This is a genomic window from uncultured Fibrobacter sp., assembly GCF_900316465.1.
Classification (GTDB): Bacteria; Fibrobacterota; Fibrobacteria; order Fibrobacterales; family Fibrobacteraceae; genus Fibrobacter.
On record NZ_ONDD01000003.1, the window covers coordinates 57,864 to 115,534 of the forward strand.

37 protein-coding genes (1 of these 37 only partly in view) are annotated in these 57,671 nt (G+C 50.3%); 31 read left to right on the plus strand and 6 right to left on the minus strand.

Annotated elements, in window-relative coordinates; genetic code table 11:
• The coding region (locus QZN53_RS01800; protein WP_163437045.1) for a T9SS type A sorting domain-containing protein at positions 1 to 1,411 on the plus strand (1,411 nt) is incomplete at its 5' end.
• A gap of 252 nt (positions 1,412 to 1,663) precedes the next feature.
• Entirely contained in the window at positions 1,664 to 6,457 is a 4,794-nt protein-coding gene (locus tag QZN53_RS01805; protein WP_163437047.1) for a hypothetical protein, read from the plus strand.
• Between the two features lie 5 nt (positions 6,458 to 6,462).
• On the opposite strand, the gene QZN53_RS01810 is transcribed toward QZN53_RS01805, so the two are convergent.
• Entirely contained in the window at positions 6,463 to 7,620 is a 1,158-nt protein-coding gene (locus QZN53_RS01810; protein ID WP_294651141.1) for a glycoside hydrolase family 16 protein, read from the minus strand.
• Positions 7,621 to 7,755: 135 nt separating this feature from the next.
• Here QZN53_RS01810 and QZN53_RS01815 point away from each other — a divergent pair, with 135 nt between their 5' ends.
• The 6 genes from QZN53_RS01815 to QZN53_RS01840 all read left to right on the plus strand — a co-directional run bounded on the left by QZN53_RS01815 (position 7,756) and on the right by QZN53_RS01840 (position 16,846).
• The gene (locus QZN53_RS01815) at positions 7,756 to 8,799 is read left to right on the plus strand and encodes an HD domain-containing phosphohydrolase (RefSeq protein WP_163437049.1); all 1,044 of its coding nucleotides are present in this window, start codon (positions 7,756 to 7,758) and stop codon (positions 8,797 to 8,799) included.
• A gap of 142 nt (positions 8,800 to 8,941) precedes the next feature.
• Positions 8,942 to 11,041, plus strand: coding sequence for an ATP-binding protein (locus QZN53_RS01820; RefSeq protein ID WP_163437050.1), 2,100 nt, complete (start codon positions 8,942 to 8,944; stop codon positions 11,039 to 11,041).
• A 1-nt stretch (position 11,042) separates the two neighbouring features.
• On the plus strand, positions 11,043 to 12,143 hold the full coding sequence (locus QZN53_RS01825) for a BMP family ABC transporter substrate-binding protein (RefSeq protein ID WP_163437052.1): 1,101 nt from the start codon (positions 11,043 to 11,045) through the stop codon (positions 12,141 to 12,143).
• Positions 12,133 to 13,239, plus strand: coding sequence for a BMP family ABC transporter substrate-binding protein (locus QZN53_RS01830; protein ID WP_163437054.1), 1,107 nt, complete (start codon positions 12,133 to 12,135; stop codon positions 13,237 to 13,239). Before QZN53_RS01825 ends, QZN53_RS01830 begins: the two co-directional genes overlap by 11 nt.
• 71 nt (positions 13,240 to 13,310) lie before the next feature.
• On the plus strand, positions 13,311 to 15,773 hold the full coding sequence (locus QZN53_RS01835) for an ATP-binding protein (protein ID WP_163437056.1): 2,463 nt from the start codon (positions 13,311 to 13,313) through the stop codon (positions 15,771 to 15,773).
• A 68-nt stretch (positions 15,774 to 15,841) separates the two neighbouring features.
• Positions 15,842 to 16,846: a glycoside hydrolase family 11 protein gene (locus tag QZN53_RS01840; protein WP_163437058.1), complete on the plus strand. Its 1,005-nt coding sequence runs from the start codon at positions 15,842 to 15,844 to the stop codon at positions 16,844 to 16,846.
• A 72-nt stretch (positions 16,847 to 16,918) separates the two neighbouring features.
• Here the strand turns inward: QZN53_RS01840 and ybaK are convergent, their stop codons facing one another.
• A complete protein-coding gene (gene ybaK / locus QZN53_RS01845) occupies positions 16,919 to 17,419 on the minus strand; it encodes a Cys-tRNA(Pro) deacylase (protein ID WP_163437060.1) in 501 nt (166 codons plus the stop codon).
• 120 nt (positions 17,420 to 17,539) lie between these two features.
• Positions 17,540 to 20,014 carry a glycogen/starch/alpha-glucan phosphorylase gene (locus QZN53_RS01850; RefSeq protein WP_088627153.1) on the minus strand — a complete coding sequence of 825 codons (2,475 nt, stop codon included), beginning with the start codon at positions 20,012 to 20,014 and terminating at the stop codon, positions 17,540 to 17,542.
• A gap of 120 nt (positions 20,015 to 20,134) precedes the next feature.
• On the opposite strand from QZN53_RS01850, the gene QZN53_RS01855 reads away from it, so the two are divergent.
• Together QZN53_RS01855 and QZN53_RS01860 are read left to right on the plus strand one after the other, a co-directional pair.
• Positions 20,135 to 21,247: a histidine phosphatase family protein gene (locus QZN53_RS01855; protein WP_205428109.1), complete on the plus strand. Its 1,113-nt coding sequence runs from the start codon at positions 20,135 to 20,137 to the stop codon at positions 21,245 to 21,247.
• 12 nt (positions 21,248 to 21,259) lie between these two features.
• Entirely contained in the window at positions 21,260 to 21,985 is a 726-nt protein-coding gene (locus QZN53_RS01860; protein WP_163437063.1) for an NAD(P)H-binding protein, read from the plus strand.
• Here QZN53_RS01860 and QZN53_RS01865 read toward each other — a convergent pair whose 3' ends face one another.
• The 3 genes from QZN53_RS01865 to QZN53_RS01875 are packed head-to-tail and all read right to left on the minus strand — an operon-like array spanning position 21,986 to position 25,016.
• On the minus strand, positions 21,986 to 23,188 hold the full coding sequence (locus tag QZN53_RS01865; protein ID WP_163437065.1) for an NAD(P)/FAD-dependent oxidoreductase: 1,203 nt from the start codon (positions 23,186 to 23,188) through the stop codon (positions 21,986 to 21,988). It lies immediately after the preceding gene.
• The gene (locus QZN53_RS01870; protein WP_163437067.1) at positions 23,181 to 23,372 is read right to left on the minus strand and encodes a 4Fe-4S binding protein; all 192 of its coding nucleotides are present in this window, start codon (positions 23,370 to 23,372) and stop codon (positions 23,181 to 23,183) included. The genes QZN53_RS01865 and QZN53_RS01870 overlap by 8 nt, the downstream gene beginning before the upstream one ends.
• Positions 23,373 to 23,429: 57 nt before the next feature.
• Entirely contained in the window at positions 23,430 to 25,016 is a 1,587-nt protein-coding gene (locus QZN53_RS01875; RefSeq protein ID WP_163437068.1) for a bifunctional diguanylate cyclase/phosphodiesterase, read from the minus strand.
• Between the two features lie 392 nt (positions 25,017 to 25,408).
• Between QZN53_RS01875 and nuoB the strand changes: the two genes are divergently transcribed.
• From nuoB to QZN53_RS01980, 21 genes are all read left to right on the plus strand, one after another.
• Positions 25,409 to 26,044 carry an NADH-quinone oxidoreductase subunit B gene (gene nuoB, locus QZN53_RS01880; protein ID WP_163437070.1) on the plus strand — a complete coding sequence of 212 codons (636 nt, stop codon included), beginning with the start codon at positions 25,409 to 25,411 and terminating at the stop codon, positions 26,042 to 26,044.
• Positions 26,044 to 26,643, plus strand: a complete 600-nt coding sequence (locus QZN53_RS01885) for an NADH-quinone oxidoreductase subunit C (protein ID WP_163437072.1) — start codon at positions 26,044 to 26,046, stop codon at positions 26,641 to 26,643. Before nuoB ends, QZN53_RS01885 begins: the two co-directional genes overlap by 1 nt.
• A complete protein-coding gene (locus QZN53_RS01890) occupies positions 26,640 to 27,833 on the plus strand; it encodes an NADH-quinone oxidoreductase subunit D (protein ID WP_163437073.1) in 1,194 nt (397 codons plus the stop codon). Before QZN53_RS01885 ends, QZN53_RS01890 begins: the two co-directional genes overlap by 4 nt.
• The gene (locus QZN53_RS01895) at positions 27,830 to 28,894 is read left to right on the plus strand and encodes an NAD(P)H-dependent oxidoreductase subunit E (RefSeq protein ID WP_163437074.1); all 1,065 of its coding nucleotides are present in this window, start codon (positions 27,830 to 27,832) and stop codon (positions 28,892 to 28,894) included. The genes QZN53_RS01890 and QZN53_RS01895 overlap by 4 nt, the downstream gene beginning before the upstream one ends.
• Positions 28,895 to 28,896: 2 nt before the next feature.
• Positions 28,897 to 30,204, plus strand: coding sequence for an NADH-quinone oxidoreductase subunit NuoF (gene nuoF, locus QZN53_RS01900; RefSeq protein WP_163437075.1), 1,308 nt, complete (start codon positions 28,897 to 28,899; stop codon positions 30,202 to 30,204).
• Positions 30,205 to 30,208: 4 nt separating this feature from the next.
• Positions 30,209 to 31,828, plus strand: a complete 1,620-nt coding sequence (locus tag QZN53_RS01905) for a 2Fe-2S iron-sulfur cluster-binding protein (protein ID WP_163437076.1) — start codon at positions 30,209 to 30,211, stop codon at positions 31,826 to 31,828.
• Positions 31,828 to 33,183: a complex I subunit 1 family protein gene (locus QZN53_RS01910; protein WP_163437077.1), complete on the plus strand. Its 1,356-nt coding sequence runs from the start codon at positions 31,828 to 31,830 to the stop codon at positions 33,181 to 33,183. The genes QZN53_RS01905 and QZN53_RS01910 overlap by 1 nt, the downstream gene beginning before the upstream one ends.
• Positions 33,183 to 33,755: an NADH-quinone oxidoreductase subunit I gene (locus tag QZN53_RS01915; RefSeq protein ID WP_233144223.1), complete on the plus strand. Its 573-nt coding sequence runs from the start codon at positions 33,183 to 33,185 to the stop codon at positions 33,753 to 33,755. The genes QZN53_RS01910 and QZN53_RS01915 overlap by 1 nt, the downstream gene beginning before the upstream one ends.
• Positions 33,755 to 34,300: an NADH-quinone oxidoreductase subunit J gene (locus tag QZN53_RS01920; RefSeq protein WP_163437078.1), complete on the plus strand. Its 546-nt coding sequence runs from the start codon at positions 33,755 to 33,757 to the stop codon at positions 34,298 to 34,300. The genes QZN53_RS01915 and QZN53_RS01920 overlap by 1 nt, the downstream gene beginning before the upstream one ends.
• A complete protein-coding gene (gene nuoK / locus QZN53_RS01925) occupies positions 34,300 to 34,614 on the plus strand; it encodes an NADH-quinone oxidoreductase subunit NuoK (protein WP_073055866.1) in 315 nt (104 codons plus the stop codon). The genes QZN53_RS01920 and nuoK overlap by 1 nt, the downstream gene beginning before the upstream one ends.
• Before the next feature lie 3 nt (positions 34,615 to 34,617).
• Positions 34,618 to 36,573, plus strand: a complete 1,956-nt coding sequence (gene nuoL / locus QZN53_RS01930; RefSeq protein WP_163437079.1) for an NADH-quinone oxidoreductase subunit L — start codon at positions 34,618 to 34,620, stop codon at positions 36,571 to 36,573.
• Positions 36,573 to 38,306, plus strand: coding sequence for a NuoM family protein (locus tag QZN53_RS01935; protein ID WP_163437080.1), 1,734 nt, complete (start codon positions 36,573 to 36,575; stop codon positions 38,304 to 38,306). Before nuoL ends, QZN53_RS01935 begins: the two co-directional genes overlap by 1 nt.
• Entirely contained in the window at positions 38,299 to 39,771 is a 1,473-nt protein-coding gene (locus tag QZN53_RS01940) for an NADH-quinone oxidoreductase subunit N (RefSeq protein ID WP_163437082.1), read from the plus strand. Before QZN53_RS01935 ends, QZN53_RS01940 begins: the two co-directional genes overlap by 8 nt.
• A 155-nt stretch (positions 39,772 to 39,926) precedes the next feature.
• Entirely contained in the window at positions 39,927 to 42,521 is a 2,595-nt protein-coding gene (locus QZN53_RS01945) for a fibro-slime domain-containing protein (protein ID WP_163437083.1), read from the plus strand.
• A gap of 135 nt (positions 42,522 to 42,656) precedes the next feature.
• Positions 42,657 to 44,543 carry a PEGA domain-containing protein gene (locus tag QZN53_RS01950; RefSeq protein WP_163437084.1) on the plus strand — a complete coding sequence of 629 codons (1,887 nt, stop codon included), beginning with the start codon at positions 42,657 to 42,659 and terminating at the stop codon, positions 44,541 to 44,543.
• 15 nt (positions 44,544 to 44,558) lie between these two features.
• Complete coding sequence (locus tag QZN53_RS01955) at positions 44,559 to 48,911, plus strand: fibro-slime domain-containing protein (RefSeq protein WP_163437085.1); 4,353 nt, start codon at positions 44,559 to 44,561, stop codon at positions 48,909 to 48,911.
• A 69-nt stretch (positions 48,912 to 48,980) separates the two neighbouring features.
• Entirely contained in the window at positions 48,981 to 49,466 is a 486-nt protein-coding gene (ispF, locus tag QZN53_RS01960; protein ID WP_088627170.1) for a 2-C-methyl-D-erythritol 2,4-cyclodiphosphate synthase, read from the plus strand.
• A 37-nt stretch (positions 49,467 to 49,503) separates the two neighbouring features.
• Positions 49,504 to 53,220 carry a peptidase A26 gene (locus QZN53_RS01965; RefSeq protein ID WP_163437086.1) on the plus strand — a complete coding sequence of 1,239 codons (3,717 nt, stop codon included), beginning with the start codon at positions 49,504 to 49,506 and terminating at the stop codon, positions 53,218 to 53,220.
• A gap of 195 nt (positions 53,221 to 53,415) precedes the next feature.
• On the plus strand, positions 53,416 to 55,074 hold the full coding sequence (locus QZN53_RS01970; RefSeq protein ID WP_163437087.1) for a hypothetical protein: 1,659 nt from the start codon (positions 53,416 to 53,418) through the stop codon (positions 55,072 to 55,074).
• A gap of 221 nt (positions 55,075 to 55,295) precedes the next feature.
• The gene (locus QZN53_RS01975; protein ID WP_294651170.1) at positions 55,296 to 56,993 is read left to right on the plus strand and encodes a Na/Pi cotransporter family protein; all 1,698 of its coding nucleotides are present in this window, start codon (positions 55,296 to 55,298) and stop codon (positions 56,991 to 56,993) included.
• Between the two features lie 238 nt (positions 56,994 to 57,231).
• On the plus strand, positions 57,232 to 57,671 hold the 5' portion of the coding sequence (locus tag QZN53_RS01980; RefSeq protein ID WP_163437088.1) for a response regulator transcription factor. Its footprint extends 238 nt past the window's final position; the window shows 440 of its 678 coding nt (coding positions 1-440); it begins with the start codon at positions 57,232 to 57,234; its stop codon lies beyond the right edge, outside the window.

Here is a 57,671-nt window from a genome sequence, read left to right on the forward strand (position 1 = left end):
AAAACTGTTTGAAGACGAAGGCACGTCGGCTTTCATTACGAATGTACTCGTTCCTGTCGTGAAGGCTATCGGTAACCACAACGCACTCATGACCTGGGAAGTGTTCAACGAACCCGAAGGCATGACAAGTGTAGGCTGGACCACCAAGAAACTCGACAAGGCTGTGCTGCAGAAGTTCACGAACAAGATTGCTGCGGCAATCCATACCACAAACCCGGAACTGCTCGTTTCTACGGGTAGCGTGAATATCCAGTATCAGAGCTGGTGGAACGATTCCGAACTCATTGCTGCCGGTGGCGAAGCGAACGGTACGCTCGACTTTTTTCAGACGCATTACTATCCGTACTACCAGAACGATGCCGTGTCTCCGTTCGTGAATACGGCAGCCCAGATGGCGACGACGTACAAGTACGACAACAAGCCCATGATTATCGGCGAATTCCCGGCAAGCGGCTGGAAGGGCAATACCTATACCGCAAGCATGGCTGCCAAGACCCAGATTTCGACCGAAGAATGCTACCGCAAGGCCTTTGACGGTGGCTACGCAGGCGCACTTGCCTGGCAGTACATTGGCGACAAGACCGAATCGAACTTTGGCGGTTACACTTACACCATTGATCCGGCTCTCGATGCCATGAAATCTCTCGCCGCTACTGAAGAAGCTTCTATCAAGATCAAGGATGTCGCCATCAGTCAAGAAAGTGGCGATGGCAAGATGTCGGTCACTTACGGCGGTGACAACGCCCAGATCGAATACCAGAAAACCTGGGATTTGAGCAAGGCCAATACGTTCACGTTCGAGGCCACCAACAAGGGTGAAAGCGATGCCCAGTTGCACTTGATTTTCAAGCTGACGGATGCTTGGACCTGGACCCCGGTGAATGATGACGACGGCGCATGTGTCGTGCCTGCGGGTGAATCCGTGACTTGCTCTTACGACATTTCCAGCTTTACCGATCGCAACAAGACCTTGAGCGTCGTTATCGCCAACTACGCTGCAGGCTACACCGGCACCATCCTCTACGACAACTTCAAAGCGGGCGACCAGGTTCTCTGGGACTTTAACGAAGACAAGTACGACGCCTTCAGCCGCGGTTTCGAGAACACCGAAGAGATGATTCCCGAAATCAAAATCGTGTTCGAGGATCCTTCGGGAATCTGTATGCGTCCGCACGTTGCAGGTGCCAAGGCTTTGCGTGTAAGTGGCGGCATGCTCACTCTTTCGGTGGGTCGCACACAAGGCGTGACGGCGGAACTCTTCGATGTCACGGGCCACAAGGTTGCAACGCTTCACAAGGGTACGCTTTCTGCAGGCACTCACCAGTTCAAGGTGAATGCGGCTGCGGGTACATACTTTGTGAAGGTCGCTGGCCAGGGAATCAACCTGACTCAGAAAGTGATGCTGAAATAAGAATTATAAACACGAAGTCGTTTACTTTAAGGCTTTATCCTTTGAGATAAGGCCTTTTTTAATTACATTTACCTTGTATAATATAAGGAGGATGATTATGCTCAAAAGGGCGTGTTTGCTTTTGATTGCGTTTTCTTGTGCCGTTTTCGCAGCAGATTTGGGAACTGCCGAAAATCCGTTGACCATTGATAACGAAAATGACTTGGTTTTGCTGATGGTGCGACGGACCTGTATTTTAAACTTGTCCGCGATTTGGACTTGAGTACAGTTTGCGGAAAGAATGTCGGAAACTGGACTCCGATTGGCTCCATGGAACATCCGTTCAAGGGCAACTTTGACGGCGACGGCAAGACGATTGACTATCTGTATATCGATGAAGATTTGCCGGAACGCGGTGATACGGAAGTAGGCTATTATGGCTTGTTTGGCGTGATGGAAACTGAATATGAGTCAACGACAGAAGTTAAAAATCTGACCATCGGCGAAAATTCCCACATTTATTCAGAAAGGGAAGGCCAAGTAGGGGCTGTTGTTGGGCATGCTGGTTTTAATGTGATTATCGCTAATTGTAAAAACAAGGGCAGTGTGCATGGCAGGATTGCTGCGGGTGGCATTGTCGGTTTTGCAGGGAATGCTGCTCTCTCCGACGGAGTGCGTATCAAGAATTGCGTGAATGAAGGCTATGTCGATGCTATGCTCAAGGCAGGTGGCATTGTGGGGGCTGTCAATGGATTTGGAGTGCATATCGATAGCTGTACAAATTTGGGTGGCGTCTATGCGTCCGATACTGCTGCAGGAATCGTTGCGGCTGATTACAGTTCAATAATGACTTCCGCCAAGTTGAATTACTTGATTAATAAGGGCAACGTGAGCTCGGGTAAAATTTCGGGTGGTATCATTGCTGTTACAGCAGATGGTGGAGCCTCCATTACGAATAGTTTTAATTCTGGTCACGTGCAGGCATCGACTTCGGCCGCAGGCATTGTAGGTCATTGGAAATCGATGATGAACCCGCAGACCATTTTAACATGCGTAAATTCGGGCAGCGTTTTTGCTGGGACTAATGCGGGAGGCATCGTTGGGTTTGTCGCAGAATCTTCTCCTGGTTATATGAAGATTTCCCAATCGCTTAACTTGGGTGTAATCAATGCTGGTGACTATGCCGGTGGAATTGTCGGAAACAACAATAACGGCGCGTTTTATGCAGACCATAATATGAATGCCGGCGCAATCGGCTTTGGTTATGCGGGTGGAATCGCGGGCCGGGTGAAAACAGATGCTGCTGAAAATATCGCTGCAAACTTAAGCATTGCCGCTCCCGATACGTTTGCAATCTATGATAGCGTCATGTCGCATTTTGAAGAGGATTGCCTGTATCCAGTTGATGTGGCGCATGCCTATGTGACAGACAGCTTGATTTCGGGAAAGACAGTAGCTGCTCTGGGCGATTCCCTTTGGGTGTATAAGGAAGGCTACTATCCGCAAATCAAGACCCTTGCCGAAAACCCGATGAAAGAAATCCGCGACGCTCAACAGGTGGCCTCTACTCCGGTGCGCTTGGGCCTTGGCGATGACGTCGCACACATCTCGAAAAACATAAGCTATACGACTAAGGATGCCGCAGGGAATGCAGTCGATGTCTATAGTGCCCGCGGGAACATCTCATTCGTGAACGATTCTGTTGCAACGCCTTATTCCCTGGGAACGGATACCCTTTATGTGCTTAATGAAAATGCAACGAAAAAAATCATCGTGAATGTTTCTGCGACAAATGATTTGGGTACGCTTGAAAACCCGCTCACGATTTCTTCAGTGGAAGAACTGTTGCAGTTCAGAAAGGCTCTTGCCGATACGACTAAATACAAGGGCGTTCTAATGGATGATGCGGGTGCGCGTCTCGCGTTCAAGATTACCAAAGATCTGGACTTGAGTTCTGTCTGTGGCCCCAGCAAAGGCAACTGGACTCCTATCAAGAATTTCTTGGGTAAACTCAATGGCGCAAATCACAAGATTTCGAATCTCTATATTGATATCGAAGATTCCCTTTCTCAAGTGAGTGGAGGTCTTTTCGAAACGATTATCGCTGCCGATACGGCCATTGTTGAAAATCTGGTGCTTGAAAATGTCCATATTCGGCTTGCGGGAGGTCGTTCTGCAGGCGCAATTGCTGGTTATATGGGCGGTAACGTGGGCATTATTCGCAACAATACGTTGGATGGAACCGTTTACAGCGATGGAACGGTTGGTGGTCTTGTTGCTTCAACAGGATTAAACGATTTCTTCTTGCAGAACAATTTGGTAGAGGGCTCTGTCGAAGTCGTTCGTGCGGACAGCACCAAGTCTCAAGGGGCCGTCGGAGGAATGATTGGGTTTACGAACGGTTTAAAAGCATCTGTTACAGGTAATGTGAACCGGGCTAATATTAAGGGAACATATGTTGATGCAATGAGCGGTATTCTGGGTGTTGTGTATGCGCAGTCCACTATTGAAAATAATATAAACGAGGGAAATCTGACGGGTGTCGCAGGGGCGTATCTTGGTGGCATCGCTGGCGAAATCACTTCGTCTGTCAGATTCGTAGATAACCATAATAAGGGCGATATCAAGGTCGATAGTTACGCAGAGTATGTTTGTATGGGTGGTACAGTAGGTTTCCTGGCTGAAATCTATTCAAATGATGGTGTGGTAGAAAATAATTCCAATACCGGTAATATTGATGTTAGCTTGTATGCGTACTTGTATGACAAATATGTAGGAGGTGTGTTTGGCAGATATATACATACGAAAGCATCTGACCTTGTGAATAAAGGTGATGTCTCTGCACTGGTATTAGCTGCAAGTACAGTCAAAGTGGGCGGCGTCATCGGAAGCGCAGACTATACGGATTCCGTTTCGCTTGCATCGATTGTGAATGAAGGCGCCGTCGAAGTGAATATCGATACATCTGAGGTTGGCGCCTATGTGGGTGGCGTTCTAGGTTATTCCAATTCCAAGTATGTAGAAATTCGGGATGCCTTAAACAAGGGAAGTGTTACTGTCGAAAGGAAAAGCTCTTCTTTAACAATTGTCGGTGGTGTTGCGGGTCTTTTGAGTCACAAGAATGCTCGTGTCGAAACCAGCTTTAATTACGGAGATGTAGATGTCCGTGGCGGCAACAATTTGAAAGTGGGTGGCATTGCGGGCTATTATGCCTCTTCGGATACCATTGCGGTGATGCAGAAATGCGGTAACGAGGGTAATCTTCATGCTGTCAAGACTGCCAAAAAAACAAGTGAAATGGATGTGGGAGGCCTTATTGGAGATGGCTGGTCCTTGCATATAAGCGATTCCTATAATTCGGGTAATGTCAATGCTGGGTATAGGATGGATTCTTTGGCGACGCCGAATAAGAATGCGTCTTCTGACTTCGTTGGCGGACTTGTTGGTGATGCGTATGATGGCGTCCCGAAAGGAATGAATTCTTTCTTTGAAATTGAAAGATCGATAAATATTGGTGATGTGTATTACGAATCGAGTGCTGATGTTGTATTCGCTGCCGGAATTGGCGGCATTGTGGGAAGCTCTCAACCTCAGGAGATGACTATAAAAAACGTGGCAAACTATGGCTCTGTTTCTTCGAATAAGTCGGAGACATTGCTTTGGATAGGCGGCGTTGTCGGTTATTCGCTTTATACCTTGACGATGAAAAATATCGTGAATGGAGGCGCCCTTTCTTTTGATGCCGATGTAAAGAATTCTTCTAGCGGAAGCCTTGTTGGATGGAACGCCAGCTCGACTCCTTATTCGGTAAGTTCTGCATTCCTCCATGGTTATGAGCATCTTGAAAATCCGGAGCGCTACCATGCCGAAAATTGGGATAGTACCGTTGTCGATTTGCAGTGGGCTCGCCTTGATACCAATGAAGCGTATACAAGGCGCTTGACTGCAGAACTTACTGCAGATTCTTTACCCTCGGTGTTGAATGCCGAAAACTGGATTCAGGTGGAAGGTTATTATCCGCAGCTGAAGGCATTTGCAGAGTCTCCGGTAGAAGCGATTCGCAAGATTAGCGCACTTGGTGCAACGCCTGCTTATTTAAAAACCGGAAAAGAAGACTACGAACATGCCGATTTAGTCTGGAGTCCGTTTGCAGTTGCTACGAAGAATGCCCTTGGCGAAACGGCGGTTTGGACATCGAACGTGTCGCAGGTAGTGTTGAATGCCGATACCGTTTCTTTCAAGGCCCTGGATCGTGACACGGTTACGGTGTTGACCGTTACTGCAGATGGCTACAAAAAGTCGGTTTGGGTTTCTTTGATGTCCCTCTTCAAAAAGAACCTGGATTTCTCGAAGGTGAAATGGGACTATACGGCGCCCTTCACTTACGATGGAAAGGCTAAGGCTGTTTCTTTGAGTGGCCTTCCGGAACAGGTAAAGGCAACTTACAGCAATGACAGTGCAACGGTTCCTGGAACGTATGTTGCCCGCGTGACATTGCAATACGATACTGCCCTGTACAATGCGCCGGTCTTCACGGATAGCCTAAAGTGGACCATCAACAAGGATACGCTGGATCTTTCGAAGATCGTGTGGAGTAAGACTGTAGAATTTGAATTTGATTCTACGGAACATTCCGTAAAGCTTGAAAACGTTCCGGAAAAAGTTGCGGTCGACTATGCCGATGCCTCGCAGACTAAGCCGGGCGAATACCATGCAATGGCCGTACTCCGTTACGATACCACGCTGTATGTGGGTAAGGGTTACAAGTATTCCACGCTCGTCTGGAAGATTACTGAAAGTTCCACGAAGGTTGTTGCTGCAATCACCGCCCCGAACAGCGTGAACCTTGTGCGCCACGGTACAGGAGCTTGGGCGCTTGAATTTACGCAGAATGTTCCTGCAAATGCCCGCGTCTCTGTAGTCGGCATTGACGGCAAGAAAATTTCGGCAAAGATAGTGCGTGGCGCCCAAAGTATTGCCTTGCAGGGTATGCCCGCAAACGGCATCGCCCTTGTCCGAGTCGCTTACCCGGGCATGTCGAAGATGTTCAAGATTAATCTTCGCTAAGTAATCTATTGCGTCACTCGAATGTAGTCGACCAGCATTTCGTTCGGGAATTGCGAGTCGTCTACTTCGAATCCGGGCCAGTTGCCTGCAACGGCGACATTCAAGATAAAGAAGAACGGCTTGTGGAATTCTTCGGTGTCGCCTTCATTATTTTCAATTAAAATCTCGTGGTACATAAAGTCATCCACAAACATGCGGATGTATTTTTTGTCCCATGTGAATTTGTAATTGTGGAATTGCGTGACGTCGAGTTCGAATTTTTGGTCGCGGTAGTTGCCGGTGTTGTTGCCGTAGGTTGCATACTCGCTGCCATTTGCCCAATGGTTGGTGCCGTAGACGATATTTTCGCTGTTCACCGTTTCGATGATGTCGATTTCGCCGCAGGCAGGCCAGCTTACGGCATCGATGTTTTGGCCGAGTAGCCAGAAGGCGGGCCAAATGCCCTTGCCTACGGGGAGCGCGATGCGCGCTTCGACGGTGCCGTAGGTGAAGCTGAACTTGCCTTTGGTGATTAGGCGGGCCGAGGTGTACTTGGAACCTTCGAAGTCTTCTTTGTTGGCGCGAATGTGCAAGATGCCATCTTGCACGTAGGCGTTTTCTTTGCGGTCGGTGTAGTATTCCCATTCGTTGTTGCCCCAGCCGCTGGCACCGGTGCCGATTTCAAAAGTCCATTTTTCGGAGTCTATGTTGTCGACGTCAAATTCGTCGTGCCAGAGGTATTGGCTGTCGCTTGAAAGGTTCCCGCTGGAACAGCTTGCGACGTCACTTGTGCTGCTCGTGACATCGCTTGAGCTGTTGGCGGCCTCGCTGGAGCTGCTTGCGATGTTCCCGGTTTCACTGGAACTGCTCGCGTTTTCGCTAGAACTGCTTACGGCATCGCCAGAACTGCTTATGTCTGCTGCGGAAGACGTTGCTGCAGAGGAGTTTGGAGTCTCGCTGGAATAGCCTTTGTCGCCGGAGGCGTTGTCTGATGACGAGGACACGGTTGGCGGGACATCTGCGGAAGATGAGGTCGGTTCAGCAACCGGGGACTCTCCGGAGGGGGTGGTCTGCTCGCTTATTTCGGCGTTTTCGGCATTGGAAGAGGAATCCGAGGAGCAGGCTGCCGTGAAAAGGGCGACTCCTGCGCAGAGGGAAAAAAGGCTGAAAAAGGGGAATTTCATGTCTTAATTATATAAAAAATCGCCATTTTACGCCAAAACGTGAGTATTTCGTCATATTTGTGGAATATTTTTTTAAGAAATCGTCGAAAAGGCCGTATTCTAATATATATTTACGAAGTGTAAAGAGGATTTAACATGTTGGTTTCGCAAAAAAAGACGGTCTTGATCGTAGACGATGACCGAATGAATTTAAAGTTCGCCGAGCACATGCTCAGTTCGACGTATGACGTCGTGATGGCGAACTCTTACGAGGATGCGTTGGACTACCTGTCAAAGGAGTTGCCTGCGCTTGCCCTTTTGGATGTTCACATGCCGGGCAAGAACGGCTTCGAATTGCTGGCCGAGATTCGTAAGATCAAACATTGCAACGAGTTACCGGTGGTGTTCTTGACCGCGGACAGCGACCGGGAGACCGAGGTCCGGGTGTTTCAGGAAGGTGGCCTCGACTATATCCAAAAGCCCCTGGTGCCCGAAGTGGTGCTTGAGCGAATCAAGCGAATTCTCTCGCTTCGCGAATTGCAGGTCAACCTTGAAAGCGAAGTGGAACGCCGTACCGAAGAACTCGAAGAAAGCCGTCGCAAACTTCAAGTTCTTTCTTTGCAGGTGGTCAAGACGCTTGCTTCGGCGATTGATGCCAAGGACCGCTACACGAACGGTCATTCGAGCCGCGTGGCTAAGTACAGCAAGGAAATTGCTCGCCGCGCGGGCAAGCCTGTGGAATTCCAGGATGAAATCTATTTCATTGCCCTGCTGCACGATATCGGGAAAATTGGTATTCCGGACAATATCTTGAACAAGAATTCCAAGCTCACGGACGAAGAATACGAAACGATTAAACAGCACCCGAGTATCGGGGTTGAAATTCTGAAGAATATCACCGAGATGCCCAAAATCGAGATCGGTGCGCATTACCACCATGAACGTTTCGACGGAAAGGGTTACCCGGAAGGGCTTGCCGGTTATGGCATTCCTGAAATTGGCCGCATTATCGCCGTGGCCGACGCCTACGATGCCATGACGAGCCGCCGTAGTTACCGTTCGGCCTTGCCGCAAGAAACGGTTCGCAGTGAAATTGTTCGCGGTCGCGGTCTGCAGTTCGATCCGGACTTCGCCGATATCATGCTTCAGATGATTGACGAAGACGTGAATTATACCATGCGCGACGATAGACTTGTCTGATGAGCGGGGTGGATCGATGCGGACTATTGTGCCTAACGACATCTTTGATGAAAACGATCGTCGCGTTTTGCAAACCCTGACACGCGTCATGCGTTGGCTATGGGCGATGTTTCCGTTAATCTATTTCGGAAATATTATTCATTTGTTTAAAATCGACTATTGCGAACTGACGATTTTGACAGCAATCGCTTTCGTGATTCTGTGGTTCCCGACATTTATTGAGCGCATGGGAGCTCCGCTCGTAGTGCGTCGGTATTTTTGCGTGCTCGGTATGGGGTGCATTATTGCAACGCTTGCGACGAACGAAAACATTGGCGTTTACATGACCTATTCTCTTGCCATGGTCACGAGTCTGTTGTTTTTCAACGCTGCCTTTACCCTTAAAATTTCGATATTCAGTTACATCTTGATTGTGGTATCCCTTTACTTTAGGGCTCCCGGTGCCAACCATGGAGAATTTTCTTCGGATACGTTCTGGTGGATTTCTCGTTCGGCGGGCTTTTTGATTGAAGCGATTACCATGACATTTTTGTGCATTACCATTGCAAAACTCACGCACCGCTTGCTTGAAAATTTGGATAATGCCCGCAAAGAAGCCCAACATTCCGACGAACTCCGTAAGGCTTGGGCCGAAGCCGAAGAAGCCCGCAAGAATGCAGAATCGGCGAACATGGCCAAGAGCTTTTTCCTTGCCAACATGAGCCACGAAATCCGCACGCCGATCAACGGCATCTTGGGAATGAATGCCATGCTCCTGAAGGAATGCAAGGATTCTTCGCTGCTTGAATATGCCCAAAATATCCAGAATGCGGGCCACACGCTTTTGTCGTTAGTGAACGATGTCTTGGACATAACCAAGATTGAATCGGGCAAGATGGAACTTTTTGTCGAAGAGTACGACTTGTTCGCGGTGCTGAATGATTGCTACTGCGTCGCTAATCCGCGTGCGCAAAGTAAGGGGCTGGAATTCAATATCAACGTGAATCCGAAAACACCGGCGCTCTTGGAAGGCGACGATGTGCGTCTCCGCCAGATTGTAAATAACTTGCTTTCGAACGCAATCAAGTACACGCCGAAGGGTACGGTGGACTTGCTGGTGGATTTCAAGACGCTGCCAGAGGAGAATGCTGCTAAACGTATTGAACTCGTGATTATCGTGGCCGATACGGGTATTGGCATTCGCTCTGATGACCGTGAAAAATTGTTCCAGAGCTTTGAACGAATCGATTTGGAACGCAACCGGAATATCGAAGGCACGGGACTTGGGCTGAACTTAACGAAAAAATTGGTCGAGATGATGAAGGGCCGCGTGCTAGTGAAAAGCGTCTACGGTTCCGGCTCGGTATTCGAAGTCCATATTCCGCAGCCCGTCAAGAGTGATGAAGTTATTGGCAACTTTATTGAACGTCATAAGGAATTTATTTCGTTTGATTCCGCAGACAAAAAGTTCAAGGCGAAAAAAGCCCGGTTGCTCGTGGTTGACGATGTCGTCATGAACCTGAAGGTGGTTTGCGGACTCCTCAAGGAAACGGAGATAAAAATCGATACGGCGACCAATGGTGAAGAAGCCCTTTCGCTTGTTGAAGAAAATCATTATGACTTGATTCTTTTGGACCACATGATGCCCGTGATGGATGGCATTGAAACCTTGCAATGCATGAAGGACATAAAGGGCTTTGATATTCGGAAGACACCCGTGGTCATGCTTACGGCCAATGCCGTGGTGGGCGCCAAAGATGCTTATATGCAGGCGGGCTTTACCGACTACATTACCAAACCGATTCGTGAAAAAACATTGCTTTCGGTGGTGAAAAAACTTTTGTCGCCTGAGCTTATCGAAGATGTTCACGCTGTCGAAAAGAACCTGGCGAAACAGGCCTCGTCTTCGATGGGTGCGCTATCGGAATTCCTGAATACGGAAACGGGGCTTGGCTACTGCATGAACGACGAATCCTTTTATCGTGAAATGCTTGCCGAATACGTGAAGAATGATCGTCGCGATGAATTGGAAAAATCCTTGGCAAGTAATGACCTTGAATGTTACCGGATTACAATCCATTCCCTGAAAAGCACATCGTTGACAATTGGGGCGGTGGCCTTGTCCGAATCGGCCAAGGCGCTAGAAACGGCTTGTAAAGAAGGCAACGTGGATTATGTGCGCGCACAGCACGAAAAGTGCATGACTGATTATAAAACGATTCTAGAAAAATTGTCCGTTTATCTTGCAGCAGGGGAGTCGTAACATGAAACTGGTTTATATTGTTCCCTCGCTAATCCTTGCTGTGATTATAGCGGGATTGCTCACATTCAATGTGAAAAAGAAGAATACGGACATTACCCGCGAAAAGACAAGAGTCGCCATGATTATGAACGGCTCTATCGAAGATCATAGCTGGGGGCAGTCGCATTATGAGGGAATGCGAAAGACCGCTAAGGAGTTGAATCTGGACGTCATGTTCCGCGAAAGGATTCCGGCAGATAGAACTTCTGAAGAAGTGATGGAAGGCCTCATTGCCGCAGGCGCAAAGATTATCGTGGCGAATTCTTTCCAGTTGGGGCCTTACGTTCAAAATGTGGCTGTCAAGCACCCGGATGTAAAGTTTTTCCATGCGTCCGGCTTGTCGTATTCCAGGAATATGGCGACGTATTTTGGCCGAATTTACCAGATGCGTTACCTTTCGGGCATTGTTGCCGGTATGCAGACAAAAACGGGTAACATTGGTTATGTGGCGGCGTTCGATATTCCCGAGGTGATTCGTGGAATAAACGCTTTTACCTTGGGCGTGAAAAAGGCGAACCCGGATGCGAACGTGATTGTTCGCTGGACAAAATCCTGGAACGAGGACAAGGCCTGTGCTAGGGCGACCCGTACCCTTTTGGCTCATCACGATTCCATTGATGTGCTTACCTTGCATACAGACAGTCAGGAACCCTTACGTATTGCAGATTCTCTTGGAATCTGGCTGGTGGGTTATAACTTGGACAATGCGGATTTGTATCCGGAACATTTCTTGACGGCTCCCGTGTGGCGCTGGGAAAATTTCTATACGCCGCACATTCTCGAGGTTCTCAAACAAAAATTTGTAGGCCGAAATTATTGGAGTGGAGCCAATTCGGGCGTGGTTGACTTGGCCCCGCTAACAAACCATGTGGCGCCGGAGGCTGTTGAACTTGTGGAGAGTGAACGCGAAAAAATTCAGAACGGTTCTTTTGATGTTTTTTACGGACCCATCGAAGATGATGCCGGAACAATTCGCATTAATGAAGGCGAAAGTATGTCTGACAGCGATATGCTGAATAATTTCAACTGGTTCGTAAAGGGGGTAACGGTCGATGAAGAGTAAAGTGACTATGGGGGCGTTAACGGCAGTCGTCATCTTTTTTGCGCTGTTGTACGTGGTGTTTGCAAAAGTCGACAACGTGGAATCGGTCAAGAAGACCGAATCGCAAAAGCTCCGTGTCGGGTTTGTCCTTTTAAGCGATACGGCCGATAATGGCTGGAATGAAACTCATTACAAAGGGATTAGGGCTGCTTGCGATTCCCTTGGCGTGCAAAGGAACTTGGTGATTGATATTCCCGAGGAACGTATTCCCCTTGCGAATGCGGTGACCGGAATGATTGCCGATAGCTTGAAAGTCATTGTGCTTACGAGCTACAATTATCCGATTTTAATCAAGGATATTATTGAATCGCATCCGGAAGTGACATTCTATGGAATCAACTGGGAATACGATGCTCCCAACTATAAAGCCTATTTTGCCCGTATTTACCAGGCTCGATATCTTGCAGGAATTGTTGCGGGGGCCATGACCAAGACGAACCACGTGGGCTTTGTCGCTGCGATGAAGAATATCCAGGTTTATAGGGGCTTGAATGCGTTCATCTTGGGCGTGCAAAGCGTTAACCCGGAAGCGAAGGTGTATGTGCGCTGGACGAATTCCTGGAACGAAGGCGGAATGGAAACTGAAAACGCAAACAAGTTGATTGATAGTTCGGGTATCGATGTTATCGCGTTCCATCAAGACAGGGCCTTTATTATTGAAGTGGCCGAAAAGCGTGGGCTATATTGCATTGGAAACCATGTGGAAAATAACCGGTTCTCGCCTAGAATGCTTACCTCCATCGCTATCAACTGGGGCATTATTTACAAGGACTTTATTCAGGACTATATCCAGAAAAAGGATAACGAAAATATGGATTACTGGGTCGGACTAGAAAAAGATGCCGTAGGGCTTGCATTCTATTCTAGCGAAGTTCCTGATAGCGTGAAGATTCTGGTAAATGCGGCTGCCGAAAAAATCAAGGCAGGCTACAATGTTTTCTCGGGAAGGATTGAGGATGTCGAAGGAAAGATCCGTTCCGAAGAGGGCGAAACGATTAGTGACGAAGTTCTGCACAATGAAATGAATTGGCTTATAAAGGGTGCGATAGAACCATGATAAAAAAGATTGGGGTGCGTCCCTTAGTTGGTATTCTGTTTTTTGTTTTGATACTCCTTTTGGTTGGAGTTTTGCTGCGTGTCAAGTTTTCGAACCTGTTTGATAACTATGTCGAAAAGCAAGTGGCTTACCAAGCCGAAAGCTATGCCGCCGCGGCAGGAGAAAGGCTTGATCTTGAATTGAAATCTCTGGCAGGAATTTCTTCGGGAATTTCTGCGAATATGAGTCATTTTGAGCCGATGCTTGCAACGCTTGAAGACCCGAATGGCAATTATTACTATGGCGTGATAGCCTTGAACGGTAAAATTGTCTATAGTGGCGATACGACTCATATCGATGCTTCGCATTTTAAGGGTGTTTCGGAATCGTTCCATGGAGTAAAATCCATAAGCTATTCCAAGGGAATTGGCCTTATGTTTTCGGCTCCTGTGTACAGCGGGAAAAACATCAAGTATGTGCTGTTCCGCATGTACAAAGAAGATGCGGTTGTTAGAATTTTTGGCGTACAAAGCTATGGTGGCCGAGGCTACGCAACTTTAAGAGATGCGAGAGATTCTATTATCATTAAGTCTTCGAATGATTCGCTTGGAACAGATTTGCTGTGGGGAGAAGAAGGGTTCTTGGCGGTTCGCGATAAGTTGAGGGCTGGCTTGAATGTTTCTATTTCGGCGGCAACGCATTTGGATGTGCGTGGAGTGGAATACTATTACTTTATCGCAGAACTCAAGTTACCGGGAGTTGCCTTGACGGGCGTAGTGCCCGAAAGAGAGGTGGCGTCTGAAAAAGATGATATTTCATTCTTGATTATCTGGGTCTTTGGCCTTTTGATATTCATGTTTACGATTGCCATGCTTTATGTGGTTCTTTCTGAGAAGAAGGCTCGCGAAAACAAGGAATTGCTCCGTGAAAAAGAAAATGCCGAAAGCGCGAGCAAGGCGAAGAGTATTTTCCTTGCCAATATGAGCCATGAAATCCGTACGCCGATTAATGGAATCTTGGGAATGGATTCAATGCTTTTGAAGGAATGCAAGGATGAAAACTTGCGCGACTATGCCTTGAATATTCAAAGTGCTGGTCAAACGCTGCTTTCGCTCATTAATGATATTCTGGATATTTCCAAAATTGAATCGGGTAAAATGGAAATACTGCCCGTAACGTATAGCGTGTTTACGGTGCTGAATGACTGCTACAATATGGTGGCCATTCGCGCTCACGACAAGAATTTGGAACTGAAGATGGATATTTCGCCTGATATTCCGTCGGCCTTATTTGGCGATGAAGTCCGCATTAGGCAGGTGGTAAACAACTTGCTCTCGAATGCGGTCAAGTACACGAACGAAGGATCGGTGACGCTTTCCGTTTGGACAGAGAAAATCGATGTGGATCCGATGCAAGGAGACAATACCAGTCGAGTAGACCTCTTTATTCAAGTGAAGGATACGGGGATTGGTATTCGGGAAAGGGACCGTGAAAAATTGTTCAGGGACTTTGTCCGCCTTGACGAAAAACGTAACCGCAATATTGAAGGTACCGGTCTCGGCCTGAATTTGACCAAGCAGTTGGTTGATATGATGGGAGGCTTTATCAGCGTGGACAGCGTGTATGGCGAAGGCTCGACTTTTAAGGTTCACCTGAAACAACAGGTCAGCGACGAAACGCCCCTAGGTGATTTCGAAAAGCTTTATAAGCAACACGTGAACGTGGTGGATGCGGCGCACGAACGGTTCGAGGCGCCCGAGGCTAAAATCCTGGTGGTTGACGACGTGCAAATGAACCTGAAGGTGTTTGCGGGCCTCTTGAAGGATACCAAGATTCAAATCGACACGGCGATCAATGGCGCCGACGCCCTGGAACTCATTCAGAGCAAACGCTACGATGTCATTTTCTTGGATCACATGATGCCGGTCATGGACGGTATCGAAGCATTCCGCCGCATGAAGAAACTGGAAAAGAATCCGAACGTCATTACGCCGGTGGTGATGCTTACGGCAAATGCCGTTTCTGATGCCCGGAATGGTTATATGGATGAAGGCTTCTCGGATTACATGGCTAAGCCGATTCGCGAAGAGGTCTTGTTGGCGACGCTAAAAAAATTCTTGTCAAAGGATTTGGTCAAGGTTCTGCATGAAGAAAAGAGTGAAGAGAAAAATTGCGATTCTGCAGAAGCCGTTGATGCAATGCCTCAGGTCGATTTGTCCGAAATGCTGGATACGGCAACGGGTCTTGCTTATTGCATGAACGACAAGAAATTTTATAAAGAAATGCTTGACGAATATGTAAAGAGCGAAAAGACTTCGGAACTGAAAGAATACTTTGAAAAAGGGGACTTTGAATATTACCGCATTACGGTACACTCCATAAAAAGCACTTCTCTTACAATCGGTGCGGTTAAAGTTTATGAAGACGCCAAGGCACTGGAAATGGCCTGTAAAGAAGGCAACCTGGATTTCGTGAAACAGAACCATGAATTGTTCATGGAAGAATACAGGTCGCTTATCCGGGGAATTCAGGTGGGTTGTTCCAATTTGGGATAGGGGACGCAACTTCTGTACTTGCAAAAACGAATTTGTAGAGTTAAATTTCGTACAAAAGGAAGGTGTATATGAGAAAAATCCTCTATTTCGGCTTAATCGCCGCTTGTTCCCTGACCGCAAATGCTTTTGCTCAGGATTTCTGTAATACGACAACCCATAGCGGTGAATCCGTGGAAGTGTCTTCGAACAAGGTCGGTACTATCGGCGACGTTGGTTACGAACTTTGGAACGAAGGCGGCAATGGTGGTTCTGCGACGTTCTATTCCGACGGCTCCCTTAACTGCAAGATGACAGGTGCCAAGGACTACCTGTGCCGTACGGGTCTTGCTTTCAATAGCGATAAGACTCACGAAGAAATCGGTCACATGAAGGCGGACTTCAAGCTGGTCAAGAGCGGTCTTTCTGGAATCGACTATTCCTACATCGGCATTTATGGCTGGACCCGTGAACCTCTGGTGGAATGGTACATTGTGGATAACACTGGTAGCCAGTATATGCCGGGCGACTGGGTTGCCCAGGGAGCTTCTGCAAAGAATCATGGCGTATTTGAAATCGATGGTGCTCAGTATACGGTTTATGAAGGGGACCGCACCTCTTATTCCATCGATGGTGACAATAAATACTTTAAGCAGTATTTCAGCGTCCGTAAGTCAAAGCGCGATTGCGGTACCATCGACATTACCGCCCACTTCAAAAAGTGGGAAGAACTCGGCATGAAGATGGGTAAGATGCACGAAGCCAAGATCCTTGGCGAAGCCGGAAGCACTTCGGGCCCGAATGCCAAGGGCGAATACGACTTCCCCTATGCCAAGGTCTATATTGAAGGTGCGGAACAGTCCAGCTCTTCCGAAGAAGTTATCGAATCTAGTAGCTCGACCGAGGCTATCAAGAGCATTCGTTCTATGACTGTCGGTAGCAATACATCGCTCGTGTTTGACGCCCAGGGCAAGTTCCTCGGTTCTGTCGAAGCTGCTGACGCAGAATCCCTGAATGCAGCGATCAAGGCCAAGTACAATTCTGGCGTTTACATGGTAAAGCAGGGCCGCGCTGTCCGTAGCATCTCGGTGAAGTAATTCAGTTTGCTACAAGGCAAAAATTTAAAGTCTCTCCTTCGGGAGAGGCTTTTTTTTGTAATCTTGCTCGGCTTAATCTTGCGGGGCTTCGGGCGGGACTCGCGCGATCACGCCCACGGTGGCGCGTGTCGCCTTCACAAGGTCGGCGGGTGCAACTTTCAGTTGCAAGCCGCGCTCGCCTGCGCTCACGTAAATGTAGGGGAACTGCATGGCGGTTTCGTGAATGAAAATCGGGAAGTTCTTCTTGAGACCGAGGGGACTGCAACCGCCGCGGATGTAGCCGGTCAGCGGAGTCAAATCTTTAAGCGGGACGGTGTCAATTTTCTTGTTGCCGCTCACCTTGGCGGCGCCCTTCAAGTCCACTTCCAGGTTTCCCGGCACCACGCATACGAGGTAGCCGATCTTGTCGCCGTGAACAAGAATTGTCTTGAAAACTTGATTGATGTCTTCGCCGAGACTGTCGGCGACGTGCTGTGCGCCCAGGTCGTTTTCGTCGACCTTGTAGGGGATGAGCTCGTAAGAAATTTTCTGGCGGTCTAAAATTCTCGCCGCATTCGTCTTCTTGATTTCCATAGCCCAAATATAGACAATGCGTGAGCCGAGCAACCATAAAAGAAAGGTCGCGATAGAAATCGCGACCTAATCTCTCGTCTGTAGCGAACGCAGTGAGCGTTCTCTAGTCTCTCGTCTAAACTACAGCTTGATGCTGCAGCCCTTGGCGTTCCAGATTTCTTCGGCGTACTGCTTGATGGTACGGTCGGAACTGAACTTGCCCATGCGAGCGACGTTGAGGATTGCCTTTTCTGCCCAAGTCTTCTTGTCCAAGTATTCCTCGGCGACCTTCTTCTGCATGTCAATGTAGCTGCGGAAGTCTGCGCAGAGCAGGTAGGTGTCGTTGGTGAGGAGCTTTTCGGCAATGTGCTTGAACAGGTCCGGACGATCCGGGCTGAAGAAGCCAGAAGCGATCAGGTCGATCACGCGGCGGAGATCGTCGTCGTGTTCGTAGAAGTCGCGCGGACGATAACCCTTGGCAAGGAGATCAGTCACTTCTTCCACAGTGAGGCCGAAGATGAAGATATTGTCGTCGCCGACTTCTTCCTTCATTTCAACGTTAGCGCCGTCGAGCGTGCCGATGGTGAGTGCACCGTTCAAGGCGAACTTCATGTTGCCGGTACCGGAAGCTTCGGTGCCTGCGGTCGAAATCTGTTCGGAGAGGTCTGCGGCCGGAATAATCTTTTCGGCGAAAGACACGCGGTAGTTTTCGAGGAATACCATCTTGAGCTTGCCCTTGCAGACCGGGTCAGCGTCGATGATTGCGGCCACGGCGTTAGCGAGGCGGATGATCTGCTTTGCCATCCAGTAACCCGGAGCGGCCTTACCACCGATCATGATGGTACGCGGCATGATTTCCTTGCCGTCCTTCAGCTGGATGTACAGGTGAATGGCATGCAGAATGTTCAGGAGCTGGCGCTTGTATTCGTGGATACGCTTGACCTGCACGTCGAAGAACGTGTTCACGTCGACATCGACGCCCTGCGTTGCCTTGAGGTACTTGGCGAGGCGTTCCTTGTTCTGCTTCTTGACAGCCATGAATTCCTTCTGGAACTTGGCGTCCTTCGCAAACTTTTCGAGCTTCTTGAGTTCGTCGAGGTCCTTGACCCAGCCTTCGCCGATCTTGGAGGTGATGAGTTCGGACATAGCCGGGTTAGCCTTGCGGACCCAGCGACGCGGCGTCACGCCGTTCGTCTTGTTGTTGAACTTTTCAGGCCACAGTTCGTAGAAGTCCTTGAAGAGCGTGGTCTTCAGGAGGTCGGAGTGGAGTGCTGCCACACCGTTCACGGCAAACGAACCCACGATGGAGAGGTAAGCCATGCGAACCATCTTGCAGCCGCCTTCTTCGATGAGGCTCATGCGGGCGAGGCGAGCATTGTCGCCGGGCCACTTGAGGGACACCTGACGGAGGAAACGGGCGTTGATTTCGTAAATGATTTGGAGGTGACGCGGCAACAGCTTTTCGAAGAGGCTGACCGGCCACTTTTCGAGAGCTTCGGGCATCAAGGTGTGGTTCGTGTAGGCAAACGTGTGCGTCACGATTTCCCATGCATCGTCCCATTCCAGGTTTTCTTCGTCGAGGAGGATACGCATCATTTCGGCGATAGAGATTGCCGGGTGCGTGTCGTTCAACTGGATGGCGACCTTTTCAGGGAACACCTTCCATTCGCCTTCGTGGAGCTTCTTGAAGCGGCGGATGATGTCCTGCAGAGATGCAGAGCAGAGGAAGTACTGCTGTTTGAGGCGCAGTTCCTTACCGTTCATGGAAGCGTCGTTCGGGTAGAGCACCTTGGAAATGGTTTCGGAAAGTTCCATGTCCTGCACAGCGGCGATGTAGTCACCGTTGTTGAAGTAGCTAAGGCCGAAGTCGTCGGTGGACTTAGCGCTCCAGAGGCGCAGGTTGTTCACGGTGTTGTTCTTGTAACCCGGAATCGGAGTGTCGTAGGGGAGTGCGAGCACGTAGTCCTTGGTTTCCCAACGGTTGCGGAGCTTGCCCTTTTCGTCCATCCAGCTGACCACGTAGCCGTACATGGGCACCTTGACTTCGTTCGACGGACGGGCGATTTCCCACGGGTTGGTGAGGCGCAGCCAGTTATCCGGCTGTTCTTCCTGTTCGCCGTTCACAATCTTCTGGCTGAACATACCGTATTCATAGCGAATACCCATACCGGTAGCCGGGAGTTCGAGAGTTGCCATGGAATCGAGGAAGCAAGCGGCCAAGCGGCCGAGGCCACCGTTACCGAGGCCGGCGTCGACTTCCTGTTCGCGGAGTTCTTCGAGAGTCATGCCGAGTTCGTCAAGAGCTTCGGTCACGGCGCTTTCGACGTCGAGGTTCAGAACGGAGTTGCCGAGGGTACGGCCAATCAAAAATTCGAGGGACAAGTAATAGACGCGCTTCACGTCTTTCTGGTAGTAGGTTTCCTGGGTCTTGATCCAGCGGTCAACCAAGCGGTCGCGTACGGCGTAAGCGACGGCCAGGAACTTTTCGTGGTCCGTCACGGTCGCGCTGTTACGGGCGAGCGTATGATGAATGTGGTCGGTAAATGCTTTGCGGAAAGATTCGGCATCGTTTCCGAGCACGGTCACTTCTTCAGCTTTTTTGAATGATTTTGCCATAAGACAATCCCATGGGTTAGGTTTAAAATTATACGTCATTAAGTTTAGAAATATTTACGGGTTTTGTGCGGAGCAAATAGTTAAATTAGGGGGATAGATAATAAACCAGAGGAAAAAACGATGAATATGAAAAAGTTTGTAGCCCGCAAGGCTTTCCCCGTGATTTGCGCCGCTTTTATTTCTGTTGTTATTGCTGGCTGTGGTGACGATTCTTCCAATTCTGCAAAGGCTCCTGTTGATACGACTCCGGTGGTAAATCCGACTGATTCGTCCACGACAACTCCTGTTACAGATCCTGTAACAGACCCGGCTACAAACCCGACAACGGACCCCTCGACTGAGCCGGTTACCAATCCGGAAAACCCGACTAAGGATTCTACGGTTGTGGATACGACTGTCAAGGACCCGGTGGTGAATCCGGATACTTCGACGACTCCGGGGGAACCTGCCACGAAGGTTTCTGTCAATCGCGATCCGGCTGTTGCCAATTTGGCCGTGGTTCCCGACTCTAACGGATTCTACGATGTCGGTGATATTTACAAGGCCGTGCCTGCTGAAAGCAAGATTGTCTTTGTACTTCGTCATGCCGAACGTGAATCGGGCTTGGGTAAAGAATCTCCGCTGACCGAAGTTGGCGTGCAGCAAGCGCTTGACGTGGGTGCAAAATTGGCTAGTGATGAATCCTTCTATTTTGCTTCTACGGATTTCTTGCGCACTCGCACTACCGCTGAAAAAATTGCAGAAGGTCATGGACAACTTGCTGCTGTAGTGGAAGCCCGAGATGACATTATTTACGGTAGTTACTTCTTGACGGTTCCGTCCGATACGCTTGATGCCTTGGTGTCTAAGCGCGGCGGCTCTTTCCGTTATGTTTCACAGTGGGCGTATGACCAGCCGTTTACCAACAACTATGCAATTCAGCATGGCGTGGCAACGTATTTCTACGACCTGTTCGAACGCGGTGACCAGTTTATCAACGAAGTTGTTCTGGCAAACCTTCCGAGCTGGAAGCGCGTGAATGTGCTTATTACCCACGACTTGCTTACGGAACCTTTGGCTGTCTACGCGTCTAACCGTACGGTTGACCTCAAAACTTACGAAAGCTTCCGTTGGATCAATTACGTCGCAGGCATTGCTGTTGTTGTCGATGCCTCGGGCTTGGTCACGGTATTGCCTGCCAAGGGCGTGGATCTCGGCTTCCTGAATACCAAGGAAGCTTACGGCGATAAGTAATACACGTTTATTATGAAAGTTGCTGTTCTTGGTTCTACCGGACTTGTCGGCAAAAATGTTTTGAAACTGCTCGCACGCCTCCCGCAGGTTGTGCGAGTTTTTTGCCCTGTACGAAATGTGCCGGATTTAAAGGATCTTGGGATTCTGGAAGGGACGATCAAGATTGACTTTAAGCAAGTGGATTTTGAACAAGATAACGATGCGACGCGGCTTTTTTTCTATGCGGGTTTTACCGGTTGCGACGCGGTGGTGTGTTGCCTGGGAACTACTCGAAAGCAGGCGGGAAGCAAGGCTGCTCAAGAAAAAATTGACGTGAGGCTTCCGCTCATGCTTGCGGCAATTGCGAAAAAGGCTGGCGTAAAGAATTTCTTGTGCGTAAGCGCGATGGGTGCCGACAGTCACTCGCCCTATTTTTACAACCGCTTAAAAGGCCAACTTGAAGAAGGCCTCGACATGATTGGTTTTGAAACGCTGACGCTCGTGCGTCCTTCGCTTTTGCTTGGCAAACACAAGGACAGACGCTTTGGCGAAGAGCTTTTGCAAAAGACTATCGGGGCTCATCCCGAATGGATTCCGGCTTATGTGCGACCGGTGCATGCCGAAACGGTGGCGGCTCATTTGGTGACTTCGCTCCTGAAACCACCTACGGACCACGTATGCGCGACTGACGGAAGAGTCGGCAAGCGGATTATCTATAACCGCGTGCTCGCCCAGACGAAAGTGGATGACTTGTTTTGACTATTTGAACTTCCAGAACTTGTACAAGAACTTGGTTGTTTTAATGGGCGTCTTGAGGAAGGCGCTCTTCTTGTATCCGCTAAGGGCGAAGCCTTGCAGTACCTTGTAAAGTTCGATTTGGTCTGCACGGTTGATAGCGAGCAGGAACCTGCGGAACTTGTATTCAAAGTCATGCATCTTGCCGAAATAGCCGTAGCAGCGTTTTTCGTATTGCTTGAGGAATTCTTTCGAAAGATTGCCAGCCTTAAGACCTTGGTCTACGTATTCGGCGCAGAATCTGCCTGCCCTCATTGCGGAAGCAATGCCACCACCCGTGAGCGGGTTGGTGTGGTGGGCGGCGTCGCCCACGAGGGCAAAGCGGTCAAGCGTGTAATCCTTGAGGACGCTCGAAACAGGAATCACGCCTCCGACGGTATGATTGATCTTTGCGCCCGGGAAAAGCTTTTCGAGCCATTCCATCGTAACTTCCAGAATGTTCTGCCTGTTCTTGTTTGTAATCAAGAAGCCTGCACCGAAATTCGTGACGTTCGATTTCTGCTTCGGGAAACTCCAGATGTAGCCGTCGTTAATATAGTCGTGACCTTGCCAGAACGTCAGGTAGTCGGGCTTGGTCAAGAGGCCTTGCACCTGGATATCGACGCCGGTACAGGTTTGCATCACTTTCTGACCGCAGTCGAGACCGACGATACGTCCGATACGGCTTTCGACACCGTCGGCGGCAATGACCATCTTTGCAAAAATTTCTTGGGTGCTTGTTTCGGTGACTGATCCGTTTCCGTCGCCGCTTCCGAGTACGACTCGAACCATGCGTTCGTCGCCTTCGACATCGCTTACGAATTCGGCACGGGCGCATGTTTCTACCTGGGCGCCATCGTCGGCGGCAAGCTTTGCAAGCCAGGGGTCAAAGATTTCTCGGTTGAGCATGATGCCGGTGGCGGGCTTCGGAACTTCGATGTTCACGCCGGCAGGGCCATAAATGTAGAGCCCGTTAATAATGCTTTCGATGCAGCTGTCGTCAATCGGACCGTAAGTCTTCAAGTCGGCAAGCGTCGTGCTCGCTTCGCCACAGCGTACGGGGTAGCCGATTTTTTCGCGCTTTTCGAGCAACAGGACCTTGTGGCCTGCACGGGCCAAGTTGCGGGCGGCAACACAACCGCCGGGGCCGGCACCAATGACAACGACATCGTAACGGGAATCAAGCATCGTCCACCTCCACGATTTTCAGTGCGCCAACAGGGCATGTCCTGGAGCAAATGCCGCACTTGATGCATTTTTCGTGATCAATCTGCAAGTCGAGCCCGTACATATCGAGCGCCATCTTGGGGCATGTCCCCACGCAGCCTGCACAGGCGAGGCAAATTTTTCTGTCGTGAACGAGAGTCTTCATTATGTGAGAATATAGCAAAAGAAGAATAATTCGGACTTCTGATTTCAGAATTCGGAATTAATACTTATAATCGCCGGTCAAACGCTTCAAGAAATCGTCGCGAATCAGGGGCTTGTCGAACAGGAACCCTTGGGCGTTCTTGCAGTTGATGCCCTTGAGGTAATCGGCCTGTTCCTGGGTTTCGACGCCTTCGGCAATTACATCCTTGTTGAGTTCCTGGGCCATTTTGACCACGTTCCTCAGAACGATTTCGTCGTGGGAATCTTCTTTACCGATATTGTTCAGCAGCGACTTGTCGATCTTGACGACGCTGATGTTGTAATCCTTGAGCACGTTCAGGGTCGAATAACCGGTGCCAAAGTCGTCGATGGCCACTCCGATACCGTTCTTGCGCATGATGTCGATGAACTTCTGCATGGCGATGGAATCGTCGAAATCGGAGACTTCGGTCAGTTCGATTTCAATGTACTTGCCGTCGATTTCATGCTTGCGGAGGGTATCAAGGATGCGGTCGGCAAAGTCTTCGTTGCGCAGGTGCAACTTCGAGAAGTTCGAAGAAATGCGCACGGGGGTAATGCCGGCCTTGAGCCAGTCACCAATATCGCTACATGCGGTTTCAAAAACGTAAAAATCCAGGTCGCAGATGGTGCCTTCACGTTCCAGAATGGGAATGAAGTCCATGGGGGGGACAATGGTCTTGTGACGGACCCAACGTGCCAAGGCTTCGGCACCATTGATTTGCTTGTTGTCGAGGCAGACCTTGGGCTGGTAGAATACCACCAGTTCGCGGTTTCGCATGGCGTTGTGGAATTCAGCCGAGATTTCCCTTTGGTGGATCGACTGAATCTGCATTTCCTTGGTAAAGTACACCACGTCGCGGGTTCTGATGATTCTTGCTGCCTGCATGGCGGTCGCGCAGTTGTTCAGGGCGTCGCCGACAATGACGTTTTCTTCGATGGGGTAGACGCCAATGCGCGCCTGGAGGCGGATGTTCATGGGCTTTGGACCCTGGTTTGCGGTCAGTTCGCAAACGGTGAACTTTTCAACAAATTCTTTATGATGGGCTTTTTTGGTCAAAACAAAGAAGTTGTCGCCGCCGAGACGGGCAATCAGTTCCGTGTTGTCGAGGAACTGTAGAATCTGCTTGACGTACATCTTGAGGGCGAGGTCGCCTATATTGTTGCCCATGGCCTTATTGATGTACTTGAAATTCTTGAGGTTTATAAAGTGGGCGGTGTAGTCCTTGAGGTTGTCGCCAATGAACTGCTGGGTAAATGCAAAGATGCCGGCTTGGTTGTATGCCCCGGTCATGGGGTCCGAAATGGCCGCTTTGCGGGTGTTGCCCATGAGCCGAGCGCGGCCCGAAAGAATAAAGAAGTCCCAGCTGAGGAGTTGAATAATCTGTCTTTCGCCGTCGGTAAAGGTGTGCCCCTGGATCGGGTGGGCCTGGAAGGTGAAAGAACCCTGCTCGCCGGTAGTCATGGTCTCGGAAAAATCCGGGTTAGTGGGCTTTTCGGGGAGGACGGCCTTGTCGTGGTAGGCGGTAAATTCCCCAGAAATGCCGTTGGGGGCAAACTGGCTAACCGGTGCGTAGAAAAGGCAGTTTACATAGCCGATATTTGCGTTTTTTGCGAGCGGGGGCAAATTTCGGGCTAATGTGGCTAGAATTTCCTCTGTACTAAAGACAGGTCCCAAAAGCTTGGACCTAAAATCAAGATACATACTATTATACAGCGGAATATCCATTAAATCCTCAACATACCAAAACCGCGCCAAAATTACAAAAAAAGTACATTGGCTGCAAGTTTATTTTGGCGGAGAACCGCCAAAATCGGTTGTTACCCCTTCAATATATCTTTTTTTTCCGAGAAAAGTGCTCTATATCACATGCAAAAAACAATGAAAAATGTTAGCTTAATCTAACTAGGGGCCGGCAGGGGCAGTAATGAATAAAAAACATTTCAAAATGGCCCTTTTGGATATTCATCCCTCTCACTTTTCTATCTTTACGCTCGCATTTAAAGAGGTAACCTCCTATGAGTAATGAGGCAGAAAAGCCGAATTTCATTACGACTTCTCTTGACTTTCTCGTCAATTGGGGCCGTACGAACTCCCTATGGCCGTTTCCGTATGGTACGGCATGCTGTGCAATCGAATTCATGAGTACCGAAGTGGGCCGCTACGACTTGTCTCGTATCGGTTCAGAATACGTTCGCTTTACGCCGCGTCAGTCCGACGTGCTGCTTGTGGCAGGAACGATTTCTTATAAGCAGGCTCCGATTCTCAAGCGCATGTACGAACAGATGGCAGAACCCCGCTGGGTGATCGCCATGGGTGCTTGCGCCAGCTCTGGCGGTTTCTATGACTGCTATTGCACGGTGCCGGGCATTGACCACATTATTCCGGTAGACGTGTATATCGGTGGCTGCCCCTCCCGCCCGGAAGCTTTCTTCGAAGCCATGTTTGACCTTCAGAAGAAGATCAAGGACGAATCTTATATGAAGCAGCGCGCTGAACGCGTGAAAGACCAGCTCGAAATGATCAAGGCGAAGACTGAACAGGCGAAGGCGGAAGCCCGCGAGTTCGCTCGCGAAAAGACTGCCGAACTCAAGGAATTCGTGGCTGAAAAAGAGCAGGAACTTGTTAAGAAAGCCCAGTTCTGGAAGGAGTAATGATGGAATCCGTGATTGACATTCTAGAATCCAAGTTTGGCGCCAAGCGTGATGAAAAGGCCAAGTGGGATACCTGCGTGGTGGTTCCCAAGGAATACCTGCACAATGCGGTCGAATTCTTGAAGAATGATCCTTCGATGCAGTTCGATATGCTCCTTGACCTGGCTGGTATCGACTATCTGACTTACCCGAACCATGAAGGTCCTCGCTTTGCAATAAGCTACGCCTTCAAGTGCACAAAGAAGCCGGGCTCTCGCGTCCGTCTTAAGGTGCTGGTCAGCGAAGCCGACCTGAAGGTTCCGACTATTACCGACCTCTATGCAAGCGCCAACTGGCTCGAACGCGAAGTTTATGACCAATACGGTGTCAAGTTTGAAGGCCACCCCGACCTGCGCCGCATTTTGAACCATGTTGAATTTGTGGGCCACCCGCTCCGCAAGGATTACCCTGCCCAGAAGCGTCAGTGGCTGTCGACGACCGATTTCTTGATTCCGGAACTGGAAAAGCGCCTGGAATCCAAGGGCTACAGGATTGTCCAGCGTTCTAAGGAAATCATGCCTGTCGAAGAAGAATACCTTGAAGGGAGTATCAGAGAATGATCGTACTTGACCCGAATGGCGAAAAAGTAAACCTGATGGCCCTGAACGTGGGCCCGACGCATCCGGCGACTCACCACTGCGTGCGCTTGCTGGCTGCCCTCGATGGCGAAACCATCGTGGCCGGTGTCCATGAAATCGGCTTTATGCACCGCGGCTTTGAAAAGATGGTCGAACGCGGCACCTGGCAGCAGGTGATCCCTTACACCGACCGCTTGAACTACTGCTCTGCAATGATGAACAACATTGCTTTCTGCCGCGCTGTCGAAAACATGTACGGTATCGAAATCCCGGAACGCACCAAGGTGCTCCGCGTGATTGTGAACGAACTCTCCCGTATTAACGACCACTTTATTTGCGTGGCTGCCGCATTCCAGGACTTGGGCGGTACGACTCCGTTCATGTACGCCTTTAACCCGCGTGAAGAAATCATGCTGATTTGGGAAAAGCTCACGGGCGCACGCCTCACCAACAGCTTTGCCCGCATCGGCGGCCTCTACCGCGACAGCTACGACGGCTTCGAAGAAGACGTGCTCGCCGCTTGCAAGTCGGTGGAAAAGGCCCTCAAGGACCTGCATGCCTGCTTGGACCGAAACCGTATCTTCCTTGACCGTACCGTGGGCGTTGGCAAGATTTCTGCCGAACGCGCTATCAGCTACGGCTGGACCGGTCCGTGTCTCCGTGCTACAGGTGTCGAAAGCGACCTCCGCAAGGACGAACCCTACTACGACTACGAAACCTACGACTGGGAAGTCGTGGTCGGCACGCAGGGCGACGCCAACGACCGTCTGCAGGTGCGTCTCGCTGAAATTGAAGAATCTGTGAAGATTGTGCGCCAGGCCCTGAAGCGCCTCGCTCCGGGCCCGGTCGACATTGTCGACCCACGCATCCGCGTGCCCGCGCACAAGCTTGCCTACCAGGACATGGAAGCCCTTATCGGCCGCTTCAAGAGCGTGTACGAAGGCATCCGCGTGCCCGAAGGCGAATACTACTGCGCAAGCGAATGCGCTAACGGCGAACTCGGCTTCACCATCGTCTCTGACGGTAGCGGCCACCCGTACCGTATCAAGGTGCGTTCCCCGTCGTTTGCCCATGTGTCTGCATTTAACGAACTGGTCGAAGGCCTTACCCTTGCCGATTCTATGGCAACACTGCCTGGCCTCAACATGATTGCTGGAGAACTTGACCGATGACACAACATATTCAAGGTGCAGTTCAGTTTGTATCGAATAACCATTTGAAGTTCGACGGTCCGAGCGAAGCCATTCCGGCCCTTCCGGATCCGGCGCAGACCTTTGGCCACGTGCACAAGGCTGTTCCGCAGCCGCCGACCAAGGAAGTGCTCGCCAAGCTCGACACTCCCGAAATCAAGGAACGTTGCGCCGACTTGCTCAGCCGCTACCCGGTGGGCCAGGGTGCCCTCCTTGAAGTCCTTTGGCTGGTGCAGGGCGTGTTCGGCTGGGTTCCGACTGAAGGTATCCGCTGGGCTGCAAATGTTTGCGGTTGCGCTCCGGCTCACGCTCTCGGCGTCGCTACTTTCTATACCATGTATAACCACGCTCCCAAGGGCAAGTTCCTGTTGCAGTTCTGCCGCAACATCAGCTGCGCTATCAAGGGTGCCCAGCCGCTGATCAAGTATGTCGAAAACAAGCTCGGCATCAAGAGCGGCGAAACCACTCCCGACGGCATGTTCACGATTCTTCAGGTGGAATGCTTGGGTAGCTGCGGCAACGGCCCCATGATGCTGGTGAACGATGACTTCGCCACCGACGTGGTCGACGGTCAGCTCAAGATGAAGCGCGGTACGACTCTTACCGAAGCAAGCATCGATCGCATTATCGATTGGTGCAAGGCTCACGCCAACAACATGCCGAAGCACGACGTGCTCGGTGGTGTGGTGAAGGGCCACGGCGGCCACCCCGGTGCTCCGGGCGCTACGGCTAAGCCGCAGGTTGCTGACTACGCTCCTCCTTCTCCGGTCTTGAACGTGAAGGCAGAAGCCGACGAAAACGGTGCCACCCTCACTTGGAAGGGCGCTCCTGAATTCACGAAGCTTGTCGTCGAAAAGAAGGATGGCAGCAACTGGGTCGCTGTGGGCGAGCCCGGCGTGAAGGACAAGGCTTTTGTCGATGCAAGCGGCAAGGCGGGTGATGTCTATCGCATGATTGCAACTTCCGGTGAACGTACGGCTAAGCCTTCCAAGGAAGCCGTCACCACCCAGAAACCGGCTCCGGTTGAGGAGGCTAAGGCTTAATTATGGCAGAAGCAATTAAAGTTTGTACGCAAAACTTTGGCAAGGGTGCCCAGGACATTGAAGTCTACAAGAAACTGGGTGGCTATGCCAACATTTCTGAACGCTTGTTCAACATGAGCCAGTTCGAAGTGATTGACTACGTGCAGCGTTCCGGTCTTCGCGGCCGTGGCGGTGCAGGCTTCCCGACCGGTATGAAGTGGAGCTTTGTTCCGCGCAATTCCGGCAAGCCCGTGTATATCGTAGTGAACGCTGACGAAGGCGAAGGCGGTACGTTTAAGGATCACTTCCTGATGATGGAAGATCCGCACCGTTTGATCGAAGGCTTGATTATTGCAGCTTGGGCTCTCGGTAGCCGCGCCGCATATATCTACTGCCGTGGCGAATTCCTGCCCTGCATCGAAAGCTTGAACAAGGCTTTGAACCAGGCATACGCCGCCGGTTACCTCGGCGAAAACATTTGCGGAACCAAGTTCAGTTTCGATATCTTTGTTCACCGTGGCGCTGGCGCCTACATTTGCGGTGAAGAAACTGCTTTGATTAACTCCCTCGAAGGCCAGAAGGGTCAGCCCCGCCTGAAGCCGCCTTTCCCGGCAGTGAGCGGTGCATGGAAGTCTCCGACTTGCGTGAACAACGTCGAGACCATCATGGCTCTCCCCTGGATTTTCCAGCATGAACCCGAAGAATACGCCAAGATGGGTACTCCCCGTGCCGGCGGTACCAAGGTGTTCTGCATCTCGGGCGACGTGAAGAATCCGGGTGTGTACGAAGCTCCGCTCGGCACTCCGATGATGACGATGATTAACGAATACGCCGGTGGCGTCGTAGGCGGAAACCTGAAGGCTGTCTTGCCGGGTGGTTCTTCTTGCGCTCCGCTGAACGCTGGCGAATGCGCCGTTGCTACCATGGACTACGAATGCCTCGCTTCCATGAAGACGATGTTCGGTTCGGGCGCCATGATCGTGATTAACGATACTCACAATATGGCTGAACTCCTGAACGTGCTCGGCAATTTCTACAGCCACGAATCTTGCGGCCAGTGCACTCCGTGCCGCGAAGGTACGGGCCTGCTGCACCGCATTCTGAACCAGATTGTGGACGGCAAGGGCCACGATGGCGACGTGGAACTGATGCAGAGCCTCTCTGGCGGATTTGGCGGCGTGACGATTTGTCCGCTTTCCATTTCTCTCGGTGGCCCGGTGAACAGCTACACGGCAAAGTTCAGAGCTGACTTTGATGAATTGATTGCAAAGAACCCCGAACATGCCAAGCCGCGTGTTCAGGAAAACTATCGTCCTGGAATTTTCTGGTAATAATATGAGTAACTACTATAACATGCCGAAACTCCCGACTGAGAACAGCCCGAAGGTGGAAATCTTCGTGGACGACAAGCCGGTGATGGTTCCGGGCGACACGAACCTCCTCGAAGCCCTGAAGGCTGTCGGGATTGAAACTCCTCACGTATGTTACCACCCGTATTTGCCGGTGTCCGGTAACTGCCGCCAGTGCCTGGTGGAACAAGAAGGCCCTCGCGGTCGCATGCTGGTGATTGCATGCTACACGCCGGTCGCTCCGGGTATGAAAATCTACACGCCGGCATCCAGCGCCCGCGTGAAGAACGCCCGCAAGGCAACCCAGGAATTTATGCTGGTGAACCACCCGCTTGATTGCCCGATTTGTGACAAGGCCGGTGAATGCACCCTGCAAGAAAACTACATGGAAGCAGGCCAGAACGAATCTCGTATGCGTCCTGAATATGGCAAGAACTACCACGGCAATCCGGAACATCAGTTTATTGATGCCAAGGGTCAGGTGCGTGGCGGTAAGCATGTGGACCTTGGTCCCCGTGTTTTGCTTGACGAAGAACGTTGCGTGCAGTGCGACCGTTGCGTGCGCTTTATGCGTAGCATCGCCGGTTCCGAACAGCTGCAGCTTGCTGGCCGTGCTGACCATACTTACATTACGACCTTCCCGGGCGAAAAGCTGGATCACGAATACGACTTGTGCGTGACCGACGTTTGCCCGGTGGGCGCCATGACCGCGAAGTACTTCCGTTTCCAGAAGCGCGTTTGGCTCTTGAGCCACACGCCGACGGTTTCGATGGATGACTCTCTCGGTGCAAACATTTGGCTGGATCACGCCGACGGTCACATTTACCGCGTGATGCCGCGTTGCAACCCCGAAGTGAACCGCAGCTGGCTTTCGAACACCAGCCGTCTCGCTTTCCAGAACTTCGACAAGAACCGCTTGCCGGCTATGGGCTTCCATGTGATTCAGGAAGCTCTCGCCGAAGTCAAGAAGGTTGGGGGCAAGGTCGCCCTCGTTGCCGGTGGCTCTTGCACCATCGAAGATCTCGCCGCACTCCGCATGCTCAAGGATAGCCTGGGCGACTCCGCCGAACTTTTCGGCGGCACCTTCAAGAAGGTGGGTGCCCCCGACGGAATTGCCATGAGTGGCGATCCGCTCGCTAACCGCGCTGGCTTCAAGCTGCTCGGCATTCCTGACAGCAACCTCGACGATCTCGTGAAGCGCGCTTCTGAATTCAAGGTGCTCTTGACGGTGAATGCAGATCTCTTTGGCGAAGGTGGCTCTGCCGTTTCTTCTCTCGAAAAGATTGCGACCCGTATCGTCTTGTCTGCTTTCAACGACGCTACCGCCAACAAGGCGACGCTTGCTTTCGGTATTCGTCACTGGAGCGAAGTTCAGGGCACTATGGTGAACAGCCTGAATATTCTTCAGAAGCTTTCTGCCTGCCCGGTTTGCCCCGATGAAAAACTTCGCCCGGCTTACGACGTTCTCTCCGAACTCGCCGGCAACAAGTTCGAAAGCGCATTCGACGCCTTCAAGAAGGCTGGTGAATACGCAAGCGTGCTTGCAGGACTTTCTTACGATACCATCAAGAATACAGGTAAGTTGCTCGAAGGAGGTAACGCCTAATGGATATCATCGAATCCAAAACCTGGGTGGAATGGGTCATTACCATTGCGAAGTTCGCCTTCTGCTTTGTTCCTGTCCTTTACATCCTGTTGTTGATTCCTATGGAACGCCGTGGCGCCGGCTTTATGCAGGATCGTCAGGGACCGAACCGTTCCTATATCAAGATCCCCTTCTTCGGTAAAATCCGCGCGTTCGGCTATGTGCAGAACATGTGCGACGGTACCAAGCTTTTCTTCAAGGAAATGTTTGCTCCGACCGGTTCCAAGAAGTTCCTCTACTACGTGGCTCCGGCTATTCCGTTTGCCATCGTGTTCTTAAGCCCGTGTGTGATTCCGTGGTTTGGCCCGATGGTCTTTGAATGGGGTGGCAAGGTGGTCCGCATTGCAGGTCCGATTCTCGATACCGAAGTGGGCATCCTGTTGCTTTTCGGTTTCAGTTCGCTTTCTGCCTACGGTGCCGTTCTCGCAGGCCTTAGCTCCCGTTCCAAGTACAGCTACCTCGGCTCTCTGCGTACGACTGCAATGACGATCAGCTACGAAGTCTGCCAGGGCCTTTCCATGATGGGTCTCCTAGTGCTCGCAGGTTCCTTCAGCCTTACCGATATCGTGACTTGGCAAGAAAACCATGTGTGGGGCATTGTCGCTCAGCCGGTGGCTTTCTTCTGCTTCTTGATTGCGACGATTGCCGAAACGGGCCGCGCTCCGTTCGACGTTGCTGAAGGTGAACCGGAACTCGTTGCCGGTTACCACACCGAATATGGCGCCATGCAGTTCGGCCTGTTCTACATGGGCGAATACTCCCACATCTGCATTAGCAGCCTTTTGGTGGCAACCCTCTTCTTGGGTGGCTACTCGGTTCCGTTTGTATCGACTGCAACTATTCAAACCCACATGGGTGGCTCCTTGGCCATTCTTTGCTGGGTGCTTGCATTCCTCGGTCTTGCATTCCTCCACATGATTTACCGTTACTCTCGTAAGCTAGCCGCTTCCAAGCAGAGCAACAAGATGGAAATCCTGCAGGAATACAAGCTCTACAAGGCGATTGCATGGGTTGTTACCGCAGCCTTCATTGCCGCCGGCGTTTGCTCCTGGCTCTACTACAACCCGGAATACTCCATGGTTAACGGCGTTGTCGTGAATAGCCTGGGTGCCGCTCTCGGTACTGCCGCCATTCACCTGCTGGTGCTCCTCGCCAAGAGCGTGTTCTTCTGCTGGGTGTGGATTTGGGTCCGCTGGACGCTGCCGCGCTTCCGCTATGACCACGTGATGCATCTCGGCTGGAAGATCATTTTGAACATCGCTATTTTGAACCTCGTCGTGACCGCCGTGGTCGCGAAGCTGATGGGAGGTAACTAATGGCCCGCGTTATTAAGCAAAGACCCATGAACTGGGTAGAACGCCTCTACATTTTCGAGGCCATTCGCGGCTTGTGGACAACGCTCAAGCATGCGGCCCGCGGCCTGTTCCGCTACGAAGAACTTCCGACGATTTCCTATCCGGAAGGCCAGCCCGAAGTTCGCAGAAGCTACCGCGCCAAGCATCGTCTGATGCTCCGTGCCGACGGCACGCCCCGTTGCGTAGCCTGTGGCATGTGCGCTGCGGCCTGCCCTGCCCATTGTATTTATATCGAAGCGACCGCCAGTGACGATCCGCGCATCGAAAAGAAGGTCAAGCGCTTCGATATCGACCATTTGACTTGCGTGTTCTGCGGCCTTTGCGTTGAAGCCTGTCCGGTCGATGCGCTCCGTATGGATACCAAGGAAATCATCTTTGAACACCGTACCCGCGACGAATTCGTGGCAACCCTCGAAACTCTCACGAGTTGGAATCCGAAGGATTACCCCGATGACGCTCAGAGCCAAGTGGCTCCGGGTGGTACCAAGAATGCCGAGGCCCGCAAGGTCTGGGGAATGGAGGTTAAAAACTAATGCTAGCCTTGATTTACTTTATCATTCTTGCCGTGGTTGCCGTGGGAGCCGCCCTCTGCGTGTTCCTTTCGAAGCATCCGCTTTACGGTGGTCTTTCTCTCGTTTTGACCATGCTCTCGCTCGCTGGCATTTACGGCCTTCTGGGTAGCCCCTTCATCGGTGTGGTACAGATCATGGTCTATGCGGGTGCTATTATGATGCTCCTCGTGTTCGTGATTTCGGTCTTGAACGCGGCGAAGGACAACAAGACTCCCATGTTTGACGGCGTCTCGATCTTTGTGATTATCGGCGTACTCGCGCTTGCCGGTCTCGTCGGTTTTGCCCTGGTGCTTTCGCCCATGGGTTTCGACGTCACGACGCTTCGCGGCTCTGTCGAAATGACTTCTTCGAACCTGTTCAATACGGCCCAGGATGGTCCCGGTTACTTCGTGCTTTTCGAAGTGCTCGGCCTGTTGCTGCTTTCTTCGATGGGCGCTGCCGTGCTTATGGCTAAGAAGCGCCTGGGTACTGACGAAGCTGTCGCCGAAGAAAAGGAGGAAAAGTAATGGAACTCCAACCGATTTATATTCAGATTCTTGCCTTGGTGCTCTTTACCATTGGCCTCATTACGGCTCTTGCTCGCCGTAACGTGTTCTTCGTGCTCATGGGTGTCGAACTTGCCCTGAATGCGGTGAACCTTTCTTTCGTGGGCTTTGCAAAGACGCTTCCTGCCGAATTGAGCGTGGCCGGCCAGATTGTGCCGCTGTTCTCGATTGCGGTTGCCGCTGCCGAAGCTTGCGTGGGCCTTGCACTCGTGATCCTCATTTTCCGCAACCGCGAAAGTGTTGATTCCGATAACTATTCTAACATGAAGGGGTAAGCAATGACAAATTTACCGCTTTGGTTTGTACCTCTTTTCCCGCTCTTGGGAACGATCCTACTTGCAACGATTGCCCTTGTTTCTTCGGGTAGCAAGAAGGGCCCTTCCGAAGGCTTCGTGGGCGCCCTCTCGGTGTTGTTCCCGGTGCTTTCGTTCTTGAGCGTTGTCTTGCTCGCTTTCGGTATGCCTGAAGAAGGTGTCCGTCAGACGCTTTGCAACTGGATTGATATCCCGCTGCTCAAGGTCGATATCGGATTCCTGTTCGACGGCCTTTCCCGCGTGATGCTCCTGTTTGTCACTGGCATTGGTTCGCTCATCGCTCTCTACTCGATCGGTTACATGCACGGCGACCGCGGCTTTACCCGCTTCTTTGCCTACATTAACCTGTTCCTGTTCAGCATGATCGTGCTCGTGCTTTCCGACAGCTTGCTCCTGACCTTCCTCGGTTGGGAAGGCGTGGGTCTCTGCTCTTACTTGCTCATCGGTTTCTGGAACCACGACCTGAACAACTGCAAGGCTGCAAACAAGGCCTTCATTGTGAACCGCGTGGGTGATATCGGATTCCTGCTCGGTATGCTTTGCTTGGCAACCTTGGGCGGCTCCGCTATTCTGAATTACGATGCCTTGAATAAGTTCATTGAAATGCTCATTGCCGGTGGCCACGTGGATCTCGCCGCTCCGATCTTGATGATTGCGGGCCTCTTGTTCTTCGTGGGTTGCACGGGTAAGTCTGCTCAGATTCCGCTTCTCACCTGGCTCCCGGACGCTATGGCCGGTCCGACACCTGTGTCTGCACTTATCCATGCTGCTACCATGGTGACTTCGGGCGTTTACCTGCTTGCTCGTCTTAGCCGCATGTTCTCGGTGATTCCTGAAGCTCTCGTGATTATCTTGATTGTGGGTATGCTGACCGCCTTCTGGGCTGCTGTCGCTGGCCTTTTCCAGAACGACATCAAGAAGGTGCTTGCTTACTCGACGATTTCTCAGCTCGGTTACATGTTCATGGCCGCAGGCGCTTTCGCCTTCGACGCTTCTATCTTCCACGTGTTCACCCACGCCTTCTTCAAGGCCGCCCTCTTCTTGGGTGCCGGTGCCGTGATTCACTCCCTTGCGGGTGAACAGGATATGCGTCGCATGGGTGGCCTTATCAAGAAGACCCCGATTACCGCTTGCGTGATGATCTTCTCGTTCCTCGCCATTATCGGTTTCCCGGGCTTTGCAGGTTTCTGGTCTAAGGACTTGATTCTGGAACGCATTTACACGAATGCTCCGTATGGCGATTTCTTCTATGGTGCAGGTCTCCTCACGGCTGTGATTACGGCGGTCTACATGGGTCGCTTGATTATCATGACGTTCTTTGGTGAATACCGCGGCTCCAAGGAAAGCGAAGAACACATTCACGAAGCTCCGGCCAGCATGCTTATCCCGATGGTGGTGCTTGCTTTCGGTGCTGTGTTTGCCGGTTACCTGTGGGCCGATTCCATGGGAATCAAGTTCTTCGAACATACGCTTGCGCCGGTGGTGGGCGATGCCCAGAATTACTTGACGAGCAAGCTTGATATTGCCCATGTGAACCCGATGACCTTTGCCTGCTTCGGTACGGCCGCAGCAGTGCTCGGTATGATTATCGCTTTCGCGGTCTACGGACGTGCGCGCGTTCCGCGTATCTCTACCAAGGAAAGCAGCGCTCCTGTTGGTTTCAAGGCCGATTGGACGTTCTTCTTTGACTACATCCACGAAATTTTCATTGTCATAACGAAGGTTGCCGCTTTTGTTGTCGACATGATTGTCGATAAGATTCTGCAAGGTATTCAGTGGACTATCGGTTCCATTGTCGAAATCGTGGGCGATGGAGTGAGCTCCTTCCAGGTGCGCAAGGTGCGTGTGCAGCTTACGCTTAGCTTGGTAGGTGTCGTTGCTTTGGTCGCTGTTGTTCTTTTGACCGGAGGTTTGTTCTAATGCTTTTACATCTCCTCGTCTTAGCTCCTTTTGCTGCTGCCATTTTGATGATGGCAACATCCAAGGAAGATCCCAAGTCTTCTTCTAGACTGGCCTTCTTGTTCGGCTTTACCTTCGTCGCTTTGTCGATTTCCCTGATTGCCGCGGGCAACCAGGCGACCGAAGCCGTCGAATGGTTCCGTATTCCGGGTGCGAAGGGCCCCGTTTACTACTACCTGTATAGCCATGGTCTTGGCGCCTGGATGGTGTTCCTTTCTACGGGACTTTCCCTGGTCGCCTTGATTACGGGCCGCAACACCTTCGAAAACAACTACCGCAACTTTGCAATCGCCATCTTTGCGTTGATGGGTGCCATGAATGGTACCTTCCTCGCTGCCGATGCGGTGCTGTTCTTCTTCTTCTTCGAAGCAATGGTGTTCCCCGCAGCAGTGTTGATCGCTGGCTTTGGTGGTGCTGACCGCAAGAAGGCTGCCATGACGTTTGCGATTTACACCCTGGTGGGTTCTGCCCCGATGATGGTTGCCCTTTGGTATCTGCTTACGGTTGCAGACAATTCTCTGGTGCTTTCTTTGGCGGTGGCAATCCAGAATCTGGACCCGTCGATGCAGGTGACACTCCTGGTTTGCTTCTTGCTTGCCTTCCTCGTGAAGACTCCGTTGTTCCCGTTCCACGGCTGGCAGGCGATTACTTACGCCGAAGCTCCGGCTCCGCTTTCGGCAATCCTTACGGGTGCCATGAGTAAGGCTGGCGTGTTCGGATTCATCGCCTGGATTCTTCCGATTTTCCCGCTTTCGATGGAAGTTGTCGATAGCATGTTGTGGCTCGGCTTGTTCACGGCGATTTACGGATCGCTCATGGCTCTCCGCGCTACCGACGGCAAGAAACTTTTGGCTTACAGCTCTATGGGTCACTTGGGCCTTGCTGTGGCAGGCGTGTTCAGCTTGTCTGAATCGATGCTTCCGGCTGTGCTCGTGCTTTTGGTCGCTCACGGTCTTAGCGCTGGCGCCCAGTTCTACCTGATGGGTATTGCAGAACGCTTTGCCGGTACCCGCAATATTGAACAGCTCGGCGGTCTTTCTGCCCGCAATCCGGTGTTCAGTTCCCTGTTCGGTTTTGTGGCTGTGCTTTCGCTTGCGGTGCCTGGTACTGCCGGATTCGTGGGTGAATTCACGGTGCTCATGTCCCTGTGGGATATGGGTCCGCTTCCGGCCCTTGCCGCAGGTCTTTGCCTGATTCTCTCGGCCGCCTACGTGCTCCGCTTTGTGCAGAAGGTTATCTTCGGTAAGCCGGCCCGCGACTACGAAGATGGCAAACGCATGACCGCTCTCGAAGGCTCTTCGGTCGGCGTCATGGGTGTTCTCCTGTTGGTGTTCGGTATGCATCCGGCATTCATCACCAACGCTCTGCAGCTCTTCGATGAAACTGCCGTGCAAGAAATGAACAAGGTGACGCACCAGTCCGATGTTGCCACCGATGCAACCGTCGAAGCTTCTGCCGATTCTCTTGGCGACGCCGTGGTTGACGAAAATATTGCTGCCGTGGCACAGCCCATGACCGAAGATGATTTGCGTCAGCTGGATTCCAACTTGAAGGCAAACGGCTTTACCGACGAAGAACGCGCTTCGCTGATTGCTCAGCTCAAGAACATGAGCGAATCCGAAGTTGCCGATGCGGAAAACGCTTCTGAATCTAACGAGGCCACAGCAAACGAGGAGGCTTCTAAACATGAGTAATATCGTTAATCTTTTGCCCGTGATTTTGGTTGCCGCAGGCGCCCTGGTGTCGCTTGCTGCTGAACCGTTCATCAAAGACGAAAACAAACACAAGGTGCTTCCTTGGGTGGCAAGCTTCTTTATCGCGCTTGCTGTCGGTGCTTACTACCTGACGACGAACGACACGTTCATGGACTTGTATGCCATGGACCCGATTCGCCGCGTGCTCGGTGCATCTGTTCTCCTGTGCGCTTTCCTTGGCATTTCGAGCCTCCAGTGGACTCTCGGTCATGAAAAGTTCAAGGGTGGTGAAGCTTACGGTCTGTTGATGCTTGCCACTGCCGGTGCGCTTCTAATGACCCAGTCCATCGACTTCTTGGCTCTCTACCTGGGCATGGAACTTTCCAGCTTCCCGATTTATGCCTTGGTGGGTCTGCGCCGCAAAGACGTGAACGCAAACGAAGGTGCCTTCAAGTACTTTGTTTCCGGTGCCATTTTCAGCGTCATCTTCCTTTACGGTGTCGCTCTCATTTATGGTGCTACCGGTTCTACGCATATCTTTGCCTCTGTTATCGCTGGCCGCGGCCTGCTTTACGGCTTGGGCGTTCTCCTGGCTTTGTTTGTCCTCCTGTTCAAGGCGGGTGCCGCTCCGGTGCACTTCTGGGTGGCTGACGTCTATACGGGAGCCTCTGTGGCTGTGACCGGCTTTATGGCCGCCGTCGTCAAGGTCGGTGCGCTTGCCGCTCTCGGTACGCTTTGGCTGGGCTCGCTGGTGACCCGCATCGGTTCTGCTCCGGCTTGGAACCTCGCCGAGCAGGTGACCATCCACAGCGAAAACAAGAGCTTGTTCTATGTGATCGTAGTGGTGTCGTTGCTTTCTATGGCCATCGGTGCTTTTGGCGGTCTCGCCCAGAAGTCTATCCGCCGCATTATGGCATACTCCGCCGTGATGAACGCAGGCTTTATCGTAATCGGCCTCTTGCTTCCGGATTATGCAACCGAAGGTACGGTGCAGATGGGTGCCATGTTCTACTTCTTGATTACCTACGCCATCGGTAGTGCCGGTGCTTTGGCCGGTATTGCTTACCTTGCTGGCAAGGACGACAAGAACGAATCTCTGGAAGATATCCAGGGCCGTGGCCGCAAGCGCCCCTACGTGGCTGTCGCTACGACGGTTTGCTTGGCAAGCCTTGCAGGTATGCCGCCTGTTGCTGGTTTCCTCGCCAAGTTCACGCTCTTTACCGATGCCCTTTCGGGTGGACTCGGTGTAATCGCAGCGATTGCCTTTGGCCTTTCGCTCGTGGCCGCAGTGTTCTACCTGCGCATCGCCTTTGTGCTGTTCATGCCGATCCAGGCTGAATGCGCATGTAAGTGCTGCTGCGGCAAGAATACGGCTTTTGCCTACTTGCTTCGCTTTGCGGTGACCCTTGCTGCAATCGCGCTCATCTTCATCGGAATTTTCCCGAAGTATGCGCTGATTGTGTAATTCGCGAATAGCTTTAGCAATCCTTAAAGAATTGATTAAGCCCGCTTTCGAGCGGGCTTTTTCTGTGCTTTGTAAAAATAATGCTTGAGAAAGCAGTACTTTTCTTATATATTTGTTACATGCACTCAGAAAATATTTAATCTAGGAGACTCATAATGAACAAAAGACTATTAATGGCTGTGAGCCTTGCTTTTGCTCAAATGGTGTGTGCTCAGGCCACGAAACATTTCTTTGTGATGATTTCGCCTGACTTTGAAGAATGGATGTCTGCCGTACCGATGATCAGTATGGATGGTGGAATGACGGGTAAAGCCATGACCGCTGTAGATGATATGTGCGGTTGGTTTTCTTATGCATTTACCGGTGAAGAACTTACGGACAACGTGGTGCTTTACCGTGATGACGACACTGAACGAGAAGACGTAATAGGTGTGAATGGTAACTGGGAAACCGCTGCCACGGCTCAACCGATAGCGTTGAAAATGCTCTTTAATATGGGAGTTGATTCCCTGTTCTTTGTACCAGACGAAGATCAGAAAACCAATGGCGATGGTTACTACTACAGCAAGGCGGAAGTAGACGGTATAGAAGGTACCTGCTCTTATGTTTTGGCCTCCATTATTTACGATACTGATGCTAGTCTGCATCCGGCATTCTCTTGCTATTCCGCTAGTGGCAAAGATTGCCAGCAAGGAGCCTTGGATGTAAAAGCTGTGGCCGCACAGGAAGCCGCATATGCTTGCTTTGGTGTGACTCAGGGCCTTGTGTATTCAACTCTTGATGCGACTGTTCCTCAGTCCCAGAGAAAGCCGAAATTGAGTGCTAGCGGCAAGAAGTGCTTTATTGATGAAAAATACTTTAATATGTTGTTTAATTATACTCCGGGCGTGAACGAAAAGAGCTGCTTTGACATGCCGTTCAAGCGCGCCAAGGATGGCAAGTGGGAATTCGACTCCGATTACTATACAAGCCCGGGAACTTCTGCACAGGGTGGTTTTTATCCGGTAGAAACGACTACCGATGCAACAATCCTTGCTGCTGACCCGACTCAGACCCCGCTCAAGGCTGCTCGTACTAAGCGTACTGCTGATGGTCCGGTGTTTTATAGTTCGGCTCTCCGTGCCGAAGATCCTATTGAAGGAGTTCCTGTAATTGATATTCTTTGTAATGGTCCGGGTTGGAATGGCGGCATGGATTGCGAAGGTCTCTTTGCCGATGGTGAAAGCACAACTGAGCCAATTTCCAGCTTCCTCGGATTAAGCGCATATGCCTGTATTTTTGGTTGGAGCTGCCCCCAAGATCCCCCTGAAGGTTGGGCTTTCTATAATGGAGAACCGCGCTGGACATCTAAGGTAAATGATGATGGCACTGGTGGCCGTAATCAGCATTACTGTTTAGAATCTCATGCTAAATTTGTTTATAAGCCCGGTCTGAAATTTAGCTTCCGTAGTGAGGGGGGTGATGCTTGGGTCTTTGTTGATAACAAACTTGCTGTGGATCTTGGAGGCGTTCATTTATCGGCGCCGGGTTATGTGGACCTAGATAATTTTAAAGGATTAAGTGGTTCATTTGTTGCAGGAAACCAGTATGACCTAGACATCTTCTACTGCGATCGCCGTACTACTATGGCAGGCCTGCGTATCAAGACAAATGCATACATTTCGCGGAAGACTGCTATTAGCGTGAAGGGTAAAAAGAATCCGACAAATCCCGCTGAAACGTCTTACGAAATCTGCTACACGGCGACAGGCGATGGTTCTTGCGCTTCTGCTCTGACGGGTTCTGACGAAGGAAAAACCTATTGCGGCTCCGAGCTTCTGGAGGCGGGCGTAATTCCCTCTTACACGCTCGTGAACGGTAACAATATTACCGAAAACGTCGTTCCTGATTTTGAAGATGTTTCTACTTCGGGTGTGTACAAATGCGGTATCAATTTGACGAATCCTGCCACTCCGAAAGTGGACATGGATAAGTTGTGCTTGGGTGGTGGCCGTTATACCTTGTTCGTGACTATTGGTGGCAAGTCCAAGAAGGTGGCTGCCTTCCGTATGAGTAGCGATGTAGACGTGGTCTTTGCAAACGGTGTCGCCAAGGATACGAACGGTGTTGCCCTTAAGGATGGTAAGTACATCGTGGAAATCTCCGCCGTGGCTGGTGAAATGATTCCGATCTATATCTCCAATGTTGCTTCTGACGCCGATTCCAAAGACGTTGAAATCCTCCCGCAGGAGGCCATCGGTGCTGAATACACGCTTTCTTTTGATAAGTTGATGAAAGTGTATAGAAAGAGTGTTGACTCAAAGGGGAAGGAAACGTTCCAGAAGATTAGTTCTGGTGAAATGCTGACGATCGGAGAGTCCGGTATTGATACCCTCTATGCCACAGTCGATAAGGAAGATATGTCCGATTCTGTCCAGTCCTTCGAAGTGAGCGTAATGGGTAGACCCAACAGCTTGAAGCTGATCTTCGCCCTGTCAGAGGAACTTATTGAAGATAAAATTCCTGTTAAGCGGAATATTGATTTCGCTGCGCATTCTTTCCGCGTGAGCATGACTGGTCCGCTCCAGTTTACCATTGTGATGAATGAGTCTGTCGCATCGATCAAGAAAAATTTTGCGGTGATGGATCTGCAGGGCCGAATTGTACAACAGGGTGTAATCAATTCTACGGAGACCACTGTACCGGTGTTGTCGTCCGGCACCTATGTGGTCAAAGTTGGCCAGGAATTGCAGCGAATCAACGTTCGGTAGTTTCTAAAACAGGCTAAATCAAAAATCGGTCCGAATTCGGGCCGATTTTGTCGTATAGGGCAAAGGTCGGGGGCTTTCTCTGCACTTTGTAAAAAAATACTTGCGAAAGATGTGCTTTTCTTATATATTTGATACATGCACTCAAAAATATCTTTATTCGTTTTAAGTTTCCTTCTGCTGCCGGTATTTACGGTTGCTAAGCAGATTGCCGTTCTAGAAACTGTCGCGCAAAGTGATTTGCTGACACTTCAAGAAAAACAGTACCTGACCGATGTTCTGCGAGGGGAGGCGGTTAATGTATTGCCCGCCGAACAGGATTGGACGGTTATGACGCGTGAAAGCATTAACGCCTTGTTGCCTCCTGAGAAAGTGGCTGAAGAATGTGAGGGCGCCTGTATTGTTGAAACGGGCAAGGCTGTTTCTGCAGATTTTGTTGCCCAGGCTCGTGTGATAAAATTTGGTTCTTCGCTGGCCATTAGTGTAGAACTTTATGAAATGACCGAGAATAAGTTGGTGTCGAGCTTTAATGGCCGAGGCGCGAATGTTGAAGATATTGAAAAAATCATTAAGGAACAATCTCCGGATTTTTTCAAGAAAGCTTGTGGTTCGGCTTGTGACAACCAGAGCGCCGTTGAAGAAGCTCCTATAGGGCATCAGCGCGTTATTGTAGAAATAGAAACGGACCCTTCTGGGGCAGTTCCTATGGTAGATGGCAAAGCTATTAAATGTACTAGCACGCCTTGTAAGGCCCTGTTAGAAGTGGGTGAACATCGTTTGACTCTATCAAAAAAACTTTTTGAGGATAAAGATTCGCTTGTAAATATCGTTGAAAATAATCAGAAACTTTCGTTGAAATTGGAATCAAATGCGGGTTCGCTGGCTTTAAAACCTGTTATGCCGGGAAAGTTTGATCAGAATCAGGCGAAAGTTAAGATCGATGGAGAAAAAGGACAACTCGGAATCAATGAACTTGCACCCGGTGCTCATAAGGTTGTTATCAAACATCCTTGCTATGATCCGATAAAGTTAGAAGCAACGGTTGAAAAAGGTAAAGTCTCGATATTCAGTGATACATTGAAACGCGGTGTCGGTGGCTTGGAATTGGAGGCCCATCAGGGTGGTAAACCGCAATCGGTGCCGGTTTATTTTGATGGAGTCAAGGTGGGCGTAACCCCGTTCTCGGGAGAAGTCCCGTTGTGTGCGAAAATAGAGGTTGGTGATTCGTCTAATCGAGAATCGGTTCTTGCTGATTTGAAATGGCGTGAAGTCGTTAAGGTTGTTCATGAAATGAAATCGTCCAAGGAGAATCCTGTTGCACCGCAGAAAGAAACGGCTAAACCTAAAGACCAGAAAAAGCCTCTAAAGAAAAGGTTCTGGGCGGGCTCTTATATTGCAGCAACCTATAATGATTTCTACGGAACAGAATTCGGTTTTGGAAATTTGAAATCCGGTGATGATTATACGCTGAAGGTGGATGGTGCTGATGATCTTCTGGGCAATTATTGGGGAGTCGGCTTAAATGTCGGTATCAGTGGACTTTATTTGTTCAACCCGATGCTTGCGCTTCACGCTGATTTAGGTGTTGCGTCTAGGCGCGGTTCTGGAAAATCGGATGTCTCTGTAAAAGTGTTCTGGGATGATGTTACTCGCCAGCCTGAAAAGTCTGACTTGGAACTGGAATACTATGTTCGACAAATCAATATTGATGTTCCGTTGGCATTGCGTGTGATGTTGCCGAAGTCGACCTATGCAGAACTGGGACCGATGATGTCGTTCAATCTGTATTCCAAGACTAAGTTCTCTGTAACGGATGTTTATGGTACAGAAGATTTCAGGGAACATGACTGCTTTAACGCCTTTGAACTAGCAATTGTGAGCGGGGTAGGCGTAACGCGTCCCTTTGGCAAAACAATGCTTGATGTTGGTTTGCGCTTTGTTGTTGGTGTGACTCCTCTTAGCGATGGGGATGATTCGCCGAGAACTTGGCAGTGGCAGTTGAACGTAGCATATTGGTTTATTTAGTGGAGGGGTATGAATATGAAGTCAATGTTTAAGACGATTCTTTCAACTATGCTCCTGGCGCTTGCTGGGCAGAGCGCATTTGCTTTGGATGGTCGGGTTTGCGCCGAAGGAACCATTTACCTGAATGCCCCGGCATCTTGGACGGAAGCTTATGCTTTTGCTGGCGGCACATTTGTTCCTTTTGAAAAACAAGCTGATGGCTGGTGGACCGTTTCTTCTTCCCAAGTTGGTATGGGACCGGATGACTCGTTCATAATTACCTCGGCAAAAAATGACTTCTGTCAGAAGCCAGGCATCACAAGCTTGGAATGGGACCAGGGGCAATGTTCCTATCAGGCTACGATTCCTTGTAGCAAGACGGGTGACCTTTATGTTTTTGAAAATCCGACGAATCCGGGAAAGACCGTGTATAGCGAAAATCCGCCTAATGCAAAGCATTTCTTTGTGATGATTCCGCCGGATTATGAAGAATGGATGTCTGCTGTGCCGATGATTAGTATAGATGGTGGTCAGACGGGTAAGCCCATGACTGCTGTAGATGACATGTGCGGTTGGTATTCTTATGTATTCTTTAATGAAGAAATCACAGATAATGTGGTACTTTTCCGTGACAGCGATCTTGAACGTGAAGATATGATTGGCATGAATGGTAACTGGGAAATGAGTGCCTCTGCACAGCCGATCGCTTTGAACATGCTTTTTTCTTTAGGGTCAGATTCGGTCTTCTTTGTTCCTGATCAAGAACAGAAAACCAATAACGATGGCCTCTATTATAGCAGGGCCGAAGTTGATGGTATCGAAGGTAGTTGCTCTTATTCCTTGGCGGCCATTATTTATGACACAGATGCCAGTCTGCATCCGGCATTTTCTTGCTGGTCTATGGGGGGTGAAGGCTGTCAGGGCATTTCTGGTACGGCTGCTCAGGGTGTTGATAAGAAAATTGCTGTTAACGCTATTAACGACTGTATTGGTGTGATTTCGGGTATTGTGGCTGATGAACTTGATGAAACTGTTCCACAGTCCCAAAGAAAGCCGAAGATGGGCAGGAACGGTAAGAAATGCTTTATTGATGAAAAGTATTTTAACCAGTTGTTCAACTATACCAAGGGCGTGAATGAAAAGAGCTGCTTCGATATGCCGTTCAAGCGCGCCAAGGATGGCAAGTGGGAATTCGATTCCGACTATTATACCAGCCCGGGACTTACCGTACAGGGTGGTTTCTACCCGGTAGAAACTTCCACCGATTTGTCTATTCTTTCTGCTGATCCGAATCAGACTCCCGTTCCTGCTGCCCGTACCAGGCGTGCGGCAGAAGGCCCGGTGTTCTATGGTCCGGCTCTCCGTGCTGAAGATCCTATTGAAGGTGTTCCTGTAATTGATGTTTTGTGCAACGGTCCCGGTTGGGACAGGGGCATGAATTGCGAAGGTCTCTTTGCCGATGGTGAATCCACATCTTCTGCAATCATATCTCATCTTAATCTTGGTGTAAGTGCATGTGTACTTGGCTGGAGTTGTTCTTATGATGCTCCGAAGGGTTGGGCATTCTTTGTTGATGGAACTGAAACAAGGACTACTAGTGAAATGGGGTATCCTCGCTGGACGTCAAAGGAAAATGCTGCCGGTACCGGTGGTCGTAACCAGCATTTCTGCTTCGAATCTCATGCCAAGTTTACTCATAAGCCAGGGCTGAGATTTAGCTTCCGTGGTGACGATGATATTTGGGTCTATGTTGACAACAAACTTGCCGTGGACCTTGGTGGTACTCATTTGGCCGCCCCGGGTTATGTGAACCTTGACAATTTCAAGGGAAAGAGTGGAGCCCTTGTGGTTGGAAACCAGTATGACCTCGATATTTTCTTCTGTGACCGTCGCACCACAATGAGTAACGTGCGTATCAAGACGAACATGTACATCCAGCAGAAGACCGCTATTCAGGTGAAAACGACAAAGGATAAACAGAATCCGGCTGAAGTGTCTTATGATGTTTGCTACACCAAGTCGGGCGATGGCTCTTGCGCTGCGGCTATGACGGGAGACCAGATGGGAGAAACTTATTGCGGTGACCAAATTACGAATGCCGCTATGAATATTTCTTATACTCTTGTCTATGGAAACAAGCTTACTTCTGAACCGGTGCCTGGTTTTGAAAATGTCTCTACTCCGGGCGTGTACAAGTGCGGTATTGATTTGACTTCTTTGACTGCTCCGAAGGTGGATAAAGAAAAGGTGTGCTTGGCTGGTGGCCGCTATACACTGTTCATGAATATCGATGGCAAGTCCCAGAAAATGGCAACCTTCCGTGTGAGTGGCGATGTAGATGTTGTTTATGCAGATGGTGTGGCTAAGGATACGAATGGTGTTGACATTCCGGGAGGTAAGTACAATTTGCAGACTTCCGCTATAGCTGGCCAATTTGTTCCTATCTATGTATCTTCTATCACTCCAGCCGAAGGCAATACGAATGGCGTTGAAATCTTCCCGCAGGATGCTATCGGTGTGGAATACACGCTTACATACGACAAGGCACTGAGTCTTTGGTATGAGTCCGTGACGCCCGATGGTACGATTCGTACAAAGCTTGCCTCAGGTGAAAAACGTGTTATTGGACCCGCTGGTATTGATACGCTCTATGCGACTGTCAACATGGACGACATGACTGCTCCTATCCAGACATTCAAGGTGGGGGTGGCTGGCCGTGAAAATGCCGTGTCGATTAGCTTCTATCTGCCGCAGATTGCCTTTATTGAATCTATCCCGGAAGAAGGTGCCAGCGCCATGGTTGTTAGGGGCCAGACTCCGAATGCTGATGGCTCTTACGAAGAACTCTGGGCCGGTTCTGTGTATGATTTACACCTTGCCGTGTTGAAACCCAATGATGACGGTTCTTACAGCCTCTGCTTGACGGAATGTAACGGCCTCAAGATTCATAAGGGATCGATGACTTCTCCGAAGATTGACTTTATCCCTGAAGAAACAGAATTTAACAACGGTTACGCGACGATTTCTGTGCGCTCGCTGACCAAGTACCGCTGGGATATGGATCCTGCTATTCACAATCCTGCAACGATTGTTGCGGAATACAATGATTATGTGCAGGCCGTTTATAGCCCGATGTATTTCCGCGATCCGCCGGTACCATTCCCGGTTTTGGCAGATGTGTTTGACGTGAAGGGTGCAACGCCCGCACAAGAGCTGATGATTCCTGAACCGTACTTCAGCATGTCTCAGGAATACTTGGATGGTATCGGTGATTCGGTTGCGATTTACTATGATCGTCCGATTCATAGGGATTCCTTGCCGACAAAGGTTTGCGTGATGTGGGATTCGACTACGGCAGAACACCATAATCCGTATACGGAAGGATTCTCGAATATTCCGAAGGATACGGCGATAGATTGTAACGCTTTGTTGAATGTGGATGCTAATAGTGTGGACTGTTCTTCAAAAGAAGCAAATGGCTACTGCTCCAATGTTATCACCATAGGTGGTCTCAAGCTGTCTGAAAAAGTGAAAACATCTGGTGTTGGCATTGTGCGTGCATATTCTGTATTTGAAGATAAGGGTAAGAACGTGAAGCAGGGATTTGTGGCTGCACTTACAGACCGCATTGCTCCTGTGCCGCTACGTGCAGAATTGCATTCTTTGAAGGATGGAAACCAGGCGGATTATGATAGCCTTGTTGTGGTTATGTCTGAACCTGTCAAGCTTGTGGCTACCTCCGATAAGAAGAGCGCTTTGGATTATTATTTGAACTCTGCAACTGACCAGTCCGAAACAAAACGATTCGCCTCTGTTTTGGAGAAAACCGCTGTGGTGGTAAAGGCTGCAACTGAACCGGTACTTAGTGTGATCCCGGCAACAGGTGAAGGCCGTATCAAGTATATTTACTTGCGTAGCAGTTCTTCTCCGCATATTGGCGACTATGTCCGCCTTGCCGGAGACCTTGCAAACGTATTCTGGACTGATGCCGATACGGCGCATTATTCGCAGTCGTCTAAGGAATCTCTGCGTACCGCAATTGACGAGGTCTACAACTGGAATTCTCCTACAGGTTATAACGAAACAAAACGTCTCCCGTCTATGTGGGTGTCTATTGTTGGCGGTAATCCTGAAGCATTTGAAAATGATCCTGATTATGAATACGCAAAGCCTTCCTTCCGCGTGAGAATGACTGGTCCGTTCCAGTTTACCATTGTGATGGATGAATCGGTTACGTCGATCCAGAGAAACTTTGCCGTGATGGATCTGCAGGGCCGAATTGTGCAACAAGGTGTAATCAATTCTACGGAGACCACTGTACCGGTGTTGTCGTCCGGCACCTATGTGGTAAAAGTTGGCTTGGGAATGCGCCGAATCAACGTTCGTTAGCGAAAACGAATCTGTTTAACTAGAAGAAGAATCCTTTTTTGTTAAATTTATACAAAAAAGGATTTTTTTATGGATAAGATTTATCGTTCGGGCATCGGTTTTGATGTTCACAAGTTGGTCGAAGGCCGCAAGTGCATTATTGGCGGCGTGGATATTCCTTACGAAAAGGGCTTGCTCGGTCACAGCGATGCCGACGTCTTGCTGCATGCCATTAGCGATGCCTTGCTGGGCGCTGCTGGCCTCGGCGATATCGGTACGTATTTCCCGGATACAGACCCGGCGTTCAAGGGTGCTGACAGTTTGGAACTTTTGCGCAAGGTGGGCGAAGAAGTCCGTAAGGCCGGTTACGAAATCATCAATATCGATAGCATTGTGATGTGCGAACGTCCGAAGGTGAACCCGCATAAGGACCAAATGAAGGCGAATATTGCCCGTGTGCTCGGCCTGGATATCAAGCAGATCGGTATCAAGGGTACTACCACCGAAAAGCTCGGTTTTACGGGCCGTGGTGAAGGTATTGCCAGCCAGGCTGTTGCCATGGTTCGCAGCCTTTAATATCTTTTGTATAAAATACATAGTTAGGAGAACAAAGATGCTTAAACGAATCTATGCAGCTGTATTGCTGCTTGTGTTCGCCCAGGTTTCGTATGCAGCCTGGGATGGTTCCGTCAAAATTCCGAAAACGGTCAAGACCGACGGCGTAGAATACTACGAGATCACCTCTCCCGAGGAATTGATCGGTTTTTTGGATTCCGTGACGACGAAGAACATGGGCAAACCAAGCCTCAGGGCTTATTTGAAGAACGATATCGTTTTCGGTGCGGATACGTCGAAGCTTTGTTCCAAGCGGTGGGTGCGTAGTGGGCGTAGCGAGTTCTTCGAAGGTGATTTTGATGGCAAGGGCCACACTATTTACGGCTTGAATGCGGAACGTTCGTTGTTCCAAATCGTGGGTCAGGGGGGTGGCCTCGTTCACGACTTTAATGTGGCGAACAGTTCTTTTGGCAGCGATACGGCCTATATGGCCGCTGCGGTAGTGACTGAAATGCAATCGGGGCTTTCGAACGTAAACGTAATCAATACGGATGTTCGTAGTGGATTTATCGCAGGCGGCGTTGTGGCTCGAATGCTGAGCCCTTCGGATGCTCAATTGGCTTATATCTTGAGCTGCAATATGATTGGTGGTTCCGTTAAAGGTAGCACCTATGTGGGTGGTGTCGTGGGAACGGCTTATGGACGCGTTGCCGGTTGTACCAATTCGGCAAAGATTACTTTTGTAAAGAATGAAAAAGTAGGGCCGGACTACAATGTGTTTGTTGGCGGTATTGCGGGTGATGCCGATGCTCGAGATGGTATATCTATTGAAAATTGCGTTAATCGTGGTGATATCGAAATGGTGTCTGGGTCGGCGCTGTCTTATGCGGGGGGTGTTGTCGGTTATGTGTTGGGCTCTGTGAGGAACCTCCAGAATTACGGAAATGTTTCTGCGAAGACGGCCTTTACTTGCGATACGGTAAGTTCTGATTGGCAAATTACTCTTTATGTCGGTGGTATTGCCGGTAGTAAGCATTTCCATAAAAACGAAACTAGCGAAACCCGCGATTTCGTGAACGAGGGCGATGTGACGGCAATCGTCGAGTCTGCACTTGACGAAGGCACCTTGATGGTGGGTGGAATCTTTGGTGAAAACAGGAATAACGCTTTCCGCAATGCACTGAATAAGGGTGCTATCAAAGCCTATGGTACTGGTGCGTACAGAAAGGTTTATGCCGGCGGTATTATCGGTAATGCCTCGATTTATACGGATGTTCGTGGCTTCGAAAAGTTAGGAAACCGCGGCACAGTCTCTGCTGAAGGCCCATACCGTGTATGGTCGGGTGGCGTTGCCGGTTATATGGAACGTCGTGGATCTTCGGAGTTGCCTGCTTTGTCGTTGTCGTACAACTATGGCGATATTACAGGATCCGTCACGGATGATCCGACTGAATACGGAGTCCTGAATGTGGGTGGTATTCTGGGGAATGCCTATTATACAATTTTTAGCGATGTCTATAACCGAGGTAAAGTGATTGCCAAGGGTAAGCTGAACATGGGCAATAGCGAAGTGGGCGGCCTTGTCGGTTTTTGGACTTATCCCGATTCGTCTGTAAAGAATACCTATAGTGCAGCTCCCGTTGTGAAGGGCGATACCATTGGCGGCCTGTTTGGATTTACGGGATCGTATGTGGCGCCGACGAATGCGTACTATGATGGTTCTCTTGTTGATATTGCGACGATGGGAAGGTATTACTATGATGGTGCCGTTTGCACGGATTGCAAGAAAACGACTGCAGAACTGCAAAGCGACGAAATGCTTGACTTGCTGAATACGGCTGGCGGAACTGTTGCTAATCGCGGCTTGTGGACACGTCGTGGCGGTTATCCGGTTTTCAAGTTCGATTGCCTGTATAAGAATGATTCTACTTATTTAGATATCCAGCGCTATGCGATGCCGCCTTCTCAAGCAAATGGCGATACCTTGGTTTATACCATTTCTAAGCCGGAGGAATTGGCAGCCTTCTTGGAAATGCGCCGTTATTTTGAGAACTTCCGTTATAAGAAAGTAAAGGTGGAACTTGCAAACGATATCGTGATGGGTAGGGACTCTACGCTTTTGTCGGTGCGTCAAATGTCTGCAGATTCAGGCTTTGGCACTTGCATGAGTGCCGACTTTAATGGCAATAACCATACCATTTACGGCCTCAATATGTCGAGAGCGATGTTCTTCTGCATAGATTCTGGCACAGTTGCAGAGAACTTTACGATTGCAAATAGCCGTTTCGAAAATGACTGGGGCTATTCTGCCGCTGGTGTGACTGTGAAAAACAGTGGATGCGTCAGAAATGTAACGATTCGCAATAGCTTTGTTCGCGGAGGATATTCTGCGGGCGGCCTTGTTGCCGATAACCATAATGTGAAAGCGGGTCTTATACTGGATTCCAAAAACGAAAACACGACGGTGATATCGGCAAATATTGCGGGCGGTATCGTGGGACAGTCTGATGGCGTGTTGCAAGGTGTTCGCAATTCTGGCAGGGTGTACGGACGTCTTGCAGGCGGTATTGTGGGTAATGCGTCTCCTTATTATACGTTCTCGAGCGGTACAGGTTTGGTCAGCGATGCATCCAATTCGGGAATGGTTATTTCTTCTGGTGCAGCCTCTGTTGCTGGTGGTGGCATTGTTGGTTATTGTCAGTTGACAACCGTAAGCAATGTGTTTAATACGGGCTTGGTTGAAGGCTCTGCTAATTCGGGCTCCCTTTCGGTGGGTGGCGTTGTTGGCGTGGCAGATTCCAATTCGACCATAACGACAATTGGTAACTGGGGCCGCGTGCATGCCCTGACCGGAAAACAGGTCTACGCGGGCGGCTTAGTGGGACGCATTGATGGATATATCTATCGAATCCCGAATAGTGATAATTTTGCGTATATTACTCCAGTGGCATATAGCTTTAACTATGGTCCCGTGACTGTAAAGAGCGCACTTGAAGAATCCTATGCCGGTGGGCTCATTGGTAAGGGCAAGGGCTTTACAATGCAAACGGCTTATAACAGGGGCAGCGTGAAAAACGGGGCGAATATCGCCGAATCCGTAACGGGTGGTATAATTGCTACAGTGGATTCTGCAATCATTGCGCAGACGTATGCCTTTGCCGAAACCTTGACCGGTAAGAAGGTGGCTGCCGTGACGTACGAGGCTACGGGCTTCGATACGTTCAATCATGTGCTTTATAGCTCGGATATGGGTGACTATCCGGCTTATAATGGCGCTTCGGCGGACATGCGAGATTCGATTGTGGAACCCCTGAGCTTTGAAGAAATGATTTATCCGTCTGTGATGCAGTTGCATCCGGGTTTCAAGAGCGAAAGATATGTTGACAAAGGATGCTTGCCGGTATTCAGTTATGACACGACGAGCGCTTGCGCGATAACGGTGGTTAAGGACTTCTTTGGCGATTCGGATGAACCGTACAAGGTGGGCTATATTGTAGACGTCTTCTACACGGATTCTACTTCGAATCCGAGTGATAGCGGCTTGACTCCTGTGTTGCCGAAGCCGGTGGTTTCGCTGTTGCAGGTGGAAGTCTCTGGCCGTAACGTAGCCGTGACGGGTTTGCTTGAAAATAGGCCTGTGATGGTGTTCGATATGCGCGGCCGCATGGTGGCGTCGGCAAGATTCCATGGGACTTCGGTGAACTTGATGATTCCGAAGTCGGGCCGTTACCTGGTCCGTAGCGGTAAACAGTCTCGTTTGATTGTTGTCCGATAACCTAGAGAATTTTTTGTTAGGAGATTCGCTATGTTGAAAAAATGCTTGGCTGTAGCAATGACTCTGGTTGCCTAGGTAGCTTTTGCTGCCATAGGTGATTCAACGAAATTCGATCAAGATAAATTTGAACGAATCGGAGATACGCTGTATTACAAGATTTCTACTGCCGAGCAATTTGAAAAACTGCTCGAAGGAGTGCGAATCGAAACTGACGGCTATGTCGTTGGCCTGATTGAAAAAGACCTTGTCATGGGCAAGGATACTCTTCATTTGGCAAAGAATAAAATGTCTGTTGATACGAGCGGACGATGCACGAACCTGTATCTCAATGGCCAAGGCCATACGATTTACGGCTTGAACATGTCTAGAGCCATGTTCTACTGCGTCGAAAACCTTGTAGAAAACTTGACGATCGCGAATAGCCGTTTTGAAAACGATGAAGGGTTGTCTGCCGCAGGCGTTGCCGTTCACTTAAAGGATAATGCCTGTGTCCGTAATGTGAAAATCCGTAACAGCGTTGTGAAAAGTGAAGACATCGCTGCAGGTCTTGTGGCGTATAACGATGGCGCCATGCTTAACGATACGAATGAAAATTCGCTGGTTTCTTCGACCAATATCGCCGGCGGCCTTGCGGGTTCGCTTCGCTATGTGATTATAAACTCCCGTAACAGCGGACGTGTGTCGGGTCGTGTTGCTGGCGGCATTGTAGGCTCGGGCGATAAGCTGGGTACAGACGGAGGAACGATTACGGGTTGCTCTAACAATGGAATGATTCTTGGTAATGGAAGCGGATCTGTTTCGGTAGGGGGCATCGCAGGGTATGCTCACCGGACATCATTTAACGGCCTGAAAAATACGGGCCTAATCGAAGGTAAATCTACATCAGGGACGCTCACGGTGGGCGGAATTGTAGGCAGACTTGATACTACGCAGAATGTCGTAGATTGCGGCAACTGGGGTAGAGTTCATGCTCTTTCGGGCAAAAAGGTCTATGCCGGCGGTATAGTGGGCTTGTATTATGGCGAACTCCAAATGGTGGGAGAAACGCTTAGTCGTGTTTCCTGGTTAGTAACCTCCTATAATTACGGCCCGGTAACAGTCAAGGCGTCCGAAGATTTTGCCTATGCGGGCGGCCTTGCGGGGTATATAACGGGATCGCTAATTTCGGCGGATTACAATAGGGGTACCGTGAAAAACGAAGGCTCTTCGAAAAATCGATATACGGGAAGCCTTGCCGCATTAGCGGATTGGTGCTCGGTTGCGGGCAACTATAGTTATGTGGATACTTTGACAGGGAGTCATACCGCTTCGCTGGTGTATGAATTTGCAGGGGCCAACAATTCTATGTATAGATCGTATTATGGCGGCGTAGAGGTTCCCCCAGTCGGTAAATACTCGGATGATCCGTCGAACATATACCAAAAGGATTCGTTGGTGTCTTTAGGCTTTGAAGAAATGAAGGAGGCCCTTCAAATCTATGACGGCGGTAACTGGGTGCGGACGGACTGCATGGCTCAGGCGAAGACGGATACGAATACGGTTTGCACCGTAAAGGTGATTGCCGATTTCTTCGGTGATTCCGATAAGCCTTATGAGGTGACCTTCCTTGAAGAAGAGGGCAAGACTTTTGTTGCGCCGAAGGTGAAAACGCCGCATCTGAAGGTCGTTGTCTCTGCCCGAAACATTTCTGTCTGGGGGTTAGCTCCGAGCCGCCCGGTGCAGGTGTTCGACATGCAGGGGATCTTGGTGACGGCGGCAAATTCCCAGGGTGCTGCGGTGAACCTTATGGTATCGAAGGCCGGGGTTTACATTGTGCGTCATGGAAATGAATCCCGCAGAGTGGCAATCCGTTAAAGTTGAAACGGATTGCCCCGCCAAGTCAAAATTAAATTGGCTGTAATAAAATTTTTCTGTTTTCGTAGCCTTGCGCCACTCGTAAGGCTTTTGACTTATTTCTATATTTTACGTCAGTTTTACAAACAACAATTCACCGCCATGAGCCCGAACTAGCTGAAAGGCAGCGACGATGATCCGGTAGTGGCGCTTCATAGGAAGGTCCTATAATTATGACTTGGATGGCGTTAAAAATGTTAGGGTGCCTAGCCCTGCTCATGTTCGGTATGAAGTCCATGAGCGAGGCTTTGCAAAAAATGGCCGGTCCGCAGCTCAGACATGTGCTCGGAACCATGACCACGAACCGTTTCACGGGGATGCTCACCGGCATGTTCGTTACAGCCTCAGTACAAAGTTCGACCGCCACCACGTTGATGACGGTCTCTTTTGTTAATGCGGGGCTCCTTACGCTCATGCAGGCCATCTCGATTATCCTCGGCGCCCACATCGGTACGACGGTAACGGCATGGATTATGAGCCTCGGGTTCTCGTTCAACATCGCGAACTTCGTCTACCCGGCGTTCTTCATCGGTATCATTCTCGTGTACCTGAACAAGAAGCGCGTGCTAGGCGAGTTCCTGTTCGGTGTCGGTTTCCTCTTCCTCGGTCTTACGACCCTCAAGGAAACTGGTTTCGCGGTAGTACAGGATCCGGGTGCGAGCGCTTCCATCAGTTCGTTCTTTGCCCGCTTCAGCGACCCGAACTTCTTCAACTCGCTGTTCTTCCTCGTGATGGGTACGGTGCTTACCCTGTGCGTGCAGTCTTCTGCCGCCATCATGGCCATCACGATGATCCTCTGCTCCACCGGCGTGCTCCATATTGACCAGGGCATCATGCTCGTGCTTGGCGAAAACATCGGTACGACGATTACCGCGAACATCGTGGCGCTTTCCGCCAATACGCAGGCTCGCCGCGCGGCCCTTGCTCACTTTACGATTAACGTGATAGGCGTTATCTGGGTAATCATCGTGCTCAAGTGGTTCCTCGCTGCCGTCTGTAACGTGGTTGGCTTCGACCTCTCCATCCACATGGGCGAACCGGGTTACGAAAAGAACCTTGCGAAGATTTCCGTGGTGCTCGCCACGTTCCACTCGGCGTTCAACGTCTCGAACACATTCATCCAGATTTGGTTCATCAAGTACATCGAAAAATTTGTTTGCAGGGTCATTAAGCCCAAGAAATCCGATGAAGAGGAAGATTCCCGCCTGCACTTCATTAGCTCAGGCCTGATGGGCACTCCGGAACTCTCGCTCCTTGAGGCCCGCAAGGAAATCAGCCTGTTTGCGACCCGCACTCGCAAGATGTTCAACTTCGTACCGAACCTGCTCGAAATGAAGGAAGAGAACGACTTCGTGAAGTTGTTCGCCCGCATCGAGAAGTACGAAGGCATCAGCGACAACATGGAAATAGAGATTGCGAAGTACCTGAACCAGGTGAGCGAAGGCCGCCTGAGCCCGGAGAGCAAGACGACCATTCAGGCAATGCTCAGGGAAATTTCCGAAATCGAAAGCATTGGCGATTCCTGTTACAACATGGCGCGCGCCATCAACCGCAAGTTCCGCAGCAAGGAAGATTTTACCGCGGAGCAGTACGAGCATATCAAGCATATCATGGGCCTGTGCGACAAGGCGCTCGAGCATATGATAGCTGTTCTCGACGATAGCCAGCAGGTGGATGCGAACCGTACGCTGAACCTGGAAAACGAGATTAACGATTACCGCAAGCTCCTCAAGGAAAAGAACGTCGCGGATATCGAGAACCAGAAGTACAGCTACCAGATGGGCGTCCATTACATGGACGTGGTGAACGATTGCGAAAAACTGGGCGACTACGTGGTGAATGTGGTAGAGGCGCATGCCAACAAGAAGTTCTCCACCTAGTTTAATTCGCCTATAAGCGTCGCCATACTGCGTCATGTGAACTTTCTCGCCGAACTCTTGCACGGCGGTGTATGGCCGGTATGGTGTCAAGGAGCCTTTTGCTCCGAGCATTTTTGTACAGTCTATTTTTACAAGTAAAATCCATGTAAAACGCGGATAAAACCTTTGTGAAGCCATTCCGTCGGGTATTGGATAAATGCGGAGGTATTTTTATCTTATTATTGGGTAAATTGTGAATATGATTTACATTGTTGAAGACAATTCCGAAATCCGCGAAATGGAAGCTTACGCTCTCAAGAGTAGCGGTTTCGAAGTCGGAGCCTTCGATTGCGGGAAAAACCTTGACGAGGCTGTCAAGGCCCGCGTGCCTGACTTGTTTGTCCTCGACATCATGCTGCCGGGCGAAGACGGCCTTAGCATCCTGAGACGTCTCCGTACGCAGGAATCCACGTGCAATGTTCCCGTCATCATGCTTACCGCGAAGAGTTCCGAACTGGACAAGGTCAAGGGGCTCGATCTGGGGGCCGACGACTATATCGCAAAGCCGTTCGGTGTCCTGGAATTCATTTCGCGTGTCAAGGCGTTGCTCCGTCGTTCGGGCATGGTGAATGTCGAAGCGGATGAACCGAAAATTATTTCGCTCGGGGATGTCTCGCTCGACGAGGCCAAGCGCACCGT

What these genes read in the sequence shown, in the direction of transcription:
- QZN53_RS01810 (WP_294651141.1), bottom strand. Translation starts at nt 7,620, where the DNA reads ATGAAATTCCCCTTTTTCAGCCTTTTTTCCCTCTGCGCAGGAGTCGCC.
- QZN53_RS01815 (WP_163437049.1), top strand. Translation starts at nt 7,756, where the DNA reads ATGTTGGTTTCGCAAAAAAAGACGGTCTTGATCGTAGACGATGACCGA.
- QZN53_RS01825 (WP_163437052.1), top strand. Translation starts at nt 11,043, where the DNA reads ATGAAACTGGTTTATATTGTTCCCTCGCTAATCCTTGCTGTGATTATA.
- QZN53_RS01830 (WP_163437054.1), top strand. Translation starts at nt 12,133, where the DNA reads ATGAAGAGTAAAGTGACTATGGGGGCGTTAACGGCAGTCGTCATCTTT.
- QZN53_RS01840 (WP_163437058.1), top strand. Translation starts at nt 15,842, where the DNA reads ATGAGAAAAATCCTCTATTTCGGCTTAATCGCCGCTTGTTCCCTGACC.
- ybaK (WP_163437060.1), bottom strand. Translation starts at nt 17,419, where the DNA reads ATGGAAATCAAGAAGACGAATGCGGCGAGAATTTTAGACCGCCAGAAA.
- QZN53_RS01850 (WP_088627153.1), bottom strand. Translation starts at nt 20,014, where the DNA reads ATGGCAAAATCATTCAAAAAAGCTGAAGAAGTGACCGTGCTCGGAAAC.
- QZN53_RS01855 (WP_205428109.1), top strand. Translation starts at nt 20,135, where the DNA reads ATGAATATGAAAAAGTTTGTAGCCCGCAAGGCTTTCCCCGTGATTTGC.
- QZN53_RS01860 (WP_163437063.1), top strand. Translation starts at nt 21,260, where the DNA reads ATGAAAGTTGCTGTTCTTGGTTCTACCGGACTTGTCGGCAAAAATGTT.
- QZN53_RS01865 (WP_163437065.1), bottom strand. Translation starts at nt 23,188, where the DNA reads ATGCTTGATTCCCGTTACGATGTCGTTGTCATTGGTGCCGGCCCCGGC.
- QZN53_RS01870 (WP_163437067.1), bottom strand. Translation starts at nt 23,372, where the DNA reads ATGAAGACTCTCGTTCACGACAGAAAAATTTGCCTCGCCTGTGCAGGC.
- nuoB (WP_163437070.1), top strand. Translation starts at nt 25,409, where the DNA reads ATGAGTAATGAGGCAGAAAAGCCGAATTTCATTACGACTTCTCTTGAC.
- QZN53_RS01885 (WP_163437072.1), top strand. Translation starts at nt 26,044, where the DNA reads ATGATGGAATCCGTGATTGACATTCTAGAATCCAAGTTTGGCGCCAAG.
- QZN53_RS01890 (WP_163437073.1), top strand. Translation starts at nt 26,640, where the DNA reads ATGATCGTACTTGACCCGAATGGCGAAAAAGTAAACCTGATGGCCCTG.
- QZN53_RS01895 (WP_163437074.1), top strand. Translation starts at nt 27,830, where the DNA reads ATGACACAACATATTCAAGGTGCAGTTCAGTTTGTATCGAATAACCAT.
- nuoF (WP_163437075.1), top strand. Translation starts at nt 28,897, where the DNA reads ATGGCAGAAGCAATTAAAGTTTGTACGCAAAACTTTGGCAAGGGTGCC.
- QZN53_RS01905 (WP_163437076.1), top strand. Translation starts at nt 30,209, where the DNA reads ATGAGTAACTACTATAACATGCCGAAACTCCCGACTGAGAACAGCCCG.
- QZN53_RS01910 (WP_163437077.1), top strand. Translation starts at nt 31,828, where the DNA reads ATGGATATCATCGAATCCAAAACCTGGGTGGAATGGGTCATTACCATT.
- QZN53_RS01915 (WP_233144223.1), top strand. Translation starts at nt 33,183, where the DNA reads ATGGCCCGCGTTATTAAGCAAAGACCCATGAACTGGGTAGAACGCCTC.
- QZN53_RS01920 (WP_163437078.1), top strand. Translation starts at nt 33,755, where the DNA reads ATGCTAGCCTTGATTTACTTTATCATTCTTGCCGTGGTTGCCGTGGGA.
- nuoK (WP_073055866.1), top strand. Translation starts at nt 34,300, where the DNA reads ATGGAACTCCAACCGATTTATATTCAGATTCTTGCCTTGGTGCTCTTT.
- nuoL (WP_163437079.1), top strand. Translation starts at nt 34,618, where the DNA reads ATGACAAATTTACCGCTTTGGTTTGTACCTCTTTTCCCGCTCTTGGGA.
- QZN53_RS01935 (WP_163437080.1), top strand. Translation starts at nt 36,573, where the DNA reads ATGCTTTTACATCTCCTCGTCTTAGCTCCTTTTGCTGCTGCCATTTTG.
- QZN53_RS01940 (WP_163437082.1), top strand. Translation starts at nt 38,299, where the DNA reads ATGAGTAATATCGTTAATCTTTTGCCCGTGATTTTGGTTGCCGCAGGC.
- QZN53_RS01945 (WP_163437083.1), top strand. Translation starts at nt 39,927, where the DNA reads ATGAACAAAAGACTATTAATGGCTGTGAGCCTTGCTTTTGCTCAAATG.
- QZN53_RS01950 (WP_163437084.1), top strand. Translation starts at nt 42,657, where the DNA reads ATGCACTCAAAAATATCTTTATTCGTTTTAAGTTTCCTTCTGCTGCCG.
- QZN53_RS01955 (WP_163437085.1), top strand. Translation starts at nt 44,559, where the DNA reads ATGAAGTCAATGTTTAAGACGATTCTTTCAACTATGCTCCTGGCGCTT.
- ispF (WP_088627170.1), top strand. Translation starts at nt 48,981, where the DNA reads ATGGATAAGATTTATCGTTCGGGCATCGGTTTTGATGTTCACAAGTTG.
- QZN53_RS01965 (WP_163437086.1), top strand. Translation starts at nt 49,504, where the DNA reads ATGCTTAAACGAATCTATGCAGCTGTATTGCTGCTTGTGTTCGCCCAG.
- QZN53_RS01975 (WP_294651170.1), top strand. Translation starts at nt 55,296, where the DNA reads ATGGCGTTAAAAATGTTAGGGTGCCTAGCCCTGCTCATGTTCGGTATG.